Here is a 57,671-nt window from a genome sequence, read left to right on the forward strand (position 1 = left end):
ACTCATCAAGTTTTGGTATTACGTGATCTGTGGTTCGCCAACTTCATAAACAACGAGATTGCGGTCGCCGATACCAAGTTCAGGCCAGGACGCACGCCATTCGGCAATATGGGCGGACGCGAAATGCCGGTCGAGCGAAGCACGGTCGCGCCACATCTCCTTCACATGGATGAGACCCGGTTCGAGAATATCTGCGGCATAGCCATAGTCCACGCAGCCATCCTCCGCCCGGCTGGCCACAATCATGCGCTGCATGGCCTCGCGCGCCCGGTCAAGATTTTCCGACGGCAGACGGACAGTCCCTACGATCAGCAGCATTTCGGCCTCCATTCCACTGTTCCATTTGCATGGAAATTATTCTAGCGTGCGCCATCTCTTGGAGCACATTTCGATGTCTTTTCTGACAAACCTGACCTTCATTCCCGAATGGACGATTTTTGTCCAGTTCGCGATCGCAACCGCGATCCTTTCCATCACGCCCGGTCCCGACATGACGCTTTTCGTCGGGCGCGCCCTGTCCGAAGGCAAGGCCGCAGGCTTTGCCTGCATGGCTGGCGCCAGCACCGGCATCGTCATTCACACGACCATGGTGGCGCTCGGCCTTTCGGCGCTCATTCTGGCGTCTCCCGCAGCCTTTACGGCGCTGAAAGTGGTGGGCGCGGGCTATCTGGTCTGGCTGGCCGTGCAGGCGATCCGCAAGGGATCGGCCTTCTCGCCGGAAAAGAATGGCGGCAAGAAGCATACGCTGTTCCAGAACTGGCTGACGGGTCTTGGCATCAACCTTCTGAACCCGAAGATCATCCTGTTCAACATGACCTTCCTGCCGCAGTTCGTCTCCGCGCATGACCCGCATGCCATGGGCAAATTGTTCTTCCTCGGCCTGTCGTTCATTCCGATGGCGCTGCCCTTCACCATTCCGATGGTGGTGGCGGCAGATCGTTTCGCCGGGCTCCTGAAAAAGAACCCGACCGTGACGCGCATCGTGGACTGGATGTTTGCGGGCGTATTCTCGGCCTTCGCGCTGAAGATCATCACCGCACAGGCAAAATAGAGCATTTCCAGCAAAAGTGCGAAGTGGTTTTGCGTAGGATAATGCGAATGAAAAGGCCATTTCCAGCAAAAGTGCGAAGCGTCTCCGCGGGGAAATCAGTCCACTGGACTGATTTCTGATCCCGCTTCGATGCGTAGGATAATGCGAAAAAGAAGATGGATTTTTTATTCAGCCGGGCGGGATAAAAGCCGTCCGGCATTGCGCCCTGCCAGCAGCCAGTAGACGAAGCTGCCGACGACGCCGGCGCCTGCAATGGCTGCAATCCAGAGCGAGCTTTCCGGCACGCTCCGGCCATCGCTGAACGGAAGCGATGCGCCTGCGGCGGCAAGCCCGATCAGGGCGCCCGCAACGCAATAGAACAGCGACGATTTGTAACCGCGCGCTTCAGCCAGAATGATGAGGATGAGGGCGGGCACAAAGCTGAATCCGCCAGCCATGGCTGCAATGGCAAAACCGCCGACGAAGACGGCGCTCCAGAAGCTGGTGGCTGCAAAGAACGAACCGGCATCCGGGTCGCTTGCCATCATGACGAAATCGTTCATGAAGGAATCGATCCCGAGAGTGCGGAAAAGGATGGCGGCCAGAAACCAGCCTGCCGTCAACACACCGCAGCAATAGCCGAATACCACGATGACGAAGCGCGTTATGTAGTCGAAAGTATCGTTCAAGCGCGCTCACCCATCGGTTTATTCGCCCCGTTATTCGCCATGCCCGGAAATCATCATGGCTTCGAGCGCAAGGCGCTCGCTCTTGCGCATGCGCTCCGATTCCGACTTGAGCTGGCCGCAGGCAGCAAGGATATCGCGACCGCGCGGGGTGCGGATCGGCGATGCGTAACCAGCCGCGTTTACGTAATCGGCAAATTTCTCGATCTGCTCCCATTCCGAGCACTGGTAATTGGTGCCGGGCCACGGGTTGAACGGGATCAGATTGATCTTGGCCGGAATGCCCTGCAACAGCTTCACCAGAAGCTTGGCATCCTCAAGGCTGTCATTGATATCCTTCAGCATCACATATTCGAAGGTGATGCGCTTGGCATTGGACAAGCCCGGATATTCGCGGCAGGCCTTGATGAGCTGTTCCAGCGGATACTTCTTGTTGATCGGCACCAGAATGTCGCGCAACTCGTCGCGCACGGCGTGCAGCGAAATGGCAAGCATGACGCCGATCTCGTCGCCGGTGCGATAGATTTCCGGCACGACGCCGGAGGTCGAAAGCGTGATGCGGCGCTTGGAAAGGGACAGGCCGTCGCCGTCGGAGGCGATCAGCAGGGCCTTCTTCACTTCCTCGAAATTATAGAGCGGCTCGCCCATGCCCATCATCACGATATTGGTGATCTTGCGGCCTTCGGCGGGAACCATGGCGCCGTCGGGCGTATCCTTGTCCGGAAAATCGCCGAGCCGGTCGCGGGCGGTCAAAAGCTGCGCCAGAATTTCTTCCGACGTGAGGTTGCGCACCAGCTTCTGCGTGCCGGTATGGCAAAACGAGCAGGTGAGCGTGCAGCCGACCTGTGAGGAAACGCAGAGCGTTCCGCGGCCTTCTTCGGGAATATAGACGCTTTCGATTTCGACCGGACGGCCGGCACCCCGCGGCGGAAAACGGAACAGCCATTTGCGGGTGCCGTCCTGCGAAATCTGTTCTTCGACCACTTCCGGGCGCGCAATGGTGAAATGCTGCGCCAGCATAGCGCGCAAATCCTTGGAAATATTGCGCATGTCGGCAAAATCGGAAACGCCACGTACATAGAGCCAATGCCAGAGCTGGCTGATGCGCATCTTCACCTGACGCTCGGGCACACCAGCCTTGATCAGCGCTTCGGCCATTTCCTCGCGCGACATGCCGATGAGCGACGGCTTTGCCTCCAGGCTGGCGCGCGCATGGCGGGCAAGCTGGTCGCGCGTATCATCAATGGTAAGGTCGAACGAAATGGACATCTGTTTTCAACTGTTGGAGACGACGGCTGAAGCGCGTCGATAAGCTTCGCCAGATAATCTGGCCCGAATTCATGGATAAATAGGGTCCAGCACTTGGCTTTGCTACCCTGTTGCGCGCGCTCTTAGCACACAATATCGCATTCGTCATCCCACATGAAATCCGGTCTGCTATGCGTATGTGCAGCACAAAAGAAAAAAGCCGGGTTGTGTACCCGGCTTTAAACGACTTCCAATCGCGTGGATTACTTGCACTTCTGGATGGCTTTCAGCGCATCCGAAATACCCTTCAGCGAATAGGTATAGTTGGTCTTGGTGCCGCGCTTCGACTGTGCCTGCACCTTCATTTCCGAGCCGCCGCGCATGGCTGCGATGAGCTGCGGCTCTTCCGCCGCATTTTCCATCCAGCCGGACTTGCCGTTGACGAACATGTTGAAGTTGCGGTTGCCGATGGAGACGACGACCTTGGCATTGGTGTTGAGGTCGTAACCGGCCATGAACTGCGGTTCGAACGAGATGTTCTGGCCGGGTTTCTGGCTCACGAGGAAGAAGTTGTCACCGTGATCGACAGAGGCCGGGGCCTTCTGGGTCGGTACGGAGAGGACATAGCAGACCTTGCCGTTACCCGACTGATAGCTATAGGCGCCCCAGGCATTGAACTGGCTGATCTGGCTCGGGGTCTGGGCGAGTGCCGAACCCGCCATCCCAATCATGAACACAGAAGCCGCGACGATCGATTTTCCAAGCATTGGTTTTTACCGGTTCTCTTTCGTTTGCTTCAAACTTGAATATCGGGATGCCGCCGTTCATCACGCCGTCCCGCTCAGTTGCCGATTAAATTGCCTTAATCTGGGTTACCAAACGGTGAAGTTTCGAAAGAAAACTTGAATGAGCAGCTAAGTCGCCCCGCCATCCCTTGGTTCCAGTTGAATGAAAAGAAAGCGGCGAGAGTTTGTCTTTGGTGAAGGGAGTAGGGGAATAGGGCAGTATGTTAAAAGGGGAATAAGGGAATAGGGGAGTACGGGAATAGGAAAATAAGGAGGAAAAGCGGGCGTAAATGATGCAGGGTTGTCGGAATCACATAGCTGTGATCAGACTCCCTTACTCCCTTACTCCCTTACTCCCTTACTCCCTCATCCTCGAGCGCCTGCCGCGCAGCGAGCCGGTGCGCAGGCGTGATGTGGGCTCGAACGGCTGTCAGCGCTGCCATCAGCACGGCAACGTCATCGGTGAAGCCGATACCGGCCAGAATGTCTGGAATGGCGTCGAAGGGCAGGACGAAATAAGCGAGCGCCGCCATCAACGTCATGCGCACACGGGTTGGCGTCTTCTGGTCGAGGGCGCAGTAATAGGCTGCCACCACCTCATCCATGAACGGCACCATGCGACCGGCGCGGCGCGCAGCCTTCCAGAATCCGCTCTTCACCCGTTCGCTGCGCTTCTTGAATTCGCTCTCGCTGCCGGGTTCGAGGATTTCACCGATTCTGACGTCATCCATTCTCGTTCAACTCCTGTCGTCCCGCTTCCAATCATCGAATACGGGCTATGACCGGTTAAAAATGGGGAGTTTGTGCTGTCCTTGCAAGACCATGATGATTCCATCATCCCGGTCACCTGCAACAACCATCAGCTACAACGCTCTCATCAAATCCCCAAAATACAGATTCGACCGGATCGCCTCCCCAGATCGCCTCCAAAGCGTTTCTGGCGCGCGATGGTCCATTGCTGAATGAGTGGAGGTTTTGATGCATTTGACCGGCTATGGGGAAAACTTCATCCGCAGCGACCGTTCAACACGGCTGTTTCGCGGCAACCAGCTACTGGCTGCCGGAAGCGAAGACAATTACATCACCGTCGATCTCTCAGAGGCGGGATGCTACGATGCCGCCGTCTATCTGCGGTTTCTCTTCGGTGCCGGAATTTCGCTCAATACGTTGCGCGGCACGTCCAGCCAGAACTGGATACCGATCCTGAATTTCAGGGCGGGCGAACAATGGAACGGTTATTCAGCGCTGCCTTTCGGTCAGGCAATCGGCTTTTATGACGTTCAGGCTGGGCATATTTTCCATGCCGCCATTTCGCTTGGCGATGTCCATATCCGCGGCGTCCATGGCGGAAAACTCGGGCAGAACTGGCAGGATCGCATCAATCTTACCCGCGTTCTACCCTATTCCAGCCGCAACCCTGACGGCAGCTTCAACTATGACCGCCGGAAGATTTATGTCTATATTTCAAAGCTCTAAATTCAGGCTATAGCGTTCATCTTGTGCGCAAGCTTGATGTCGAGTTCCGTAATACCGTTCTCGCTATGGGTGGCGAGCGTAACATCGACGCGGTTGTAGACATTGAACCATTCAGGGTGATGATCGAGCTTTTCCGCGTGGAGCGCTGCGCGCGCCATGAAACCGAAGGCGGCATTGAAATCCTTGAACTTGAAGCTTTTGGCAATCGCCTCGCGTCCCTCGACCTTCTGCCAGCCATCCAGTTCGGTGAGCGCTTCGTTCAGTTCATTTTCCGTCAGCCGGTTGCGTACCATCGTCTTTCGCCTATGTTGCGGTTCCTGAACTAACTTATCATGAGCGTGAGAGTTCCGTGATCGTATCTGTAGCCGCACAAGTCCCAGCCAGCATTTTATTTGTTTGCGCAGGCAATATCTGCCGTTCTCCGCTTGCCGAAGGCGTGATGGGCCATGTGCTGGAAAAACGCGGCATCCGCCACGTGCTGGTCGATTCTGCCGGAACCAATGGCTACCATACTGGCGAGGAACCGGATGAGCGCTCCATCAGCGTTGCAGCGCGTCACGGTCTTGATATTTCCGCACAACGCTGCCGCCAGCTCATCGCAGGTGATTTTAGCCGTTTTGACCTGATCCTTGGGATGGACCGTTACAATATGCGAATGATCGCTGAGCGCAGGCCCGCAAATGCAAGCGCGCATATCGGGCTTTTCACCGAGATTGCAGAAGGACAGGCGGTTGAAGTCCCCGATCCCTATTATGGCGGGACCGGGGATTTCGAAAAGGTTTACCGAATGGTTCTGGCAGCTTCCATCGCGCTTGCCGACCAGTTCTGGCCGGAACGGGCAACCAAAGGCCAGGCTTCCTCCACGATGTAAGGTCCGCCACCCACGGAATCACGTGACGACATCAGCACGAACCGTCCTACCTTGAAGGGCAGCGTCGCGAAGTTGCCGCGTGAGGAGAGATAGTGCACCACATCCTCGATGCGGGGATTTCTCAACCGCGCCAGTGTCACATGGGGCGTGAACTTGCGCGGGTCGGCGGGAATGTGAAGCCGCTGGCAGATACGTTCGATTTCCGCCTGCAAAGCGTTGAGGTCAGGCGAGGGGGATACACCCGCATAGATGCTGTGCGGTTTTTTGGAGCCGAAAGCATTGACACCTGACAGGTTGAGCATGAATTCAGGCCGCCGCACGCGATCAAGCGCATTGGCAACCTCGTCGGCCACGTGGCCTTCCACATCTCCGATAAAACGCAGCGTTATGTGGTAGTTTTCGACATCAATCCAGCGTGCGCCGGGGAGACCGCCTCGCAATAACGAGAGCGAAAGCGCGGCGTCGCGCGGGATTTCGAGGGCAGTGAAAAGACGCGGCATAAGGCATCCTCCTCGAAGCGTTCCATGCCAGAGCGCCGGGCATCCAAAGGATGCATAAAGGACGCTCTAGCCTAGAGAGTCAGTGCATCGTTCCATCGAAGATGATTCGATATTTGCCGATGCAAACTCAGCGAATCAAAGTTTGAGTCCGGGAGCAAGCTGTTTATGCTCCCGACCGGCGTCAGCCTCCCGATGTCCCCTTGTTTTGCATATTCGTCAGGCTCTTTTCGATAGTGGGCATAAAGTTGGACACCATCGTTTCGACGCCCTTTTCGTTGGGGTGCATTCCGTCCTCAAGCAGAAAATCCTTCTTGGTTGCTACACCGTCGAGGAAAAACGGGTAGAGCGGCACGCCATATTTCTGTGCCAGCTTGGGATAGATCGGGTTGAACCTGGCGGCATAGTCCTTGCCCATGTTGGGTGGAGCCATCATGCCGGCAAGAATGACCGAAATGCCGCGCTGCTTCAGGCGCGCCAGCATCTCGTCGAGATTCTTTTCAGTAATGTCGGGTTCGATGCCGCGCAGCGCGTCATTCGCACCCAGTTCAAGGATCACGAGATCGGTGCCATCGGGGACGGACCAGTCGATGCGCGAAAGCCCGCCCGTGGTCGTGTCGCCCGATACGCCCGCATTCTCGATCGAAACCTCGACACCCTTGTCGTTGAGTGCCTTTTCAAGCTGCTGCGGAAAGGCGGCATTGGACGGCAGCAGATAGCCCGCCATCAGGCTGTCGCCGAAGCCGACGATCTTGACCTGTGAAAGCTGCTCGGTCGGCAGTGCGTCTTCGAGGCCGGTCGGATCTTCCTGCGCGCTTGCCACAATGATGGGGCTCGCCGCCATAAAAGACGCAATCGCCGCAAAAATCGGAAGCCATGCCGGAATTGAGAGTTTGAAACGCATCGTCGAAAACCCATATTTGAGGGGCTGTGGGCAAATGGCCCGCCGGACTTCTCTTCAATAATTGGCGCAACATAAGTTCAAATTTGTGGCGCGCTGTTTGGTTCTAAAGATTCATATAGGATAAAAACCGCGTGACGGAACAGGTTGTTGGCCCGATTATCGAACTTGAGAACGTTCATCTAACCCTTGGTCACGCCGCCTCATCGGTGCATGTGCTGAAGGGCGTTTCCCTTCATATTTCGCAAGGACAGTCGGTCGGCATCGTTGGTCCATCCGGTTCCGGCAAGTCGACGCTGCTGATGGTTCTGGCAGGTCTCGAGCATGTCGATAACGGAACTGTGAAGATTGCCGGAGAGACGATCAGCCAGATGAGCGAAGATCAGGCTGCCGCTTTCCGTGGCGCTAATATCGGTATCGTATTCCAATCCTTCCACCTCATTCCAAACATGACTGCGCTGGAAAATGTCGCCGTGCCGCTGGAGCTTGCCGGTCGTCGCGACGCTTTCGATGTGGCCGAACGCGAATTGCGCGCCGTTGGCCTTGGCGAGCGCCTCACCCATTATCCATCGGAACTTTCCGGCGGCGAACAACAGCGCGTTGCGATTGCACGCGCTCTTGCGCCGAGCCCCAAAATCTTGATCGCGGATGAGCCGACCGGCAATCTCGACACCACGACGGGGCGCCAGATTGCCGATCTCCTGTTCGCCAAGCAGCGCGAAAACGGCCTGACCATGGTGCTCGTCACGCATGACCCGGCGCTTGCGGCGCGCTGCGACATCGAAATCCCGGTACGCTCGGGCCGGATCGAAGAGCCTGCACAGGGCGGCTCTGTTCTCGAACCGCTGGCGGCTGGCGCATGAGTGCGGCAAAGTCGTTCTCGCTTGCTCTCCGCTTTGCGCTCCGTGAAATGCGCGGCGGCCTGTCCGGTTTCTATATTTTCCTCGCCTGTATCGCGCTTGGCGTTGCCGCCATCGGCGGCGTCAACTCGGTGGCGCGGTCGGTCAGCACCGGCATTGCATCGGAAGGTCAGAGCATTCTCGGCGGCGATGTCAGCTTTGCGCTCAATCAGCGGGAAGTGACGGCGGAAGAGCGCGCCTTCATCGAAAAGCAGGGCAGAACGGCGGAAAGCGCCACCATGCGCTCCATGGCGCGCATGCCCGATGGCTCCGACCAGTCGCTGGTCGAAGTGAAGGCTGTCGACGCTGCCTATCCGCTTTACGGCGAACTGAAGGTCCAGCCGCAGCAATCGCTCGCTGACATGACCGATAAGAAGGACGGCATTTATGGCGCTGCCGTCGCCCAGGATTTTCTCAATCGCATGGACCTGTCGCTTGGCGCGAAAGTTCTGCTCGGTTCGCAGACGTTTGAGCTGCGCGGCCTGATCGAGAGCGAGCCGGACCTGCTTTCCTCGGGTTTCAATTTTGCGCCGCGCTTTCTGGTTTCGCTGGATGGCCTGCGCGCTTCCGGCCTCATTCAACCGGGTAGCCTTGTCGATCATATCTACAAGGTCGCGCTTCCTGACGGCGCGCCGGATGCAGCAATTGCCGAAGTCAGGCGGCAGGCTGCTGCCGATTTCCCCGATGCAGGCTGGAACATTCGCTCCCGCGCCAATGCCGCGCCAGCTCTCAGCGCCAATATCGAGCGCTTCTCGCAGTTCCTCACGCTGGTGGGGCTGACAGCACTGATCGTCGGCGGTGTGGGCGTTGCGAATGCGGTGCGCGCCTATCTCGATGGCAAGCGCGGCGTGATCGCCACCTTCAAATCGCTTGGCGCGCCTGCGCGCTTCGCCGTGCTGGTCTATCTCGTGCAGATCATGGTGATCGGCTTCATAGGCATCGTTCTCGGGCTGATACTGGCGGCGATTATCCCCTATGCCGCTGCCATGGCGCTCGCCAATTATCTGCCGGTCGCCGGTGGCGGCGGTTTCTTCCCCGGTGCGCTGGCGCTTGCCGCCGTCTTCGGGCTCATTACCACGCTTGCTTTTGCCATCATTCCGCTTGGCAGGGCGCGGGATATTCCGGCGACGGCGCTTTTCCGCGAGCAGGGTTTTGAGCAGCGTGGCCTGCCACCGCTGCTTTACCTTGGATTGGCGGTGCTGCTGATTGCAGCTCTCGCCGGGCTGGCGCTTTACGTTGCCTATGATCGCCGCATCGCCGCAATCTTCATCGTCTCGGCCATCGCGGCTTTCGGCGTGCTGCGGCTTGTCGCCGACGGCATCCGCTGGCTTGCCCGCCGAGTTCCGCGCGTGCGTTCGACAGCGCTTCGGCTCGCAGTGGGCAACATCCATCGTCCCGGCGCGCTCACGCCCTCTGTGGTGCTTTCGCTTGGCCTTGGCCTGACGCTGATGGTGGCAATCGCACTGATCGACGGGAATCTGCGCCGCCAGGTGACGGAAAACATCCCGGCGCAGGCGCCCGATTTCTTCTTCGTCGATATTCAGAACCGCGACATCGGTGATTTCACCAAGCTGGTCAGCGGCATCGTGCCTGATGGCAAGCTCACCTCCGGTCCGATGCTGCGCGGGCGTATCGTTGCCTTCAATGGCACCAATGTGCGCGATATGACTATCCCGCCGGAAGCAGCCTGGGTGCTGCGTGGCGACCGCGGCATAACCTTTTCCAATACGGTCCCTGAAAACTCGACGCTGACGGAAGGCGAATGGTGGCCAGCCGATTATAGCGGCGAACCGCTGGTGTCCTTCGCGGAGCGTGAAGGCAAGGAACTGGGCCTGAAGCTGGGCGACACGGTGACGGTCAATGTGCTTGGCCGCAACATCAATGCGAAGATCGCAAGCTTCCGGCAGGTTCAGTGGGAAACGCTTGCGATGAATTTCGTCATGGTGTTTTCGCCCAATACCTTTGCCGGTGCGCCTGCGACGTGGCTTGCAACACTCACCATTCCCGACAGCCTGAAGAACCTTGCGCCTGATGTGCTGCGGCAGGTCACCAAGACATGGCCTGCCGTCACGACAGTCAGCGTGACCGATGCGCTCAATGTCGCGAATGATCTCATCAGCCAGCTTGCAACCGCCATCCGTGCCGCTGCCTCCATCGCGCTCGCCGCTTCGGTTCTGGTACTGGGTGGAGCGCTCGCAGCCGGTAACCGTGCCCGCGTTCACGATGCAGTGGTGCTGAAGACGCTGGGCGCCACGCGCGGCACGCTGATAACGGCCTATGTGCTTGAATATATGCTGCTCGGGCTTGCAACGGCGCTCTTCGCACTCGTCGCCGGCAGCGCGGCTGGCTGGTATGTCGTGGTCGAAATCATGAAGCTGAAAGCAAGCTTCCTGCCCGATGTTGCGCTGATGACCGTTGCCATAGCGCTGGTGCTGACTGTCGGTTTCGGACTGGCCGGGACATGGCGCGTTCTCGGCCAGAAGCCCGCCCAGGTGCTCAGAACCATATGAACGATTTGTAATAGGGAAGGGTGAGAAAACGTAAGCCGTTGGATATTATGGATAATGCGTTTGCGCGTTCGCGCCGATGCATCACGTTTTTTTACAGGTGGTACTTGTACGCGAAGGCCGAAATCCCCATAATGTCAGGCAGGCATGCTGGGGTCCCGCCAGCGGCGCCTGGCGGCGGCTCGGCCTTTTGAGCGCCCCGACACCGGACGGGACATGGCAAGAGGATTTAAGTCATGGCTGACTTTCGCAATATTCAGGCACAGCAGAGGCCGGTAGGCGGCGCTCGTGCTGATGCGGGCATCGATCAGGGCCTGCGCAGCTATATGCTTGGCGTTTATAACATGATGGCTATCGGCTTGGCCGTTACCGGCCTTGCCGCATTTGCCGTTGCAGCACTCGCAACGACCACGGACCCGTCCGCAGCCGTCGCGCAGCTTGCTAACGGCAAGATGCTCACCGGTCTCGGTGTGGCGCTCTACACGTCCCCGCTCCGCTGGGTTGTGATGCTTGCGCCGCTCGCGGCAGTGTTCTTCCTGAGCTTCCGCATCGAGCGTCTTTCGGTCTCGACCGCTAACGCCGTCTTCTGGGGCTATGCAGCTCTCGTCGGCCTGTCGCTGTCGTCGATCTTCCTGGTCTTCACCGGCCAGAGCATCGTCCGCACCTTCTTCGTGACGGCTGCCTCTTTCGGCGCGCTGTCGCTCTACGGTTACACAACCAAGCGCGACCTGTCCGCCATGGGCTCGTTCCTGATCATGGGCCTGTTCGGCCTGATCCTGGCATCGGTCGTCAACATCTTCCTCGGCTCCACCGCGCTGCAGTTCGCGATCTCGGTGATCGGCGTTCTGATCTTCGCAGGCCTCACCGCCTACGACACGCAGTCGATCAAGGAAATGTACTACGAAGGCGATTCTTCGGATGCGAATGGCCGCAAGGTCGTAATGGGCGCACTGCGTCTCTACCTCGACTTCATCAACATGTTCACCTTCCTGCTGCAGTTCATGGGCAACCGCGACTAATCGGCTGAAGGGTACTTGAACAAAAGGGCAGCGGAAACGCTGCCCTTTTTGCTTTTGTCCATATGATTACTGATGCATGGTGGAAGCCTTATCAAAACACTTTACTCCGGTTCCTCCCATGCCCGTCATTCGTGATTTTCAGCCTGCCGATATCGAAACGATCACCGCAATCTATACGGAAGCCGTTCTGACCGGCGCCGGCTCCTATGAGATCGAGCCGCCGGCAATGGACGAAATGGTGAAGCGTTTTGAAGCATTCGTGGAACAGGGCTTTCCGATCCTCGTCGCGGAGGAGGACGGCAGGGTTCTGGGCTATGCCTATGCGAGTTATTTCCGCGTCAGGCCTGCCTATCGCTGGCTTGCGGAGGATTCGATCTATATCGCTCCGGATGCGAAGGGAAAGGGCATCGGCAAGCTCCTCTTGCGCGAACTTATCGAGCGCATTTCCGCATTGGGGTTCCGGCAATTGCTTGCGGTGATCGGCGATGGCGAACACAATATCGGTTCGGTCAAGCTCCATGAGAGCCTTGGTTTCACCCATTGCGGACGTATCGAGGGCTCCGGCTTCAAGCACGGGCGCTGGCTGGACACGGTGCTGATGCAACTGCCGCTCAATGGCGGACGTTCAATCGAGCCGGGTACGCCGCCGCTTGCATAAATCATCTTCCTGCTGATTTGCCCGTGCGCCTGATCCCTCGATCCCTCGAGACGCCGTTTTCAACGGCTCCTCAGGATGAGGGGGCGTGTAATCTGCAAGGTTTAATTCCGCCGCAACGCCCCCGCCCTGAGCTTGTCGAAGGGTCGGTTTGGAAGATTGGGTTGTCAAATATCCCTATATGAAGGATCAGCTTTCAACGAGCTTGAGGCTCTTGTCGAACACCCGCAACACGCGTTCCAGCTCGTGGCCGCGCTTCATGATAAGCCCGCTTGCGGCAATGACCGAATAGGCACCCTGCTTGTGCGCCAGCTTCGGGTTTTTCTCGATACGGAAAAGCGGCATCTCGCTTGCCCGACGAAAGATGGAGAACACGGCGCGGTCGGCCAGATGGTCGATGGCATAATCGCGCCACGTGCCGGAGGCGACCATGCGACCGTAAATATTCAGGATTTTTCCGAGTTCATGCCGGTTGAAACTGACGGGAGCAGATCGCGCACGGTCGAGAGGAACGACCTTTGGCGAAGCAGACGAGGGAGAAGGGGATGACAAATCCTCATTCGCTGCGCTTGACGTATCCATTTCCTTCCTTTCAGCCTTTTGCAGAGCACGGACCGAAAATCGGGCAGGCTCATAAACAAACTGCGCGCAACCGGTTTGGATATTCGGCAATGGCGAAGAAGCGAACCGAACCGGCGCATGACAACAGGGTGATGCTTTTGTGAAGCAATTTCAAGGGGAGGCTTTTGCGGACTCGTTTTCGCCACCAATTATTCACCGGGAAAAGACCCAATAAATAGGGGTTAGAGGCTCTATATTAGTTATTCACGAAAAGAGAATGCCTGTTTGCAATGGTGATTGTCGGCCACATTTTCGCCTTGTCAGCTTCGCATTCCAGCCTGATTATGGCTTCAGCATCTACACGTTGCCTGAGACGGTTCGGTTCGGGTATGTCCGACCCCAAGCCCCCCGCCCAAAGGACTGCCCGAGCCGAACCAACCTTCTCCAGCCTCCGCTGAACCAAGTTGCAACACGCGCCCAGGTGCCCGACGCTACATCAGCCCAAAATGAAAATCTGTTCGATCTGATCGAAGCGCATTTCTCGCTGTAAATCACGCGGGAGCGGTGAGGATCGCAGAAAGCTCAGAGGCCGATCGGCTTCTTCTGCTTGAACATGGCCGCGCCATGGATGGGGCCGAGCGAATTGTCGTCGCGCGTTTCCTGCAGCACCACGGCGGTGCCCGAAACATCCTTGCGTTTCAGTTCCGAAGCCGGGATTTCGATCTTCAGCGGCTTGCCATCCCACATGCCAATCGTATTCGTATCGCGAACCGTATTGCGATAGGTGACAGCCTGACCGGCATTTTCGCCCTCGGTGATCGGAATGGTCACGGAATCGCGGAAATAGAACAGCACCACATGCACGGGCGCTTCCGGCTTCTTGCCTGCGCCAATTTCGATGGACAGACGCCCGTCATCAAGCTGTGTGATCGAAACCGGCACGTCCAGCTTGTTGGCTGCAATCTGTGCCTTAACGGCTTCCCTGTCGCGACCGTTGACTTCCACCGTGCCATTGATGATGGCTTGCGGCGTATAGATCATGCGCGCATTGAAGGAATTGCGATAGGCGTTCTGCCGGTCGGTGTTTTCCTGGGTGGCAAGCGTGTCGCGCCATCCCATATAATCCCAGTAATTGACGTGGAACGACAGCGCCAGAACATTGGGATCGTCGGCATATTTCGCGAAATTCTGGTCAGCCTGGGGGCAGGACTTGCAGCCCTGGCTGGTGTAGAGCTCCAGAACGGCGGTCTTCTTGTTGCTGTCCTGTGCCTTGGCCTGGCCCTGCATGGAGATGCAGCCGGTGAATGCCAGCCCCAGAACGGCACAGATGCTACGCCAGCCGGGCAAATGCTCACCGGTAAGCCATGAACCTGTCCCATAGAAGGGGGCGTGGAGTATCACTTCGTTTCATCCTGCAATAATTGTCGCTGACATCTATTATGTAAGAAGTCCTGCAATCAATAGGAATTCACGTTGCGGTGAGATTCGCAGAGGTTGCGAATCTCCTATCAGAATCAGCCACAACAGATTGTGCGGAAGCGAGACTGGTTGAACATGAGATCGAGCTTGAGAGAAAAAGTCATCGCAATTTGCGATGAGAAGATAGCGAAAAAGGGCGAGCAGGTCGGTATTTCGTTCTATGCCTTCTTTGCCAACAAGAATACGGAGCCGGAACTGCTCATGGAGGCTGCCGAGTGGTGGATCAAGACCCATACCCTCGATCACTTTGAAAAAGCGGTAAAAGTCAGGGAAATGATCCGATCAGGCCGATAGGCTCCATGTCTGCTCTAAAATAAAAAGCCGCCGGATTTCTCCGGCGGCTTCTGATTTTTATGCTTTGCTGATTAAGCAGCCAGATCGCGCAGAACGGTCTGCAGGATGCCGCCATTCTTCATGTAGTCGAGCTCGTCCAGCGTATCGATGCGGCAGATGAGTGGAACCTTCTTCACCGTGCCGTCGGCAAAAGTGATGGAAGCTTCGACTTTCTGGCGCGGACGTACATCTGCAAGACCTTCGATGGAGACCATCTCGTCGCCCTTGAGGCCGAGTGTCTGCCAGCTTGTGCCTTCCTCGAAGACGAAAGGCACAATGCCCATGCCAACGAGGTTGGAGCGGTGGATACGCTCGAAGGACTGCGCGATCACGGCCTTGACGCCGAGCAGGTTGGTGCCCTTGGCAGCCCAGTCACGCGAAGAACCGTTACCGTATTCGACGCCAGCGAAGACGACGAGCGGCACGCCCTCGGCCTTGTACTGCATGGCAGCATCATAGATCGAGGTTTCTTCCTTCGACGGATAGTGGATGGTGTAGCCGCCTTCACGTCCGTTTTCGCCCAGCATGTGGTTGCGAATGCGGATGTTTGCGAAGGTGCCGCGCATCATCACTTCATGGTTGCCGCGGCGCGTACCGTACTGGTTGAAGTCGGCAATGCCGACGCCATGGTCGATGAGATACTTGCCAGCAGGCGACTGCGCCTTGATGGAACCGGCAGGTGAAATGTGGTCGGTCGTGATCTTGTCGCCGAAGAGACCCAGAATGCGGGCACCCTTGACGTCGCCGATCGTGCCAGCCGACTTGCCCATGCCGACGAAGTAAGGCGGGTTCTGCACATAGGTCGAGTTGTCGTCCCATGCATAGGTCTGGCCCGCAGGAACCTGAACGGCCTGCCAGTTTTCGTCGCCCTTGAACACGTCCGCATATTTTTCGGAGAAAATCTTGCGGGTGACGTTCTTGGCGATGAATTCCTGGATTTCCTGAGAGGAAGGCCAGATGTCGCGGAGGAACACCGGATTTCCGTTCTGATCTTCGCCGAGCGGCTCCTTGGTCAGGTCCTTGGTGACCGTACCGGCAAGAGCGTGGGCGACGACGAGCGGCGGCGAAGCAAGGTAGTTTGCCTGCACGTCAGGCGAAACGCGGCCTTCGAAGTTACGGTTGCCGGACAGAACGGCAGCCGCGATCAGGCCCTTTTCGTTGATCGTCTTGGAGATCGGTGCAGGCAGCGGACCGGAATTGCCGATGCAGGTCGTGCAGCCGAAACCGACGAGGTTGAAGCCGAGCGCGTCGAGATCCTTCTGGAGGCCAGCGGATTCGAGATAGGCGGCAACGACCTGGGAGCCGGGTGCGAGCGAGGTCTTGACCCATGGCTTGGTCTTGAGACCCTTGGCAACTGCGTTGCGGGCCAGAAGGCCGGCAGCGATCAGCACGCTCGGGTTCGAAGTGTTGGTGCACGACGTGATGGCGGCAATCGCCACATCGCCATGGCCGAGGTCATAGTCTTCGCCTTCAACGGCATAACGCGCGGTCTGGCCGGTGGTCTTCTTGTACTCGTTTTCGAGCGAGGTGGCGAAACCGGAACCGATGTTTTCCAGCGCGATGCGGCCTTCCGGACGCTTCGGACCGGCCATCGACGGAACGACGTCGCCCATGTCGAGTTCGAGAATGTCGGTGAAGACCGGATCGGCAGCACCCTTGTCGCGCCACATGCCCTGTGCACGGCAATAAGCTTCGACGAGTTCGATGCGATGCTCGTCGCGACCGGTGGTATTCATGTAGTTCAGCGTTTCGCGGTCAACCGGGAAGAAACCGCAGGTCGCGCCATATTCCGGGCCCATATTGGCAATGGTTGCGCGATCGGCCAGCGTCATGTTTTCGAGGCCTTCGCCGAAGAACTCGACGAACTTGCCGACGACGCCCTTCTTGCGCAGCATCTGCGTGACGGTCAGAACGAGGTCGGTCGCGGTCACGCCTTCCTTGATCTTGCCGGTCAGGCGGAAGCCGACGACTTCCGGCAGAAGCATGGAAACCGGCTGGCCGAGCATGGCCGCTTCAGCTTCGATGCCGCCAACGCCCCAACCCAGAACGCCAAGGCCGTTGACCATGGTGGTGTGGCTGTCGGTGCCGACGCAGGTGTCGGGATAGGCAACGGTTTCGCCGTCTTCTTCCTTGGTCCAGACAGCCTGGGCCAGATATTCGAGGTTCACCTGATGGCAGATGCCGGTGCCAGGAGGAACAACGCGGAAGTTCTTGAATGCCTGCTGGCCCCACTTGAGGAAGCGGTAGCGTTCGCCATTGCGCTGATATTCGAGGTCCACATTGGCCTTGAATGCGCTTGGATTGCCGAATTCGTCGACGATGACCGAGTGGTCGATGACGAGATCGACGGGAACGAGCGGGTTGATCTTTTCCGGATCGCCGCCGAGAGCCTTGAGGCCGTCGCGCATGGCTGCAAGGTCAACGACGGCAGGAACGCCGGTGAAGTCCTGCATCAGCACGCGGGCCGGACGATAGGCGATTTCCGCGCCTGCGGAACCGCGGTCGTTCAGCCACTTGGCAACAGCTTCGATGTCCGACTTCTTGACGGAGCGGTCGTCCTCGAAGCGGAGCAGGTTCTCGAGCAGAACCTTCATGGAGAAAGGAAGCTTGGAGACGCCTTCGAGGCCGTTCTTTTCGGCTTCGGTCAGGCTGTAATAAACATAATCCTTACCGCCCACGGTAAGGGTTTTGCGGCATTTAAAGCTGTCGATGTGCGACACTGCGTTCGTCCTTCATGCTACTGGCCGGAAAACCAGGACGAACGCCTCTGCTGCGTTTCAAGGACGCGCCAAGGTGCGGGTGCAGTCATTTCCGCTGTCCGTCCCGATGCCTGCGTCCTTAAGGGCAACAGGTTGAGATCGGCCAAAAATGGTTTCCACGCCGACCGCTGGCGTGGTAGCCCTCATATAGAGAGTTTTCTAAAACGATTCCAGACAGAATATCGTGAATTCGGCCCCTTGCGGCGAAATGTTGCGATGCCTTTCCGTAGACCTTCCGGGGTTCCGGTTCTATTGGTCTGGCAATTATCCATCGGGGCTTAGAGGGTATAAAATGCGGCTGGAAGCCGAAAATCTGGCGGGCGAAAGAGGTGGCGAAACGATTTTCGCTGGCCTGTCTTTTGCTCTCAGTGAAGGCGAGGCGCTGGTGGTGACCGGACCGAATGGCTCGGGCAAGTCAACGCTGCTGCGAATCATCTGCGGCCTGCTTCAGCCCGAAGCGGGCAAGGTTGAGCTTCGCGAGGATGGCACAGTTTTGCCGGTGCGCGCCGCCTGCCATTACCTCGGACACCAGAATGCGATGAAACCGGCACTCAGCGTGCGCGAGAACCTGTCCTTCTGGCAGAAGTTCAACGGCGCCGCGCAATCGGAGATCGATGAGGCGCTGGAAACGGTCGATCTGCCCGGCGTGGAACATCTGCCGTTCGGTTATCTGTCGACGGGGCAGAAGCGCCGTGTTTCCATCGCCAAGCTTCTGGTCAGCCATCGTCCGCTCTGGATCGTCGACGAGCCGACCGCCGGTCTCGACAAGGCGTCCGAAGTCCGCTTCGCAGAAATCATGCGCGGGCATATGCGGGAAGGCGGCATGATCGTCGCCGCAACACATATTCCTCTTGGCCTTGAAGGCGTCAGCGCGCTCGACATGGCCGCCTGTTCAATCGAGGCTGCCTGATGCTGGCGCTTTTCCTGAGAGACATGCGCCTCAGTTTCCGCGCCGGTGGCGGCGCGCTGATCGGCATATTGTTCTTCCTCGCGGTCATTGCCGTCATGCCCTTCGGCGTCGGGCCTGATCTCAACCTTCTGGCGCGCATAGGCCCCGCCATGCTGTGGATCGGCGCATTGCTGGCGACGCTTCTGGGGCTCGACCGGCTGTTTCAGGCCGACCGCGAGGACGGTTCGCTCGACCTGCTGCTGATCGGCGCGGACAGCCACATGCTGGCCTTCACGGTTTTTGTGAAATGCGTGGCCCATTGGGTGGCGAGCGTGCTGCCGCTGGTGATCGCATCGCCGATGCTGGGCCTGTTCATGAACATGGATGCATCGGCAATCGGCGCAACATCGCTGACGCTTCTGGTGGGAACCCCCGCCATCGCCTTCATCGGCGCAGTGGGTGCAGCCCTTGCTGTGGCGCTGCCGCGCGGCGGGTTGCTGGTGTCGGTGATCGTTCTGCCGCTCACCATTCCGGTGCTCATTTTCGGTGTATCAGCTTCGCATGGAGCGACAGTAGACAATGCGCCCTTTCTGGCGCCATTCCTCATTCTTGCAGCACTCACCCTGTTCTTTGCCGTCCTCGGGCCTCTGGCCGCGAGCGCAGCGCTGAAAAGTTCGGCAGACTAAAAAAGTTCGGCGGATTGAACATGATCCCGAAAAGTGGGAACCGGTTTTCGGAAACGATCAAGTTCGGCGGATTGACGCAGTTGATTACGGTCAATTGAACGGCATGGGGGCGGAAGGTAAATATAGGCCATGGAAAAAGACATGACCAAAGACGCCGTTAAAACCACGAGCTGGCTCGATCTGGCCAATCCCACGCGGTTCCTTGCCTTTGCAGGCAGGCTATTGCCATGGCTGGCTGTGCTTTCGGTGCTGTTTCTGACGGCTGGCCTCTATATGGTCTTCGTCCAGTCGCCGGAGGACTACCAGCAGGGGATGACGGTCCGCATCATGTATATCCATGTGCCTTTCGCATGGCTTTCCATGATGTGCTACTCGATCATGGCTGTTTCGGCGCTGGGCACGCTGGTCTGGCGGCATCCGCTGGCCGATGTGTCGATCCGCGCCGCCGCTCCGCTCGGCGCCGTCTTCACCGCGCTTGCGCTTGCCACAGGTTCGCTCTGGGGCAAGCCGATGTGGGGCACATGGTGGGTGTGGGATGCACGGCTGACTTCGGTTTTCGTGCTGTTCCTGATGTATCTTGGCATTATCGCGCTGTCGCGCGCCATGGACGATCCGGCAAAAAGCGCCAGGCCGGTGGCCGTGCTCACGCTGGTCGGCTTCATCAATATTCCGATCATCAAATTCTCGGTCGACTGGTGGAACACGCTGCACCAGCCGGCTTCGGTGTTCCGCATGGACGGCCCCACCATCGATGCATCCATGCTGCGCCCGCTTTTCGTGATGGCTATCGGCTTTTCGTTTCTGTTTTTCACCCTGCACATGATGGCCATGCGCAATGAAATCTGGCGCCGTCGCGTCGCGTCGATGAAAAAGCTTGCCGCACGGAATGCCGACCGCAATCGCAAGGCACAGGAGGGCGCGCTGTGAATCACCTCGGCTTTGTTCTCGCCTCGTATGGCATCACGGTCGCGGCACTCGTCGTCACCATTGGCTGGATATTGATCGATCAGCGTATCCAGAAAAACGAACTGAAGCGGCTTGAGGCGCAGGGCGTGCGCCGCCGTTCTGCAAAAGCCCCCGGTAAAGCACAATGACGGAAACGACCGAGAAGCCAGCCGCGCCGAAAAAGCGCTCCACATGGGTTGCCCTGCTGCCGCTGGCGATTTTCGTCGGACTGGCGGCGGTGTTTGCGGTCCAGCTTCTGTCGGGCAAGGACAATACGACGATACCTTCCGCGCTGATCGGCAAGGATGCACCGCAGACGAACCTGCCGCCCGTTGAGGGGCTGGTGCGCGATGGCGCGCCTGTTCCCGGCCTCAACAGCGAAGATTTTAAGGGCAAGCTGACACTGGTGAATGTCTGGGGATCGTGGTGCGTTCCCTGTCGTCAGGAGCACCCGCTGTTGATGGAAATCGCCAAGGACGAACGTATCCGCGTGGTTGGCCTCAATTACAAGGACCAGCCGGAAAATGCGCGCCGTTTCCTCGGCGATCTCGGCAATCCGTTTGCCGCAGTCGGTGCCGACCGCGCCGGACGCTCAGCCATCGAATGGGGCGTCTACGGCGTGCCGGAAACCTTCCTCGTCGATGAGACAGGTAAGATCGTCTACAAGCATGTCGGGCCTTTTACGCCGGAGTCAGTGAAGAACGATCTGATGCCTGCTGTGGAGAAAGCGCAGCAATAATAAAAGTTTATAAAATGGAAAAAGCCCCGCATGTGCGGGGCTTTTGCTTTTTTAGTTCAATCAATCCGGCAATTTCCGAACCGCACCCTTCGCAGCACTCGTTGCCATGGAAGCATAGGCCTTCAGCGCGGTCGAAATCTTGCGCTTGCGTTCCTCTGCTGGCTTCCAGCCGGTTGCTTCCTGCTCGGCGCGGCGTTCTGCCAGCGTTGCATCATCAACGGCGAGGTGGATCTTACGGTTTGGAATGTCGATATCGATGATATCGCCTTCGCGCACCAGACCGATCGTGCCGCCTTCGGCCGCTTCGGGCGAAACGTGGCCGATCGAGAGGCCCGAAGAGCCGCCCGAGAAGCGTCCATCGGTGATCAGCGCGCAGGCTTTGCCCAGACCCTTCGACTTCAGATAGCTGGTCGGGTAGAGCATTTCCTGCATGCCGGGACCGCCGCGCGGACCTTCATAGCGGATCAGCACAATGTCGCCAGCCTTGATCTTGCCGTTCAAAATGCCGAGCACGGCAGAATCCTGGCTTTCGAAGATGCGGGCAGGGCCGGAGAATTTCAGGATGGAATCGTCCACGCCTGCCGTCTTCACGATGCAGCCGTCTTCGGCGAGATTACCGTAGAGCACGGCCAGACCGCCATCCTGACTGAAAGCGTGTTCCTTGGAACGGATGACGCCTTTTTCACGGTCAGAATCGACGCTGTCAAAGCGGCGCTCCTGAGAGAAGGCAACCTGCGTCGGCACGCCGCCGGGAGCAGCGGTATAGAACTTGTGCACCATCTCGCTACTGGAGCGCGTGACGTCCCAATGATCGAGCGCCTTACCCATGGTTTCACTATGGACGGTCGGCAGATCGGTGTTGATGAGGCCCGCCTTCTCGAGCTGGCCCAGAATACCCATGATGCCGCCTGCGCGATGCACGTCTTCCATATGGACATTGGCGACGGCAGGCGCGACCTTGCAGAGCACCGGCACGCGACGCGACAGGCGGTCGATGTCGGCCATGGTGAAGTCGATTTCGGCTTCCTGAGCGGCTGCAAGCAGATGCAGAACCGTGTTGGTCGAACCGCCCATGGCGATGTCGAGCGTCATGGCGTTTTCAAACGCCGGGAAGCTCGCAATCGAGCGCGGCAGTACGCTCTCGTCGTCCTGCTCGTAATAACGGCGGGCGAGATCGACAACCAGATGACCGGCTTCCACGAAGAGGCGCTTGCGGTCGGCATGGGTTGCGAGCGTCGAGCCGTTGCCCGGCAGCGACAGGCCGAGCGCTTCGGTGAGGCAGTTCATCGAGTTTGCGGTAAACATGCCCGAGCACGATCCGCAGGTCGGGCAAGCCGAGCGCTCGATGGCCTTGACCTGATCGTCGGTGTAATGATCGTCGGCAGCGGCAACCATCGCATCGACGAGGTCGAGCTTCTTGACCTGATCGTCCCAGACGACCTTGCCTGCTTCCATCGGCCCCCCGGAAACGAACACGACCGGGATATTGAGGCGCAGAGCGGCCATCAGCATACCGGGAGTGATCTTGTCGCAATTGGAAATGCAGACCATCGCATCGGCGCAGTGCGCATTGACCATATATTCGACCGAGTCGGCGATAAGCTCACGCGACGGCAGCGAATAAAGCATTCCGTCATGGCCCATGGCGATGCCGTCATCGACCGCAATGGTGTTGAATTCCTTGGCGACACCGCCAGCGCTTTCGATTTCGCGCGCGACGAGCTGGCCGAGGTCCTTCAGGTGCACGTGGCCGGGCACGAACTGGGTGAACGAGTTCACCACGGCAATAATCGGCTTGCCGAAATCCTCATCCTTCATGCCGGTGGCGCGCCATAGGCCGCGCGCGCCGGCCATGTTGCGACCGTGGGTTGTTGTACGCGAACGATAAGGAGGCATTTTCAAACCTTTTAGGAACTATTCTAATTTGTAACGTCGATATGACAGAACCGTTCCTGTAGAGCAAAGCGCAAATTGCCCCATATCGCCCAATTTTGCCCCGAGTACGGGGAGAGCAGCGGGACCGTTTGCAGGCTTGCAGACAACGGAAAGGGTTCCGGCGTGCGACAGCTTTCGCAGGCACAGACGAGCTAATCTAGCACGATATTGTTATAAGGCAAAAGATTTTGCGCTGAAAACGTAAGGAAGTTGCTTGGCGTTAAGCTGGTGCGCTGGCCATAGCGGTGTCGAGCAGGGCATTTGCCGTTTTCATCCGCTGTTCTGCGGCGGGGCGAAACTCTTCCGGCAGGCGGTCTGGATGATTGCTGGCGGCAAAGCTGCGGCGACGCCGTTGCAGTTCGGATCGTGTCAGGCCGGGGCGAAGCTCCAGCTCCTGGCGGACCGCATCTGGCGACTGCTTCTGCATGCGCTCTTCTATCGCCTGCCTTTCCTGCTCCGGCCCGGATTCCGGCCGGAATTCCGGCTCTGGCAGGTTTTCGATGTCGAAAAGGTTTTCCAGATCGTCTGGCTTGTGCTGTGCCGATACCGTATCGCCGAGGCCGGCGGAGAAGACGGCGGAGGCAAAACCGAATTGCGGTCCGCGAATATCGTCCGCCTGGCCTGTGTCAGCCTCGACTTCTTTCAGCACGGTTGCGAAATCGGGAAATGTCGGCCGCATCCTGCCTCGTCAAGCCATGTGCGAAGCAAGAGCGGAGGCCAGCGTGCGTGTCAGCACGGATGGCGGGACCGGCTTCTGGAAGACGGGTACTTCCGGATAGCGCGCTGCAAGGCGGGCAGGTAGTCCGCCGCCGGTGTGAATGACCACGAAGACATGGCGGCTCATCAACCGGTCCAGTACGGCTTCCACATCGCCATCGGCGAGGTTTACATCGAGAATGGCGGCGTCGACTTCATTGCGATTGATGATATCTATTGCTTGCCGGACGGTGCCGACCGGACCGAGAACAGTTCCGTTCGCGTCCTCGACAGTCGCGGCGACGTCGAGGGCGACGAAAATCTCGTCTTCCACCACCAATACCCGCCGCTGTCCAAGATCGTTCATCACTTGTCTCGCTGCCTCCCTTTTTGAGGTAAGCCCTTCACGCAAGAAATGCGCGAGCGCAAGCAGAGGTTCCCTTCGCCGGCATGATAATTCGTTAATGGTGAATCAAACCTTTACCGGTTGTGGAAGGCGATATCAGAAGGCGGTGAAAGTCAGTGTCGTCAGCGAGCGGATGATGTTCGGGATGTCGAGAACATTCTCATTGATGAACTTGCCGATATCCTGATCCTCGGCAATGTAGATTTTGGCCAGAAGGTCGAACTCGCCGCTGGTGGAATAAAGTTCGGAGACGATTTCGCGCTGAAAGAGCGTATCGGCAACTTCATAGGTCTTGCCGGGGGAGCACTGCAGTTGCAGGAAAACGGGCTTCATGTCTCTTCCTTTCGCGACGGGACTGCGTGGCGCGTATGATAGCGCAATATCACGGCAATGTTCGCAGGTTACAAACACGGACGGCCCGATGAAATCAAGAGCGAAAGCGCGGCGGGTTGCGGCGCTCCGACTTGCAGCCCTGCCGGGCACGCATGGCAGGTTCATGAAAGCTTTTCAATTTACTCAATTGTAATTTTCCTGAGAGGACGCAATAAGACTTCTCCCAGAAATTGTATTTTAGTGTTTGACTATATGAAGTTCGTACTCCCCGCCGTTCTGCTGCTGTTCTCGTTCGCCTTTTTCTCGGCGTGGTTTTCCGATCGCGGCCGCAAGTTTCTGGTGTCCTGCGGCGCGTGTTTCCTGCTGATCGGCCTTGCAATGCTGGTACAGCTCGGCAATTTTCCTGCGAACGACAATCTGAACACGGTGCTTTCCGCCGCATTTTATGTCGGGGGCACGCTGGTCGGCGGTTATGGTATCCTGCAGAGGAGCGGCTTGCGGCTTACATCTGCATTCTACATATTGAGCTTCGCGCTCATCGTCGGCGGTGTCTGGTATTACTGCTATATCGAACCTAATCTTCTGTCGCGGGTCTATGTGCTTAATCTGGGCATGGCGACGCTGATCCTTTCATTTGCATGGCAGGCGCGACGCCTGTTCAAGGGGCCGCTGGTCGACAAGCTTTTGCTGGTCATGCTCGTTCTGGTGGCATTGCAATTTGTGCCGCGCACGCTTCTGACTGCCCGTTCCCTGCTTGGCGATGTCGATGGCGATGATTTCGCGATGACCGTCTTCTGGCAGTGGACGGTATTTTCCACTGCCATTGCAGCGGTCATCACCGGCTTCGTCCTGCTGGCGGCTGCCGGTTATGATCGTATCGGCGAGCTATCGCATGAACGTGACAGCGATCCCTTGACGGGGCTTCTCAACCGGCGCGGACTCGAAATGCGCTACAATGCGCTTTCACAAGCGAAGAAGAGCGTTCCGGGCTGGGTCGCCGTTTGCGATATCGATTACTTCAAGGCGCTGAATGACGCCTATGGTCACGCAGCAGGCGACGCGGTCCTGAAAGAATTCGCCGGAATCCTGCGCAAGCTCATCGGCGAACGGCCACTGATTGCGCGTACAGGCGGCGAGGAATTCGTGATCTGTGTCGATGACATGCATGCCGATAATCTCTTCCAGCTCATGGAGGGCGTGCGGCAGAATATCGAGAGGCACCGGTTCCAGCGCCTCGTAAAGGAAACCAGCGTCACATGCAGCATCGGCTGTGTCCGTCTGCCGGAGCAGGGTGATTTCTGGCAAGCCGTCGATAAGGCCGACAAAGTCCTCTACGCCGCCAAGAAGGAAGGACGCAACCGCACCTATGTGGAAGGGTTGAGCTCGAACGGCGACGATTAGTCTATGAGCAGGGACGAATTTTGGGGATGGCGGTTTTTACGGTTGGTCTTCGATAACTTTCCGGTGATGATCCGTACATTGCCGCAAATCATGCTTATTATCGCCGCCGATAATGTGAGTACCGAGGAGTTCCCGAAAGTCCGATGAAATTCATGTCCGTTCTGTTGCCTGCGTCCGCTATTGCCAGCCTTTTCCTCATCTGTACGGCGGCTTCCCCGTCTTTTGCGATGAATGCCTCTGAAAAGGCCCAGCTTGAAAAGCTCGACCCGGCAACCCGTCTCGAACAGCGTTGCGACGTGGAAGCAATGGAACGCATCACGCAGGAACAGAAGTTTTCGGTCGACAAGGTTCTGGCCTATGCTTTTTCCGATCCTGTGACCAAAAAGAATTCCATCAAGGCCGATGGCGCTGCCTTCCGCAGCCGCGAGCACTGGTACAAGTTGTCCTTCGTCTGCAAGACGGACGAGGATCACATCAATATCGTTTCGTTCCGTTACGATATCGGCGATGAAGTGCCACAGAACCAGTGGGACAAGCATTACCTCGTCCCATAACAGGATTTCTATTCTTCCGAGTCGTCCGAACGGCAGGCTGACAGCAGCGTCACTTCCTTGGCGGTGTGATCAGCTTCGAGATGGCTTAGCACAGCCTGACCGTCCTTGTCGTTCCAGCGGTAGCTGTCCTGTTCATCGATGGCGACATATTTCTTGAGACTGTCGTGCCATTGCAGCGCAATCATCTTGCCTTCGGCATCGAGGACAGCAAATCCAGGTGCGCTGCCATTGCGGATATAGGTGACAGGCACGACGACCCCGCGTTCGCAGATATAATCGACCCGCTCGATGGGGTTCACATCCTGAGCCTGCGCTGAAACGGACGGTGCAAACAGCGCCGCCGGGCCTGCTGCAATCAAGAAAAGGGTACCGAGGTAACGCTTGCCATATGCCATGTGAAAAATCCTCTGGTCAGCCGATCGATACAGGAAGATACCCCTTCGGTGGTATCGTTCAAGAGCGATGATGGAACATGAGTTGGTTGCAATATGGCTGTGAAAAATAATCACCAGGCTGCCGATATTTCCTGCAACCGAAACAGGTTTCGCCCGTTATCAGCCTGCCGGTCGTCAGACTGGCCGAGGCCCGGATGAATACTTGCCCCCCGCAACCCCAGTCCGGGCCTCACTTTTGGGGCTGGAATGACTATTCTTGAAATTATTGGGATTGTTCGCACTCATCGCAGGCACTTATATCGGATGATATTGATTTAGAAATTTATGTTAAGGTCCAGTGATCACATATGACACTTACTCTAATCGTGGCTTGCGTTGTTGTCGGATTGCTCCTTCATTTTTTGAAGTGGCGTAAGACCGGAATCGTTCTGATCGGCCTCGCGGTCGTTCTTTATGGTGCAATTGCTTCAGCAATTCTGCCCGACTATCTGATGAGCCGACTGCAATCGGCCTATTCATCGCAATTGCAAACGCAGCTTGAAGACAATACTGCCTTCATCATCTTCGGCACAGGAACCCAGATAGTCGATGGAGACGGTCAGAAGGTGGTTGAACCGCTTGCCTTCTCTTACGGCCCGATTTTGGCGGCGGTTGCCATGAACCATCAATGCGTTGAGAAGGGCTTCGGCTGCAAGTTCATCGCCAGCGGTGCCGATGTGGCCGGAACGGGCGTTTCTGAAGCCGTATCAATTGCCAAACAGCTGGAAAAGGCCGGCGTCGATCCGGCTTCCATCCTGCTTGACGAGAAAAGCCGCAACAGTTGGCAGAATTCCAGGAACGTGGCAGCAATCCTGCGTGAAATCAGGCCAACGAAGGTTGTTCTGCTACAGGCTGCGCCGATGATGAAGCGCGATCTTCTTTATCTGGCCCATTTCGGCGTGGAGCCTGAGCCGGTTGCGGCGGGTTATCTGGCCGGATCGCATACCAACATGTCTTCGGCGGGCCTGTATTTTCTGGTGACGGATGTGGCGCTGCATGAGGAAATCGGTGTCCTGCGTTATGCGGTCTATAATGCGATGGGCTGGAATGAGCCAAAGCAGCCTCCGCTCCAACTGGAAACCACGCTCAACCTCCCGACCCGGACTTCACCAGTTGCCGGGCCTGCGCCGACTCCATGAGTTAATGATACTATCGCCGGCGTGTTTCGACATGCCGGTGGAAAAATTATCTCCGAATTCTCCGACAAAATGAGTAGATTTTTCGAAGTCGTTTCAAATAACGACCGGCTTGTGGCATCCTGTCTTCAAAGAGCTCTGATACTGTCTTGACCAACGAACCATGGAGGCGGTCATGAAGATATCGAGATTTTCACTCACTTTGGCAGCATTGGTGGCTGCGGCTTCGCTGACTGGAACGGTTCAGGCAAGCCTTGCCGATCAGACGCTTCTGAACGTGTCCTACGATCCGACGCGTGAACTCTACAAGGATTACAACGCCGCTTTTGCCGCCCACTGGAAGGCGGAAACCGGCGAAACTGTCACCATTCGCGCATCCCATGGCGGGTCGGGCAAGCAGGCGCGTTCGGTGATCGACGGCATCAAGGCCGATGTGGTTACGCTGGCGCTTGAAAGCGATATCGATGCCATTGCCGAGCTTTCGGGCAAGATCGACAAGGACTGGCGCAAGCGTCTGCCCAACAATTCGGCTCCCTATACGTCAACCATCGTCTTCCTTGTGCGCAAGGGCAATCCCAAGGGTATCAAGGACTGGGGCGATCTGGTGAAGGACGGTGTCGAGGTCATCACGCCGAACCCGAAGACTTCTGGCGGTGCTCGCTGGAACTATCTCGCCGCGTGGGCCTGGGCCTACAAGCAATACGGTGGTGACGAGCAGAAGATCAAGGATTACATCGGCGAACTGTTCCGCCATGTGCCGGTGCTCGACACCGGCGCGCGCGGCTCGACAACCACTTTCGTGCAGCGTCAGCTTGGTGATGTGCTGCTCGCCTGGGAAAACGAAGCCTATCTCTCGGTCGCGGAATTTGGCGAGGATGCATTCGACATCGTCGTTCCGCCGCAGTCCATTCTGGCCGAACCGCCGGTCGCGGTGGTGGACAAGAATGCCGAGGAAAACGGCACCACCAAGCTGGCGCAGGCCTATCTTGAATATCTGTATTCGCCGGAAGGGCAGGCGCTTGCCGCCAAGCATTTCTACCGTCCGTCGAAGCCTGACATCATTCCTGCCGACAAGCAGCGCAAGTTTCCGGACTTGACGCTGGTGACGATCGATGATCCGATTTTCGGCGGATGGGCCAAGGCGCAGCCCTATCATTTTGGCGATGGAGGAACGTTCGACCAGCTCTACAAGCCGGGAAAATAAGCCGGAGTTCGAGCGCAATCAGTAACAGTAAGTACTGAAGAGGGAACAAACCAACGCATGTCTTCGCTCCCTGCACGGGCCAGAGCAGGGTCGCACTTCAGAAAGCCGAGCGTCATTCCCGGTTTCGGGCTGACGTTCGGCTTCAGTGTTGCCTATCTGACCCTTCTCATTCTCATTCCGCTTGCGGCATTGGTGCTGCGTTCCACCGAAGTCGGGTTTTCCGGTTTCTGGCGCCTCGTCACCGACGAGCGCACATTGAAAGCGCTAGAAACGAGCTTCGGCACCGCCTTCATTGCGGCGCTGGTCAATGTGGTCTTTGGCGTCATCCTCGCCTGGGTACTGGTGCGCTATCGCTTTCCGGGACGCCGCTTCGTCGATGCAATCGTCGATATTCCCTTTGCTCTGCCGACGGCCGTGGCCGGTATCGCGCTTGCCGCGATCTATGCGCCGAATGGCTGGATCGGCAGCCTGCTGGCTCCGTTCGGGATTCGCATCGCCTTTTCGCGGGCGGGCATCATCATTGCGCTGATCTTCATCGGTCTGCCCTTCGTGGTGCGCACGGTCCAGCCGATCATGGAGGAGATCAGCCGCGAGGTCGAAGAGGCGGCGGCAACGCTTGGCGCATCCCGGTTCCAGACCATCTGGCGGGTGCTGCTGCCGAGCCTGCAACCCGCCATCCTGACCGGCTTCGCGCTCGCCTTTGCGCGCGGCGTCGGCGAATATGGCTCGGTCATCTTCATTGCGGGCAATACGCCTTATGTTTCGGAAATCGCGCCGCTTCTGATCGTCATCAAGCTGGAGGAATATGATTATGCCGGAGCGACCGCGCTTGCCACGGTGATGCTGGCGCTTTCCTTTGCAATGCTGCTTTTCATCAATCTCATCCAGTCGTGGACACGGAGGAAATATGGTCATGGCGAATGAACCTGCCTCTGCCGCTCCCCGCAACAGCCGAAGCGCTGTCACCGAAAGTCTGCCGACGCGCATCACGTTGATCGCTCTGGCGCTGGCTTTTCTGGCTCTCTTCCTCATCCTGCCGGTCATTGCGGTCTTCGTTGAAGCCTTCCGCAAGGGAGCAGGCGAATATCTGGCAGCACTGGTCGAGCCGGATGCCTGGGCTGCGATAAGGCTCACGCTCATGGTGGCGGCCATTGCCGTGCCGCTCAATCTGGTCTTCGGCATCGCAGCCGCCTGGGCAATCGCGAAGTTCGAGTTCAAGGGCAAGGCACTGCTGACGACGCTGATCGATCTGCCCTTTTCCGTGTCGCCGGTCATTTCAGGCCTTGTTTTCGTGCTGCTTTTTTCCAGCCACAGCCTGCTTGGACCCTGGCTGTCACGGCACGGCATCGAGATATTGTTCGCCGTTCCCGGCATCGTGCTGGCGACGGTGTTCGTTACGTTTCCGTTCGTCGCACGCGAACTGATCCCGCTGATGCAGGAACAGGGAACCGGCGACGAAGAGGCAGCCATTTCGCTCGGCGCCAATGGCTGGCAGGCGTTCCGCTATGTGACGCTGCCCAATATCAAATGGGGGCTGCTTTACGGCGTGCTGCTCTGCAATGCCCGTGCAATGGGCGAGTTCGGCGCTGTTTCCGTTGTCTCTGGACATATTCGCGGTCTCACCAATACGATGCCGCTGCATGTGGAAATTCTCTACAACGAATATAACTTCGTCGGTGCATTTGCGGTGGCGTCGCTACTGGCTTTTCTGGCGCTCCTGACACTCGCCATCAAGACGGCGCTGGAACTGCGTTATGGCGATGAACTGGCTGGCAGCGGAAACGGGCACTGACATCTAAGCGAGCAATTGGCCGCGCGGCGGCAAAAATAAAGCATAGTCCTGCTATGGCAGACGGAAGGATTGAGAATGGAAGTTCGTGTTGCCGGTGTGCGTAAGGAGTTCGCTCGCTTCACGGCGTTGCATAATGTCTCGCTGGATATTCGTTCCGGCGAGCTGATCGCTTTGCTGGGGCCTTCCGGTTCGGGCAAGACCACGCTTTTGCGCCTGATTGCCGGGCTGGAAACACCGACCGAAGGCACCATCTTCTTCGGCGACGAAGACGCGTCGCAGAAGAGCGTGCAGGAGCGCAATGTCGGCTTCGTCTTCCAGCATTATGCGTTGTTCCGCCATATGACGGTGGCAGACAATATCGGTTTTGGTCTGAAGGTGCGCCCAAGCGCGACCCGTCCGTCGAGTGACGATATTCGCAGCCGCGCGCTGGAATTGCTCGATCTCGTCCAGTTGCAGGGACTGGATAAGCGCTACCCGGCGCAGCTTTCCGGCGGCCAGCGCCAGCGCGTGGCGCTTGCCCGCGCCATGGCGATTGAACCGAAGGTCCTGCTTCTCGATGAGCCGTTTGGCGCGCTTGATGCGCTGGTGCGCAAGGAACTGCGCCGCTGGCTGCGCGAGATCCACGACAAGACCGGCCATACGACCGTTTTCGTGACCCACGATCAGGATGAGGCGCTGGAGCTCGCCGACCGCGTGGTGGTGATGAGCCAGGGGCGTATCGAGCAGGTCGGTACGCCCGACGAAGTCTATGACAATCCGAATTCCCCCAGCGTCTATGGCTTCATAGGCGAGTCCAGCACGCTTCCGGTACGGGTCGAAAAGGGCGAAATCTGGCTGGTGGATCGCAATATCGGCCTGACGGTCCAGGATGTGGCGGATGGTGATGCGCAGCTCTTCTTCCGCCCGCACGATGTCGAATTGCTGGATGGTTGCGGTGGCTGCATCGCAGGTACGGTGGTGGCCAGCCGCCGTTCCGGCGGCAAGCGGCGCGTCGAACTGGAAGTAGGCGGCGCACGCGAGCGGGTGGAGATCGAAATTCCAGCCGAACATCCTGCCGCGGAAAAGAGTCGCATCGCATTCCGGCCGCGTTACTGGAAACTTTTTCCGGCCAGCGAAACCGGTTCCGGAACAGTTTCCTGATCGTCACTTTCCGGTGAATTGAAAGATGAAGCCCGGTAGATGCGCGGTGATTCCCGCGGGCTTGCCGGGCTTTTCTCTAGAAAGGGGCGCAACCCTGCTGCGCTGAAATTTTCCAGCACGTTACCTGCGGTAGTATTATTTTTATTTTCAATATGTTAGGGTTGCAGAAAACGGGGTGTTCCATAACGCAACATTAATGGGCGGAAAGAATTGTGCGTTGCGATTCAAACGGTTTGAAGATCAGCACATTGCGCCGTCGCATTTTGGCCAAATGCGGTCGACATTCAGGGAACCGATCACGGGTACTGCCGTTTCCTTGAAATGAAAATTCAGAATAATGTCAGTATCCACCCGCCGCAGATAACTCATTTCCTTCGGAAAGGCTGTTAAGGCAGATGCCGGAATTGTCTTCTTCGCTCTCCCAATCAACCTCTACCGAGAATAAACCGCCGATGCCGCAATCTTCGATGGAGCCCAAATCCAGCGAGCCCGATGCATCGGGCCGGATTCCGCCTGAACAACCATCTCCCATCCGGGCCTTGTACAAAACCGAGGAAGAGCTTGGCGCGCTTGCCGCTGCCGTGGCGCGGGGCGAAGACATTCCGCTGCCGGGTTATATTGCCTTCCCGTTCGATCAGCGCCTGTCCGAAAACGGCAAGCTGATCCTGCATGCCTATCGCGCCTCCGATGCCGCATCGCGCGCGGGCGAGACGATAACACCAGCCGCGCAATGGCTGCTCGACAATCACTACCAGATCGACAAGAACGTGCAGCAGGCCCGCCGCGACCTGCCGCGCCGCTTCATCCGCCAGTTGCCGCTCTACAAGGCGCCGGTTGAAAAATATGAGGGCATGCCGCGCATTTTCGCGCTGGCCTGGCTTTATGTCGCCCATACGGACAGCAATTTCTCGCTGAAGACACTGACGGCCATCGTCAAGGGTTTCCAGACCGTGGAGCCGCTGAAGATTGGCGAATTGTGGGCGCTGCCATCCGCGGTGCGCTATTTCCTGATCGAGAATGCACGCCGTCTGGCGCTGCGCGTCGACCGCGCGCGCATCATGCGCAATCTGGCCAATACGGCTGCTGACCGCATCGTGGTCGCTGCTGACGGCGCTGAACTGGATTCGGTTCTGGCGCAATATGCCGATGCCGCCCGCGACAGCACTTTCGCGACCCATCTTCTTTATCGCCTGCGTTCCTCTTCGACCGATACCACTGCTGCTGCAAGCTGGCTGGAACGGATTCTGGAGCAGGAAGGCAGCAATCCGGAAGACGCCATCGTCGAGGAACATGCCCGCCAGTCCACTGGCGGCGTCACGATGGGCAACGTCATCCGCAGCCTGAAATCCATCGATGACGTTGACTGGGAAACCTGGTTTGAAACCGTCAACGAGGTCGATGCGATCCTGCGTGACCACAGCGATTTCGAGCTTCTGGATTTCCGGTCCCGCAATGCCTATCGCGTGACCATCGAAAAGCTCGCCCGCTATTCGGACATGAGCGAAATCGACATCACCTGGGCTGCTCTCAAGCTGGCCGAAGATGGTCATCGTGCGGAAAAGGCCGGTCATCCGGAAGCCGAGGGCAAGGGCGCAATCGCCTATTACCTGTCGGGCGAGGGCCGCAAGGAACTTGAAAAAGTTTGCGGCTATCACGCGCCGTTCGGTGTCAAGGCGCTGCGCTTCTATCGCGGTCTTGGTCTCTGGGGCCTGTTCATCCCGACAGCGATCTTCACGATCCTGCTTCTGCTGCTCGTCAATTACTGCATGATCCGCGCCGGTCTTTCGACCGATCTGCGCACGTTGTTCACGCTTCTTGCGATCTTCCCGGCAATGGACGCGTCCTATTCGCTGTTCAATGCGCTGGTGCCTTGGTTCGTCCAGCCGACACGGCTCATCGGTTTTGAATATAAGGAAGGCTTGCCGGAGGAGGCGCGCACGCTGGTCGCGGTGCCGACCTTCATCACCTCGCGTGATTCCATCGATGAGCAGATCCGCAATCTCGAAGTTCATTATCTCACCAATCCGCGTGGCGAAATCTACTTCGCGCTGGTCAGCGACTGGACCGATGCGAAGCAGGAAATCACCCCTGCGGACATGGAAATCTATGAATATGCCCGCGAGAAAATCGCCAAGCTCAATGAGCACTATACCGGCGACGACCAGCCACGCTTTTTCCTCATGCATCGCCGCCGCCTCTTCAACGAGAAGCAGAATTGCTGGATGGGCTGGGAGCGCAAGCGCGGCAAGCTGCATGAACTGAACCTGCTTCTGCGCGGTGATCAGGATACGAGTTTCTTCCCACCGGACGAACGCCTGCCGAAGGAAATCAAATATGTGATGACGCTGGACGCCGACACGCGTTTGACGCCGGAATCCGTCACGCATCTGGCCGGCAAGCTCAGCCATCCGCTGAACCGTCCCGTCATCGACGAAAAGACCGGTAAGGTCGTGCGTGGCTACGGCATTCTTCAGCCGCGCGTCACGCCTTCGCTCACCACCGGTGACGAAGCATCGTTCCTGCAGCGTGTCTTCTCGGTCAATCGCGGTATCGACCCTTATGTCTTCGCCGTCTCCGACACCTATCAGGACCTGCTTGGCGAAGGCACCTTTACCGGCAAGGGACTTTACGACATCGATGCTTTCGAGGCAGCGCTGAAAGGTCGCGTGCCGGAAAACACGCTGCTCAGCCATGACCTTCTCGAAGGCGGCTATGCCCGCGCGGCTCTGGTCAGCGACGTCGAAGTGGTCGAGGATTATCCGACCGGCTACAATGTCGACGTATCGCGTCACCATCGCTGGGCGCGTGGCGACTGGCAGCTTCTGCCCTGGCTGTTTTCGACGAGCCGTGGCGTCAGCCACATCACGCGCTGGAAGATGGTCGACAATCTGCGCCGCTCGCTCAATCCGATCCTGTGGCTGATCGCAGCCGTCGTCGGCTGGAGCGTGCTGCCCATCGGGCCTGCTGCCGTCTGGCAGGGCTTCCTCATTCTCTCCATGTTCGTTGCGCCGACATTCGGCATTGTCACCAATCTTATTCCATCGAACATGGACTATTCGCTGAAAGGCCATGCGCAGTCGGTGCTGACCGACATAGCGCTCGGCACGGCTGATGTGGCGCTGCGCACCACCTTCATCGCGCATTCGGCGTTCCTGATGGCGGATGCCATTGCGCGCACCGTTTATCGTCTGTTCGTTTCGCATCGCAATCTTCTGGAATGGCGCACGGCAGCGCAGGCGAGAACCTCGCCCGATACGCTGCTTTACTATTTCCAGCTCATGTGGCCCGCCATAGCGATTGCGGGTCTGGCGATCTTCTTCCCGCTTGCTGCCCAAAGTCATGCGGCAATGATCGCAGCGCCGTTTGCCGTCATCTGGTTTGCCTCGCCGCTGATTGCATGGCTGGTCAGCCGTTCGGCGAAGCCGCAGGACACGCTGGAGGTGCTTTCTTCTGACAAGTCGGACCTGCGCCGCTATGCACGCCGGACCTGGCGTTACTTCGCCGAGTTCGCAAACGACGAAAACCATCATCTGCCGCCAGATAACTTCCAGGAAGACCCGGCGCCGATTGTCGCGCAGCGCACGTCGCCGACCAATATCGGTGTCTATCTCCTGTCCGTCGTCGCCGCGCGCGATTTCGGCTGGATCGGCTTCGGCGAAACGCTGGATCGCGTTCAGGCCACTGTCGATACGCTTGAGAAGATGGAGAAGTATCAGGGCCATCTCTACAACTGGTACGAGACCAATACGCTGACGCCGATGCGCCCGCTTTATGTCTCGGCAGTCGATAGCGGCAATCTTGCCGGTCATCTGGTCACGCTGTCGTCTGCGCTGGAAGAATGGGCGGAAGCACCGTCCGTCTACATGCAGGGCGATCTTGATGGCATTCTTGATGTCAACGACATCCTTGAAGAGACCATCGCCAAAATCCCGGATGACCGCCGGATTCTGCGTCCGCTGCGCCGCCGTCTGGAAGAGCGGATTGCCAATTTCCGCCGAGCCGTACTGTCCATCAAGGACGAGCCGGAAACGGCATCCTTCCGCACCATCAACCTGTCGCTGTTCGCAACCGACATCGTTCGCCTGATGGACGAACTCGATGGTGAAATCGAAACACCGGCAAGCGCTGAAGCCGTGGAATGGGCGCGCATTCTCGTCGATACCTGCAAGGCACATACCGAGGATTCCATCGGCGAGCATGACACGGATGCGCTGCGTGAGCGTCTGCGCGATCTTGCCACCCGCTCGCGCCAGCTCGCATTCGACATGCAGTTCGGCTTCCTTGAACGGAAAGAACGCCGCCTTCTCTCCATCGGTTTCCGCGTGCAGGAAAACGAACTGGACGAAAGCTGCTACGATCTTCTGGCGTCCGAAGCGCGTCTGGCAAGCCTGTTCGCCATCGCCAAGGGTGACGTACCGGTCGAACATTGGTTCAAGCTTGGCCGTCTTCTGGTGCCGGTAGGCTGGAAGGGCGCTCTGCTCTCCTGGTCCGGCTCGATGTTCGAATATCTGATGCCGCCGCTGGTCATGTCCGAGCCGCTCGGTTCGCTTCTCGACCAGACCAACAAGCTCGTGGTGCAGCGCCAGATCGACTATGCGACCTCGCGCGGCCTGCCATGGGGGATTTCGGAAGCGGCGTTCAATGCGCGCGACGCGCATATGAACTACCAGTATTCCAACTTCGGTGTGCCCAATCTGGGCCTCCAGCGCGGCCTGTCGCGCAATGCGGTTATCGCACCCTATGCGAGCCTGCTTGCCGCGCAGTATCAGCCTGCCGCCGCTGTCGCAAACCTGAAGCGCCTCGCCAAGCTTGGTGCTCTTGGGCGCTATGGCTTCCACGATTCGGTGGACTTCACGCCGTCGCGTGTTCGCGAAGGCGAGCTTTGCGCTGTGGTGAAGAACTACTACGCCCACCACCACGGCATGGCGATCATCGCGGTCAACAACGTGATCTTTGAAGGCCGGATGCGGGAGCGCTTCCACTCCGATCCGGTGATCGAGGCTGCCGAACTGCTCCTGCAGGAAAAGGCGCCACGCGAAATCCCGATGATCTACGCCAAGACGGAAAATCCGATGCGCGTGGATTCCGGCGGCTTCGACGATGCGCCGATGCGGATTGTCGACAAGCCGTTCAAGGCGCCGCGTACCACGCATATGATGTCGAACGGACAATATGCGCTGATGGTGACGGCAAACGGCTCGGGCTACAGCCGCTGGCACAATTGGGACATTACCCGCTTCCACGCCGATGCGTCGGAAGACCTTCAGGGCACGTTCCTGTTCCTGCGCGACATGGAAAGCGGATACTGGTGGTCGGCGACCGGCGAGCCGGTCCGCAACCCCGAAGAGGAAACCAAGACGGTCTTCACCGAAGACAAGGCGGAATTCTACAAGACCGCCGGTGACATCAAAACCGTCATGGAAGTGATCGTGTCGTCGGAATCGGACGGCGAAGGCCGCAGGCTCGACATCATCAACACATCTGCCCGTGATCGCATGATCGAGGTCACCTCCTATGCGGAACTGGTGCTGACCGACAGCGACAGCGATGCCGCCCATCCGGCCTTTGCCAAGATGTTCGTGGAAACCGAAATCTCCGATAACGGTTCGACCATCTATGCCAAGCGCCGTAAGCGCGCGCCATCCGATCCGGATATCCATGTCGCGCATTTCGTGACCGATCTTTCCGGCTCGATCCGCGAAACGGAAGTCGAAACTGACCGCCGTGCCTTTGTCGGGCGTGGTCGCAGCTTGCGCGATGCGGCTGCCTTCGATCAGGGTGCCAAGTTTACCGGCAGCCAGGGTTGCGTACTCGACCCGATCGCTTCGGTGCGCACGCGGGTCCGCGTTCCGGCGCATAAAAAGGTGAGCCTCGTTTTCTGGACTTTCGCAGGCGGCAGCCGCGATGCGGTGGAACATGCCGTGGCGCTTCATCGCCATCCGGAAACCTTCGCCCGCGAATATTCCCTGTCATGGACCAGTTCGCAGGTGCAGCTCTACCATATCGGCATCAAACCTGCCGAAGCTGCCGATTACCAGAAGGTGGCCGCCTATCTGCTCTATCCGGAGCGGACATTGCGCCAGCCACCGGAGACTATCGCCAGCGGCCTCGGCAAGCAGTCCGACCTGTGGCCGATGTCGATTTCCGGCGATTATCCGATCTTCGCGCTGCGCATCGACAACGAAGCCGACCTCGACGTGTTGCGCGGTGTGCTGCGCGCGCAGGAATACTGGCGCTCGAAGGGCCTCACTGTCGATGTCGTTGCGGTTAACGAGCGCGCCTTCTCCTATGCGCAGGATACACAGCGCGCCATCGACTGGATCGTGGAAGGTTTCCGCGCCCGTGGCGGCGGTCAGCCGCACATCTTCGCGGTGCGCCGCGACCAGATGAGCGACGAAAGCTACAACACGCTGCTCGCCTCGGCGCGCATCGTCATGCATGCACAGAATGGCTCGCTGGCCGAGCAACTCCGTCGCAGCGAGGAAATCACCGTCGATCTGGCCGCGCGCGACGCCAAGACCGCCATTGGCGGTCAGGCTTCGGCGCAGATGTCCGCTCAGGGGCTCGGCGCTGCGGGTCTTGCGCCTGTCGCCATCGAACGCGGGACGGAAGAACGCCGTCCTGTGGTCAAGCCTGTGGTGAACCGTCCTGCGCCGTCCGGTGACGATCTTCGATTCTGGAACGGCTATGGCGGCTTTGCCGAGGATGGCTCCTATGTGGTGCGCATCAACAATCGCACCAACACGCCGCATCCCTGGATCAATGTGATCGCCAATCCGAATTTCGGGTTCCATGTCTCGGCGGAAGGTTCGGCCTTCACCTGGGCAGGCAACAGCCGCGATTATCAGCTCACCCCATGGGCGAACGATCCGGTCACGAACCGTCCGGGCGAGGCGATCTATATCCTCGACCGTGAAACAGGCCGCACCTTTGCGCCGACGGCAAGCGTGCTGCGCGATGAGGCGGTGACCTATGAAGCGCGTCATAGCCACGGCTATTCGAGCTTCGGGGCACAGCATGGCGAGCTGGCACTTGATCTCACCCACATCGTGGATGCGGACAAGCCGGTGCGTCTGTCGCGCCTGACCGTCACCAATAACGGGCGCTCCAAGCGCAAGCTGCGCGTCTATGGCTACGTGGAATGGGTACTGGGCAATGCCCGCTCCAAGAACGTGCCTTTCATCGTACCTTCGCAGGACGAGGAACTGGGCGCGCTCTTTGCCGGCAATCCGTATCATCCGGACAAGTCCGGGCAGATCGCCTTCTTTGCTGCAACCGAAAAGCCGCAATCCGTCACTGCCGACCGCAGCGAATTCATCGGCACCACCGGTTCGGTGGATAAACCGGAAGTCGTGCTGGCTGGCAAGGCGCTTTCGGGTACGGTTGAGGCAGGCCGCGACCCCTGTGCCGCGCTTGCCCTCGATATCGAAGTCGGACCGGGTGAAGCGCGCGAGATCGTCTTCCTGCTCGGCAATGCTGCCGATCAGAAACAGGCAAAGGCGCTGATCGCCGAGACCCGCAAGGCCTCCTTCGGCGACAGGCTTGCTGCCGCCAAACAGCAGTGGGAAGGCCTGTTCGATCGCGTTCAGGTGAAGACGCCAGACCCGGCTTTCGACCTTCTGGTCAATGGCTGGCTGCCCTATCAGGCGATCGCCTGCCGCATATGGGCCCGCGCTGCCTTCTATCAGGCAAGTGGCGCTTTCGGCTTCCGCGATCAGTTGCAGGACACGCTGTCGCTGCTTCTGATCGATCCGACGCTTGCCCGCGCGCAGATCCTCAATGCCGCGTCGCGCCAGTTCCCTGAAGGCGATGTTCAGCATTGGTGGTTGCCGGCAACGGGTGCAGGCGTCCGCACGCTTATCTCGGACGATGTCGTCTGGCTTGGCTATGGTGCCTCACTTTATGTCGAGACGACGGGCGACCGCTCGATTCTCGATGAAAAGCTGCCGTTCCTCGAAGGGCGCAAGCTGGAGGACGGCGAACATGATGCCTTCTATCAGCCGGAAATCTCCGAGAAGACGGCAAGCCTTTATGAGCATTGCGCCCTGGCGCTCGACCTTGCGGTGGAACGCACCGGCAAGCACGGCCTGCCGCTGATCCTTGGCGGCGACTGGAACGACGGCATGAACCTCGTCGGCGTGAAGGGAGAGGGCGAGAGCGTGTGGCTCGGCTGGTTCCTCGCCTATACGCTCGGCAAGTTCATCCCGATTGCCGAAGCACGCAAGGACAAGAAGCGCGTCGATATCTGGAAAGCGCATCTGGAAAGTCTGACCGAAGCCCTCGACCGCGATGGTTGGGATGGCCAGTGGTATCGCCGTGGTTTCTACGACAATGGCGCGCCGCTTGGCTCGAAGGACAGCGATGAATGCCAGATTGATGCCATCGCGCAATCGTGGAGCGTGCTGTCCGGTGTTGCCGATCCGAAGCATGCCGAACAGGCGATGGCGTCGCTTGAAAAATACCTGCTGGATGATGAAGGCGAATTGCTGCGTCTCTTCACGCCGCCTTTCGACAGGACCATTCAGGAGCCGGGCTATATCAAGGGCTATCCGCCGGGCGTTCGTGAAAATGGCGGCCAATACACGCACGGCGCGACCTGGGCCATCATGGCGCTCGCCCGCATGGGCAAGACGGCTGAAGCATGGCGTCTGTTCTCGCTCATCAGCCCGGTCAGCCATGGCCGCAACCCGGATATCTACCGCGTCGAACCTTATGTGATCGCAGCCGACATCTATTCCGTCGAGCCGCGTCGCGGACAGGGCGGCTGGACCTGGTACACCGGCTCCGCTGGCTGGTTCTACCGCGTTGCGACGGAGGGTATCCTCGGCGTCACAAAACGCGGCGACCGCCTCCATCTCGATCCGGCCTTGCCGCCGGAATGGGACGGCTATGAAGCGGAACTTCGCTTCGGCGAAGCGCTCTACCGTGTGAAGGTCGTGGCCGGTGCTAAAGACAAGGTGGTCAAGCTCAACGGTCGCAAGGTCGGCAAGCCGGAAGAAGGCGTGCCGATCAAGTCGGACGGCGAACATGAAATCGTCGTAGAGCTTCCCAAACAGAAGTGAACCGATTAAAAAGGCGGGTGAAAACCCGCCTTTTGCACGACTCGGCGAAGTAAAGCCGGATGTTTGTGCTATCGGAAACATGCTTTTTCTGGAGGCCGTCATGGCCAAGACTGATATTGCGCGCCGCGTCTACAATCACGCATGGAAGCTCGATCCCATCGTCCGCAGCCTTCTGGATACGGACTTCTACAAGCTTCTGATGCTGCAGATGATATGGGGTCTTTACCCCAAGGTGGATGCAACCTTCTCGCTCATCAATCGCACAACCTCCGTGCGCCTTGCCGATGAGATCGACGAGGGCGAATTGCGTGCGCAGCTCGACCATGCCCGCACGCTGCGTTTTTCCAAGAAGGAAATGATCTGGCTGGCGGGTAACAGTTTCTATGGCCGCAAGCAGATTTTCCAGCCCGAGTTCCTGAACTGGCTGCACGATTTCCAGCTTCCGGAATATGATCTGCGCCGCAAGGACGGCCAGTACGAGCTGCATTTCCATGGACCGTGGTCGCACACGACCATGTGGGAAATTCCCGCACTTGCCATCATCAACGAGCTGCGTTCGCGCGCGGCGATGAAGAACCTCGGACCGTTTTCGCTCGACGTGCTTTATGCGCGCGCCAAGGCGAAGATGTGGAGCAAGGTTGAACGCCTGCGCCAGCTTCCCGGCCTGAAGATTTCCGACTTCGGCACGCGCCGACGCCATTCCTTCCTGTGGCAGCGCTGGTGCGTCGAAGCGCTGAAGGAAGGCATCGGCGATGCCTTTACCGGCACCAGCAATGTGCTTCTGGCCATGGATACCGATCTTGAAGCGCTTGGCACCAATGCGCATGAATTGCCGATGGTGCTGGCAGCACTCGCCAAGAATGACGAGGAACTGCGCTCAGCCCCTTATCGCGTGCTGCAGGACTGGAACCGTTACTATGGCGGCAATCTTCTGATTGTTCTGCCCGATGCTTTCGGCACGGCTGCCTTCCTGCGCAACGCGCCGGACTGGGTTGCCGACTGGACCGGCTTCCGCCCCGACAGCGCCCCGCCCATCGAAGGCGGCGAGCGCATCATCGAATGGTGGAAGTCACGCGGCAAGGACCCGCGTGAAAAGCTGCTGATCTTTTCCGACGCGCTTGACGTGGACACGATCGAGGAGACTTACCGTCACTTCGAAGGGCGTGTGCGCATGAGCTTCGGCTGGGGCACCAATCTCACCAATGATTTTGCAGGCTGCGCCCCGAAGGAAATCGAAGGGCTGAATGCGATTTCGCTCGTCTGCAAGGTGACCGATGCCAACGGCCATCCGGCGGTCAAGCTTTCCGACAATCCGCAAAAGGCGACCGGCGACCCCAAGGAAGTGGCGCGCTATCTCAAGTTCTTCGGAAATGACGAGCGGGTAGAGCAGCTCGTCCGCGTGTGACGAGCTGCAACGAGCGATTAAAGCGCGTTTCGATCTGACTGGATCAGATCGGCGCCCTAATCTTTGGTTTTGACGCACATCTTTTCTGATCGAAGCAGGATCAGAAATCAGTCCAGTGGACTGATTTCCCTGCGTAGGCGTTTCACACTTTTCGGGATGCGCTCTATTCCATCAACCGTGCGGTGCCGGAAACGCGGATAGAGCCGCCACGCTCATTGCCGATCTGGGCTCGTAAGTGTGATGGGCTGCCCATATCCTCACCCTGAAAGACTTCGATCTCGCCGCCATGCGGCCAGCCGCTATCACGCAGATAGGCGGCAAAGGCCGCTGTGGCCGCACCAGTCGCCGGGTCTTCATAAACCCCGCCGGATGCAAACGGGTTGCGGCTGTGGAAGCGCTTCGGCGTTTCCGAATAGATGAGCAGGATCGTCGTCCAGCCCTGACGCTTCATCAGGATGCGTCCGCGCGCCATGTCATAATGCATTGAAGCCAGCTTTTCGCGTGAACGAAGCGGAAGCACGATATGGTCCGCCCCGGCATGGATCAGGGCCGGTGCCAGACCGGGTGCCAGATCGTCCTTTTCGAAACTGAACAGTGCCAGAGCCTGTTCCACTTCGGCATCGTTGGCTGCGCGCTGGCGCGTCGGCGGCGATTGCAGGCTGGCTGCAAACAGCTCGCCTTCCTTGCGGCCTTCGACGCTGATGTCACTATTATTAAGCTTGAGTGTGAAACTCCCATCGCCCATGCGCATGGCTAACGCGGCGCCAAGAGCAATAGTGGCATGGCCGCAGAACGGCACTTCCATTTCCGGCGCAAAATAGCGAACGCGCCAGCTATCGCCCTCCGGCGCAGCAAAGGCGGTTTCGGAAAAGCCCACATCCTTTGCGATTTTCTGCATATCCTGCGGGGAGGGGAGGCGATCAGCGATCAACACTCCAGCGGGATTGCCGCCCTGATTGCCTTGCGAAAAGGCAGCAATGCGCAACACGTCCATGGTTTCTCCTCGCCAGTCTGATTCGTGTCCCGCCCACCCCTATAAAAGGCGTGAAATGTGGCTGGTCAAGCAGTCTGTCGGCTAGCGGAAACTATCAACAGCATAGGTCGTTCCATCTCCTCCGACAGTGCTGGCCATGCCGCGATCTGCTCTGGCGACGGATACCATTCCTCCAGCCGGCTGATGGCAAATCCGGCCTCAATCAGCGCATTGACGGAGGTGCTGAGGCGGCGGTGATATTTAATGACACCCTCTGCCAGCCAATCGGTTCGCCTTTCACCTTCCGCGGCATAATGATCGACCGGCCAGCGCTTCTGGCCGTTGCCTTCCTCGATCCATCCCGGCGTAAGCGGCGCCATGAAGATCGGATGCTCAATCGTGAAAACAATGCGACCTTCTGGCCGCAAAGCCGCATGGATCGCTTTCAAAAGACGCGGGAAGTCGCGGATATAGTGAAAAGCCAGGGAGCTGTAGACGAGATCGAAGCTTGCTTCTGGCAGTTCCAGCCCTTCCATATCCGCCTGAATATAGCGAACGGCATCGTCCGGCGTGTCGCGGCGCGCGCGTTCGAGCATGTTTTCTGAAAGGTCGTAGCCGATGACGGATGCAGCACCCTGTTCGCGGGCATAGCGGCAAAACCAGCCGAAACCGCAACCGAGATCGGCAACATCACGGCCGGTCAGATCGGGCACAAGTGAACGGACAAGTGGCCATTCAGGCGCGCCTTCCAGCCCATGCACGGAACGCGGCAATTGGCTGTAAGCGGCGAAGAAGTCTTCGCGATCATAAATATTCTGGGCCATGGTCTATCGTTCGGTCAGTGCGAGTTTTGCCCCGAGCGCGACGAAGGCGGCAGCAAAGCTGCGGCGCATCCATGCAAGCACAGCGGGGCGCGAGATGATCTGGTTACGGACGGCGGCTGCGAATACACCGTAGAACGCAAACACCACGAATGTCATGGCCATGAAAACGAGAGACAGTTCCACCATGCGGGCAACCGTCCCGCCCTGTTGCGTATTTACGAATTGCGGCAGGAAGGCAAAGAAGAATATCGACAGTTTGGGGTTCAGCAGATTGACCAGAATTGCCGACCAGATGACCTCACGGTCCGAACGCGGTGCGTCATCGGTTTCGATCTTCAATGTGCCATGCTCCCTGAGCGTCATCCACGCCATATAGAGCAGATAGGCGACGCCTGCATATTTGATGATCTCGAAGGCGAGTGCGCTGGCATGGAGCAAGGCCGCCAGCCCTGTCACGGCAGCCAGCATATGCGGCACGATGCCGAGTGTGCAGCCGAGCGCGGCGATGATCGAGGCCCGTGCACCACGAGACAGTCCTGCCGCAAGCGTTACCAGCACGCCAGTGCCGGGGGAGGCGACAATGATGAAGGATGTCAGCAGAAATTCGATGCTCATGATGCTCTGGACTCCTGTTCGGACCTTGTCGGAAAAGGCCGACACAGACCGGACGCATCATGTTACGGCTTTGCCGTGCGTCAATCCTTCATCTCATGCGCCCATGGCGGGTTTGCACCTGCGCGCGAGACAGTCACCGCAGCAGCCCGGACCCCGAGCGCAACAGCGGAATGGATCTGGTCTTCGGTCAGTTCGGCAAGTGCGTCCTTGTCGAGAAGGCCCTGATTGTGAAGGCTGGCAAGAATGCCCGCATTGACCGTGTCGCCCGCGCCAACAGTGTCGATCACGTCCACTTTCACACCCGGCACGCGCACGGTTGCCTTGGCCGTATAGGCGTCGGCGCCATGCGCGCCCTTGGTGATGACCACCAGTTTCGGTCCAAGCTTCAGCCATTCGGCGGCGATTTCGTCGTGGCTGCCCTTTTCGCCAAACCAGGCGAGATCTTCGTCTGAAAGTTTTACGATATCGGCGAGCGCGATCATGCGCTTCATACGCGCCAGATGTTTCTCGCGGTCGGTGATGAAGCTTGCACGGATATTCGGGTCGAGGAACATGACTCGCCTTGGTGTCTCGCGCGTCATCAACGCTTCATAGATGCTGCCGCACGGTTCGGAAATCAGGCTGATGCAGCCGAACAGCATGGTATCGATGGCGTCATCGACATAGGGCATATCGCTCTCAGTCAACATGCGGCCTGCGGTGTTTTCATCGTAGAAGGCGTAACGTGCTTGTCCGTCGACCAGACGCACGAAAGCCAGGGTCGTTGGCCGATCCGAGATTGCGGCAAAGGAATAATCGACATTGGATCGCGCCAGATTATCGCGCAGCACTTCCCCAAAAAAATCAGATGAAATGCCCGAGAAGAAACCGGTTGGAACATCAAGACGTCCAAGCGCGATGGCCGTGTTGAAGACGGAGCCACCTGCGAAAGGCTGGAACGCGGTTTCGCCCGCTGCGGTTTCGCGTGGCAGCATGTCGATCAGGGATTCACCGCAGCAAAGGATCATGAAGGCACAACTCAGTTGTTAAATCGATTGAAACAGACATAAGCACAAAAGCGTGGAGAATTTCAATCTCCGCGCTTTGTATGAATGTCAGACGTGCTGGCCGCCATTGATGTGAATTTCCGATCCCGTCACATAGGACGAAGCCTCGGAGCAAAGGAAGTAGATCGTTTCCGCCACTTCCGATGTCTTGCCGAGGCGACGCATCGGAAGCTGTTCCACCAGCTTGTCGGTTCCCGGCGAAAGGATCGCCGTATCGATTTCGCCGGGCGCAATGGCATTGACGCGGATGCCATAAGGCCCAAAGTCGGACGCCATTTCGCGGGTCAGGGCAGCAAGTGCGGCCTTTGAGGTTGCATAGGCTGTTCCGGCAAACGGATGCACGCGGCTACCCGCGATTGAGGTCACGTTGACGACCGAGCCATGTGCAGCTTCCAGTTCCTTGAACAGGCCGCGCGCCAGCATGATCGAGGCCAGGAAATTGACCTGAAACACATCGCGCCAGACTGCCATGGGCGTTTCGATGGAATTCATGCGGCGCCCGCCCTCCGCCTTCGGCGAAATGCCTGCATTGTTGACCAATGCATGAAGCTTGCTGCCATCGGCTTCGAGACGGCGGCGGATTTCGGCGATTGCCTTGCCGACATCTTCCTGATCGGCCAGATCGACCTTGATGTGATCTTCCGGACCTGCGGGCCACGGGCAATTGTCGGAAAAATCCTGTCGCGAGCAGGTTATGACGCGCCACCCGGCACGCGAAAAACGCTTCACCGTCGCATGGCCGATGCCACGGCTGGCACCGGTCAGGACCAGAGTTTTACGTTCGGTATCCACCTTGGGAGTATCGGAACCGGCAACGTCTGTTTTGGTGACTTGGGACATGAAAACCTCGCTCTCCAATCTTGAATAGACCAAGCCGCTCAAGATTTCGAGGGGAATTAAAGCGCATTCCGAAAAGTGTGAAACGGTTTTCGGAAACGATGCGCTCTGGTGAAACGCGCTTGCGCGAGTTTGCTTTGAAGCTGGTGGTTCACAGGATCACGCGTAAAGGCCGGCGGCGGCGGCCCTTGCTGGCTGGTTCTATTGCGAATTGCCCATGATGATATCGAGCAATGTCGTGGATTTTCCTGACTGCTGCTGCCCGCCGCCCACATCACCGGGCGGCATCGGGCGGTAGTTGTCATTGGAATTAGCCGGGTATGTCGCAGCGCCGGGCTGTTCGGCGAGCGGGCGCCCCGTTTCACTCGACTGCTGGATGCCGTTGCGAGCCGTGGAATCCGGCGCAGGCGGCCAGTAACCGTCATCGCCGTTCCCCGCCATTGGCTGATTGCCATAGGGGTCTTGCGGCATCATGCCGGGATCGTAAGGCGCATTCGGATCGATACCGTCGCTGCCGCCGGGGACAACGTTCTGAATGTCGTAATGGCCGGGCAGTTCGGCGACCGGCACGCCCTTGTGCGCTTCTTTCATGAAGCTTTTCCAGGCAGCAACCGGCAAGGTCGCGCCGAACACGCGCTTCATACCCTTGCCATCATCATTTCCGAACCACACGCCGGTCGTGAGATTGGCCGTATAGCCGACAAACCATGCATCGCGGAAATTCTGGCTGGTGCCGGTCTTGCCTGCGGCGGGCCAGCCGAAGGCAGCTCGCTTTGCCGTCCCGTCTTCCACCGTGCGCCGCAGCATGGCATTCATCATGCCGACATTGCGCTCATCGATGACGCGTGGACCGACGCCGTCTTCCTTCTGGTAAAGTACCTTGCCGTCCGAATCCGTCACCTTGGTGATGAAATAGACGGGCGCGCGATAGCCGCCATTGGCAAACGGCACATAGGCGTCCGTCAGTTCCAGCAGCGTCACTTCCGATGTACCCAGCGCCAGCGAGGCATTGGCTTCAAGTTTCGACTGCACGCCGAGCCGATGCGCGGTATCGATCACGGTTTGCGGACCGACTTCCATCACGAGCTGCGCGGCAACGGAGTTCAGCGAGTGAGAAAGGGCGGTGGCGAGTGTCACCTGTCCCATATATTTGCCGTTGTCGTTACTCGGCGTCCACTTGCCGATGCGGACGGGAGCATCATTGCGCACCGAATCCGGTGTGCGGCCCTGTTCAAGCGCCGTCAGATAAACGAAGGGCTTGAAGGAGGATGCGGGCTGGCGATGGGCATCGGTGACACGGTCGAACTGGCTTGTGGCATAATCCACGCCACCGACCATGGCGCGAACCGCGCCCGTGCTATCTATGGAAACGAGCGCACCCTGGCTGGCATTCATCTTTTTGCCATTCTGGGAAATCTGGTCCTTGATTGCCTCTTCACCGGCGCGCTGCAGGTTGAGATCGATGGTGGTCTGGACGGTGATGTCTTCCTTCGCTTCACCGATCAGTTCGGGGAGTTCCGCCACTACCTTATCAGCGACATAGTTTTCCGAACCTTGCCAATAGGATGGCGCGCGTGTCATCGGTTCGCTTTCGGCGATAGCCATCTGGCTGTCGTCGATCATGCCTTCCTGACGCATCGCGCCCAGCACCAGCTTGGCACGTGCGGCGGCGGCTTCCGGATCGCGGGCAGGCGACAGGCGCGACGGTGCCTTCAGAAGACCGGCAAGGGTTGCCGCCTCCATCAGATTCACATCCTTGGCCGATTTGTTGAAATAGCGTCGCGAGGCAGCATCGACACCGAAGGCGCCGGATCCGAGATAGACCCGGTTCAGATACATCTCCAGAATCTGATCCTTGGTATATTTGTGCTCGAGCCACAGCGCGAGCATGACTTCCTGCACCTTGCGCTCCAGTGTGCGGTCGGGAGAAAGAAACAGATTCTTGGCAAGCTGTTGGGTGAGTGTGGAGCCGCCCTGAACCGCGCGGCCCGAAACCAGATTGGTTACAACAGCGCGGGCAAGACCGATGGGGTCGATGCCAAAATGCGAATAGAAGCGTCGGTCCTCGATGGCGATGACGGCCTTCGGGATAAAGGGCGACATTTCATGCAAGCCCACCGCCTCGCCACCGGTCGTCCCGCGATTGGCGATCAGGTTTCCGTTGACATCGACGATGCGTACATTTGGCGGACGATCCGGAATGGTCCAGTCGGTCGTCGGCGGCATCTTGGCTGCGAAATAGACCAGCATGCCTGCAAAGGCGATGCTGCCCCAGAGACCAAGCACGAGGCACCAGTAGATCGAGCGACGCAGAAAGCCGAAAAAGCCACGCGGCTTCTTCTTGCCGCGTCGCGAGGAGCGCGGTTCCGGTTCGTCGGATTGCTTGCGTCGGCGCTGCTGTGCGCGAGCCATGCGGTCCTCCTCGTCGACGCGAAAAACCTCGTCATCTTTTTTCTCTTCGCCACCGAAGGAAGGTTCGATGCGCCGGTTTTTATCGTCACGCGATGCCATGTCAGCCTGGATCCGCCCACCCGTTTGCCGGTCCTGTCGTGATGCAGACCGGTCATTTTGAATAATGTTTGCGTGCTTTACGGGATTCTGTGCCGCAAAAGCAAATAAGGGCCTAATCCGGTGCAGGGTAAATGCGGCAGTTTAAAGGGACGTAAATCATCCATGCACAAAAAAGGCCCCGCAGGAGCGGAGCCTTTCTCGTCGTTTTAAGCCTGACTGTGCTTAGAACTTGTAAGCGACGCCGAGGCGGATATCGTTGGTCTTGAACGAACCGCGGGTATTGACGTTGCCGAGACCGAAATCCTTGTTGCCGAAATCGGTATAACGATATTCGAGGCGAAGCAGAACATTGTCGGTTGCAGCGTAATCAACGCCGGTGCCGATAGTCCAACCGGTCAGGGTCTTGTTGCTGTCATAGCTGCTGCCGCCGATGTTGAGCGAGTTCTTCACGCCACCGAAGGCAACACCACCGGCAATGTAAGGCATGAAGCGATCAACGGCATAGCCAGCGCGTGCGCGAACGGCACCCGACCACCGCAGTTTCGTTTCAGCCGAGGTCTGAACAGCGCTGCCATTCGAGATATAGTCATGCGACTTCTTCAGGTCGTTATAGTCGAAGTTGCCGTCGACGCCGAGAATGACGTTGTTGCCCATGTCGAAGTTATAACCGGCATAGACGCCGCCGATAAAGCCATTTGGCTTGAATTCGCTGGACTGGCCGTTGTTCTTGTCGTCCAGCTTGGCGCGGCCCCAGCCCCAACCAACTTCACCACCGATGTAAGCACCGCCCCATGAGAAGGCTGGAGCTGCCATCGGAGCAGGTTCCTGCGCAACGATTGCGTCTGCTGCATAAGCACCGGTGCTTGCGATGACTGCGAGCAGGGATGCGCCTAGTAAAATTCTGAACTTCATCGAAAACTCCTATAAAATATGTTCGATATGGATCGGTATATAGTATTGCGACCCGGCAATGTATGTAACATTATGGCAACATAAATTTAGTTTAGGATTCAATTAATTTACTAACTAATCTGTAGAATAGTAAATAAAGACAAAGCTGAATATGTTCTTTCTATATGCTTTAGTGTATAATAAAAATTACCGCAATAAATTTAGGTTCTGATCGACAAAAAAAGGCCCCGCAAAGCGGGGCCCTTTTTCTAGATGTGTGCAACCAGAATTAGAACTTGTATGCGACGCCGAGGCGAACTTCGTTCGTCTTGAAGTCCTGATTGATGTTCAGGCCACCGAAGTCGATGTCCTTGTCGCCATAGTCGGTGTAGCGATATTCAAGGCGAACAATCAGATTGTCGGTCGCGGCATAGTCGACGCCAGCACCTGCGGTCCAGCCGGTAAGCGTCTTGCTTTCGGAGAAGCTGCCAATGCCATCAATGCTACCGCTGTTCTTGATGTTGCCGAAGGCCACACCACCGGCGATGTAAGGCATGAAACGATCAACTGCATAACCGACACGAGCGCGAACCGCACCCGACCAGCGAAGCTTGGTTTCAAAATCGCCGACTGCAAGATCGCCGTTATAAACATCAATGTCCTTGGAGACGTCATTATAGGTCACGTCACCATCGATACCGAGCACAATGCTGTTGCCAAGATCGAAGTTATAGCCAGCATAGATGCCGCCGAGGAAACCATCTGGCTTGACGTTGCCGTAGCTGTAGAGATCGCCATCGAAATTCGACTTGCCCCAGCCGTAGCCGATCTGGCCACCGATGTAGGCACCGTTCCAGGTAAAGGACGGAGCGACCACAACCGGAGCTGGTTCCTGTTCGATGACGGCGTCGGCAGCCTTCGCGCCTGTAGTGGCCACAAGGGCGACAGTCGATGCAAGAAGAAGGGCCTTGAGCTTCATGATAAACCTCCTGAAGGAAAGTCTCAGAACCAATATTTGTCCCTAATATAAGCGATTACTGTCAAAAGTCTGTAGCAAACGGGACACATCAAGAGGAATGTCGACTGGGCGATACACGTTCCCGTGAGTGCCTTGTGAGGCGTCTCGATAGCAGTCCGCGCGATATGGCGCAGGTTCTATAGTATGTCATTCCGCCGTCATTCGCGTTATAGAAAACAGCAGAAGTGGTGGGGAAACGGAAATGCATGACACAAAGAGCGCAACCGGGCGGGTCGACTGGGTCGATATTGCCAAGGGTATCTGCATCATCTTCGTTGTCATGATGCACTCGACGCTCGGCGTGGAGAAGGCAGCCGGGGCGCAAGGCTGGATGCACTATGTAGTCGCCTTCGCCAAGCCTTTTCGCATGCCGGATTTCTTCATGATATCAGGCCTGTTCCTCGGTCTTGTCATTGACCGGCCATGGCGGCGTTATCTCGACCGCAAGGTTGTGCACTTTCTCTATTTCTACATTCTCTGGCTGACGATCCAGTTCGCATTCAAGGCGCCGGGCATTGCCAGCGAAGCCGGAATTTCCGGTGTGCTGAGTGCCTATCTGATGGCTTTCATTGAGCCGTTCGGAACGCTCTGGTTCATCTATCTCCTGCCTGTTTTCTTTATTGCGACGCGGCTTTTGAAGCGCGTGCCGGTCGGCGTGACCTTTGCAGCGCTGGCGGTGCTTGAAATCCTGCCCGTGCACACTGGCTGGGTAATGATTGACGAATTCTGCTCGCGTTTCGTTTATTTCTTCGCCGGCTATGCCTTTGCTCCCGCCGTCTTCCGGGCCGCAGACTGGCTACGCCAGCGCCCGCTCATCGGTGTTGCCGGACTGCTGGTCTGGGGCTTGATCGAATATAAGCTCGTCTTCATGCCCGTGCCGGAAAGCCTTGCCGCGCTGATATCACCCGCAAGCGACCTTCTGGATGGGCGGGGCGCAATCAGCGATCTGCCGGTTGTGTCGCTTTTGTTGGGGCTGGTGGGCGCGCTGGCGATTATTTCCGTTTCGTCGCTTCTCAGCCTGCTGTCAGCCAGAAACTGGCTACACCGAGGCTTGAGCTGGCTCGGTGCGCATTCGATTGTCGTCTATCTGGCTTTCTTCGTGCCGATGGCCATTGCCCGCACTGTGCTGTTGAAACTCGGCATCGGCGATATCGGTACAGTCTCGCTTCTGACGACAGCAAGCGGCGTGATTGGCCCGGTCATTCTTTATGGACTTGTCCAGTGGAGCGGCTATGGGCAGTTTTTGTTCCGCCGTCCCGGCTGGGCCTATATCGATCAGGCGCCGCAAAAGAAAACGGCGGCTGTTGCCGCCGTTTGATTTCATCACGAATGTGCAAAAATATCGTCTTCCGGCCAGCCCATCAGATCAAGTTCCGAGCGCGTCGGCAGGAATTTGAAGCAGGCTTCGGCCTGTTTTGCGCGGCCATCGCGTTCCAGCCGCTGTTCCAGAACAGCCTTCAGGCGATGCAGATAGAGCACGTCTGAAGCTGCATATTCGAGCTGCGCCTGCGAGAGAATATCCGCTGCCCAGTCCGATGATTGCTGCTGTTTGGAAATCGATACGTCGAGAAGCTCGTTGCAAAGCTCTTTCAGACCGTGGCGGTCCGTATAGGTGCGGGTCAGCTTCGATGCGATCTTGGTGCAGAACACAGGCTGCGGCATGGTGCCGAAAGCGTGCGCCAGCACCGCCAGATCGAACCGGCCGAAATGAAAGATCTTGGTGATCGAGCGATCTTTCAGAAGCTTGACCAGATTGGGGGCCTTCTTCTGACCGGCTTCAATCTGGATCACGTCCGCCGTGCCGTCGCCGGGTGAAATCTGCACCACGCAGAGCCGGTCGCGATGCGGGTTCAGGCCCAGCGTCTCGGTATCGATGGCGACCGCATCGACCTGATAATGATCGAGGTTCGGCAGATCGTTTTTATGAAAACGGATGGTCATTCAGTTGTCCTTGTTTCGCGGCAGTTGCCGCCGTAATGCGGGCCTGTTTAGCGGCGACAGCCGCCATAATGCGAGCCCTACTTGGCGGCGATAGCCGCCATAATGCGAGCCCAGGAGCGCTGGCCCTTATGGAAGGAATTCAGCTCATATTTTTCATTGGGCGAATGGATGCGATCATCTTCGAGGCCAAAGCCCACGAGCAGCGATTCCATACCGAGGAACTTGTCGAAGTCGCCGACAATCGGGATAGAGCCGCCCATGGCGATCAGCACGGCTGGCTTCGGCCATTCGTCGGAAAGTGCATCTTTGGCCTTGGAAACAAGCGGGGAATCGTAGGGTAGCTGGATGGCTGGTGAGCCACCATGCGGATGGAATTCGACCGAGCAATCGGCTGGCAGACGTTCCTTGACAAAAGCGCGGAAGGCTTCGCGGATTTTGACCGGATCCTGCTTGTGGACGAGACGGAACGAAACCTTTGCCGAAGCTTCCGCCGCGATCACGGTCTTGAAGCCTTCGCCGGTATAACCGCCGGTGATCCCGTTGACTTCCGCAGTTGGGCGCGCCCATGTCAGTTCCAGAACGCTGCGGCCTTTTTCGCCGGATGGAATGGAAAGACCGATCGGGCCAAGGAAGTTCTCAGCCGTGCGGCCAAGGCTCTCCCATGATTTCAGAATCTGCGTTGGCGTTTCTTCCACACCTTCATAAAAGCCTGGCACAGTGATGCGCCCGGTTTCGTCGTGAAGGTCGGCCAGAATCTTGGCCAGGATGTGGATCGGGTTTGCTGCAGCGCCACCGAAGAAGCCGGAATGCAGATCGCGGTCGGCAGCCTTGATGACGATTTCCTCGCCGACGAGGCCGCGCAGGCCGACGCTGATGGCAGGCGTTTCCGTGTCCCACATGGACGTGTCGCAGACGAGCGCCACATCGGCTTTCAGTTCCGCCTTGTTTGCATCGAGGAACGGCTTCAGCGACGGCGAACCGGATTCTTCCTCGCCTTCGAACAGCAGCGTCACCTTGACGGGCAGATTGCCGTTGATCGCCTTATAGGCGCGGCAGGCTTCCACAAAGGTCATGAGCTGGCCCTTGTCGTCGGACGTGCCGCGACCGGTCAGGATCTTGCGACCGTTACCCACATCCTTGATCGCAGGATCGAAAGGATCGTTTTCCCACAGGTTGAGCGGGTCAACCGGCTGCACATCATAGTGACCGTAGAAGAGCACATGCGGCGCATCGGGCGTGGCGCCGTCATGATGCGCAACCACCATCGGATGGCCCGGCGTGTCGCGCACGCTGGCATCAAAGCCAATCGATTTGAGATCGGCGACAAGCCATTCCGCAGCTTTGCGGCAATCGGCCTTGTAGGCTGGGTCAGTCGAAATCGACTTGATCCGCAGCAGTTCGAACAGACGATCCAGGCTTTGGTCGAGATTGGCGTCGAGATGGGTGAGGACTTTGTCGAGCGATGGCGCAGACGATTGCTGGGACATGAAAACTTCCTGACGAGTCGTAACGTAAACTGGCGGCACACTACAACCAGCGTTTCCTGCTGGAAACCCAATTTGCAAGCAGTTTCGGCAAATTGAAGTCATTTGTCAGGGTGAAAGACTTTCGCGGCGGCTGACGTTCAGGAGGAAGATCAGCAATGCAAAAATTGCCGGCTCGCGCCAGACAATCGGCGCGAAAGCTGTCCAGAAGGTTTCCGCAAATGCCAGCAAGGCTGCACCGCCCGCTGAAGCAAGTGGAGAGAAATAGCCGCCCACCGCGCCGATCATCAGTATTTTGAGGCCAAGTAGCAATCCATCGCCGGAACTCATCGTGCCGTAATAAGCCGTCATCAGAATGCCCGACAGGGCGGCGACCAGCACGGCGCCCATATAGGCGGCGAGAAAGACACGTCCCGCATTAACCCCGCACAGTTGCGCAGCCAGCACATCATCGCGAACCGCCCGCCAGTTACGGCCGAAGCGGGTGCGCTGCAAGGCAAAGCTGCCGGTCAGCACGATGGAAGCCATCACAAGCGTATTGATGATTTGCATCGTGGTCAGTACGACCGCCTTGTCGCCCTCGCCCCAGAAGGTGATCTTGTCCGGCAACAAGGGCGGCAGCCAGAGGCTCCTCGATCCGGCGGCGAGACGAACGCTTTCCATCAGCACCACGGCCACACCCAATGCCGCTACCATTGCCATATTGGGCGATGCCCGGCTGAGTGGCCGCATGACGAAGCCCACAATTACTGCTCCAGCCGCAAGTGTGTAAAAAAGTGCCCCGACAACGCCGACGCCAATCGCGGCGGGTAAAACCAGCCAGAGCCTGCTCCAGCCAAACGCCGTGAAAATGAGAAGAAGCTGACCGGAAAAGGCTACCAGCGCGCCATAGCTGATATCCGCTCGTTTGATGACTGCGAAGCTCAGCGCATAACCGAAAGCCAGCATGGCATAGGTTGCAGCCAGCGGCACTGCATTGGCGAATTGCTGCAAGAGGTAGGCCATGCATATGCCCTCCATCCTCGTTCAGATTATAACTGTCAAAATAAGTTTTACCAGTTATAATACAGCATGAATTTTTCCTGGACCTCTCATCGCTTTTCCGGCGGTGCACTGGCACTGGATATTGCCAACAGTGTCATCCTGCGCCACGACGCGACGCGCAGCGTGGATCGTTTTGCCGAGCCGGATAATCTGAAAAGCTTTGCCTCCGCAGCGGAAAGGTTTTGCGCGGAGAAAGGCCTGCCTTTGCCGCTTGCTTCGGTCGAGCCTGAAAATCTGCGCCGGTTTCTTTCGCTGCGTGAAGCCATTGATGGTTATTTTCGGGCCTTTGTTCGTGGCAAGGACGATGACCGGCTGCTGGCCGATCTTCTCGAATGCGTAGCCGATGTCCTGCGCCACACCACATCGCCCATGGCGCTGGAGACGGCTGCCGCGCATTCGGCGCTCAGGCTTATGGCAACATGCCAGTCAGGAGCCGATGCGGATCGCCTGAAAATCTGCGCCAATTGCGGCTGGCTTTTCCTCGATCAGAGCCGCAATCGCAGCCGGGTCTGGTGCGACATGACAGTCTGTGGAAACCGGGCCAAGGCCAGCCGCCACTATTATCGCAATCGGGAGGTGAAGATGTGAAACCGCTCGTCGCAATCGCGCTCACTCTTCCGCTGCTGGCGGCATGCCAGCGTGAAAAGACGACCGGACCTTACGAAATCTCGGGACGGCTGGTGGTTTTCAACTATCGCATCGCCCGCGCAACCTTTCTGGTCACGCTGCGCAAGATCGGCCCGGTGGAAGACGGAGCGACGGTTACTGCGGCCTTTGACAATCCCACGCAGGGCGCGCCGGTCATGGTCGACCGGAAAGTCTTTCCCAATCAGGATCAGCTTTCGCTGGAGACCGAGCCTTTGCACTGCATCGTCAAGGACAAGCCCTATGATGTTTCCATTCGCGTGACCGCAAGGAATGGAGACCTGTTGCAGACTCTCGCAACCACTGTCGTTTCCAGCCAGGACCAAACCGTGTTGCCAGCGGAACCGCTCGTTATAGGTCCGCTCTACGATCCGAACCCGAAAGTTTTCAAGCCGGATGGCAGCAGGGATTTCTCGCCTGAGAAAAGCTGCCCGGAAACGTAGTTGCAAACATAAGGGAAAAAGGCGGCCCGAAAATGAATTGGCCGTTACGGTGAGGGGGTTACCGTAACGGCCATATCACTACACTCAAAGCGGCAGCCCGGAGAGGGGAATGAGGCTGCCGCTAACATCCGGTATCCAACGGGGGACGGGTCAGAAAACCGGCGACCGACGAACTGTCGATGACCAGAATTTGGCCTTTCAACTGTGGCTATTCAAGGGCACGGAAGATTACAAATCTGTAACAAACGTGTTATCGCGGCGTGATCGTTTTTCTTTCGTGGACGGATGTTTCTCCTGACATAGGAGCGGTTTCCTTTATGGCTGCTTTCCTCTAATTCTATCTTATGAAAAAAGGCGATCATCTCTTTCTCGTTGACGGCTCGGGCTATATTTTCCGCGCCTATCATGCCCTGCCACCGCTGACCCGCAAGACGGATGGTCTGCCGGTTGGTGCCGTCTCGGGCTTCTGCAACATGCTGTGGAAGCTCCTGAAGGATGCGCGCAATACTGATGTCGGCGTGGTGCCGACCCATTTCGCTGTTATTTTCGACTATTCGTCGAAGACGTTCCGCAACGAAATCTATCCCGAATACAAGGCCAATCGCACCGCGCCGCCGGAAGATCTCATTCCGCAGTTCGGCCTCATCCGTCAGGCAACGCGTGCGTTCAATCTGCCCTGCATCGAGAAGGAAGGTTTCGAGGCGGACGATCTGATCGCGACCTATGCCCGTGTCGCCGAACAGGCTGGCGGTGATGTTACCATTGTTTCGTCCGATAAGGATCTCATGCAGCTCGTGACGCCAAGCGTGTCGATGTATGACAGCATGAAGGACAAGCAAATTTCGATCCCGGAAGTGATCGAGAAATGGGGCGTTCCGCCGGAAAAAATGATCGACCTGCAATCGCTGACCGGCGACAGCACCGACAATGTTCCGG

53 protein-coding genes (1 of these 53 cut by a window edge) are annotated in these 57,671 nt (G+C 57.9%); 26 read left to right on the forward strand and 27 right to left on the reverse strand.

Going from position 1 to position 57,671, the window contains the following annotated elements; genetic code table 11:
* Positions 1–18 precede the first annotated feature (18 nt).
* A complete protein-coding gene (locus F9K91_RS06620) occupies positions 19–318 on the reverse strand; it encodes a putative quinol monooxygenase (RefSeq protein WP_151556592.1) in 300 nt (99 codons plus the stop codon).
* A gap of 73 nt (positions 319–391) precedes the next feature.
* On the opposite strand from F9K91_RS06620, the gene F9K91_RS06625 reads away from it, so the two are divergent.
* Entirely contained in the window at positions 392–1,051 is a 660-nt protein-coding gene (locus F9K91_RS06625) for a LysE family translocator (protein WP_010657892.1), read from the forward strand.
* Between the two features lie 164 nt (positions 1,052–1,215).
* Here the strand turns inward: F9K91_RS06625 and F9K91_RS06630 are convergent, their stop codons facing one another.
* The 4 genes from F9K91_RS06630 to F9K91_RS06650 form a co-directional block, all read right to left on the reverse strand.
* Positions 1,216–1,719, reverse strand: a complete 504-nt coding sequence (locus tag F9K91_RS06630; protein WP_151677481.1) for a hypothetical protein — start codon at positions 1,717–1,719, stop codon at positions 1,216–1,218.
* A 30-nt stretch (positions 1,720–1,749) separates the two neighbouring features.
* A complete protein-coding gene (gene rlmN, locus F9K91_RS06635; RefSeq protein WP_151677482.1) occupies positions 1,750–2,985 on the reverse strand; it encodes a dual-specificity RNA methyltransferase RlmN in 1,236 nt (411 codons plus the stop codon).
* 242 nt (positions 2,986–3,227) lie between these two features.
* Entirely contained in the window at positions 3,228–3,731 is a 504-nt protein-coding gene (locus F9K91_RS06645) for an invasion associated locus B family protein (RefSeq protein ID WP_151556589.1), read from the reverse strand.
* Positions 3,732–4,099: 368 nt separating this feature from the next.
* Positions 4,100–4,480 carry a YkvA family protein gene (locus F9K91_RS06650; RefSeq protein ID WP_061344771.1) on the reverse strand — a complete coding sequence of 127 codons (381 nt, stop codon included), beginning with the start codon at positions 4,478–4,480 and terminating at the stop codon, positions 4,100–4,102.
* A 247-nt stretch (positions 4,481–4,727) separates the two neighbouring features.
* Between F9K91_RS06650 and F9K91_RS06655 the strand changes: the two genes are divergently transcribed.
* Complete coding sequence (locus F9K91_RS06655; RefSeq protein ID WP_226622377.1) at positions 4,728–5,225, forward strand: hypothetical protein; 498 nt, start codon at positions 4,728–4,730, stop codon at positions 5,223–5,225.
* A gap of 2 nt (positions 5,226–5,227) precedes the next feature.
* Here F9K91_RS06655 and F9K91_RS06660 read toward each other — a convergent pair whose 3' ends face one another.
* Complete coding sequence (locus F9K91_RS06660; RefSeq protein WP_061344773.1) at positions 5,228–5,518, reverse strand: 4a-hydroxytetrahydrobiopterin dehydratase; 291 nt, start codon at positions 5,516–5,518, stop codon at positions 5,228–5,230.
* A gap of 56 nt (positions 5,519–5,574) precedes the next feature.
* Between F9K91_RS06660 and F9K91_RS06665 the strand changes: the two genes are divergently transcribed.
* Positions 5,575–6,096, forward strand: a complete 522-nt coding sequence (locus F9K91_RS06665; protein ID WP_151677483.1) for a low molecular weight protein-tyrosine-phosphatase — start codon at positions 5,575–5,577, stop codon at positions 6,094–6,096.
* Here the strand turns inward: F9K91_RS06665 and thpR are convergent.
* Positions 6,006–6,596, reverse strand: coding sequence for an RNA 2',3'-cyclic phosphodiesterase (gene thpR / locus F9K91_RS06670; protein ID WP_061344775.1), 591 nt, complete (start codon positions 6,594–6,596; stop codon positions 6,006–6,008). The genes F9K91_RS06665 and thpR overlap by 91 nt on opposite strands.
* A 181-nt stretch (positions 6,597–6,777) precedes the next feature.
* Positions 6,778–7,497 carry an arylesterase gene (locus F9K91_RS06675; protein WP_151677484.1) on the reverse strand — a complete coding sequence of 240 codons (720 nt, stop codon included), beginning with the start codon at positions 7,495–7,497 and terminating at the stop codon, positions 6,778–6,780.
* 131 nt (positions 7,498–7,628) lie between these two features.
* On the opposite strand from F9K91_RS06675, the gene F9K91_RS06680 reads away from it, so the two are divergent.
* The 4 genes from F9K91_RS06680 (at position 7,629) to F9K91_RS06695 (ending at position 12,577) form a co-directional block, all read left to right on the forward strand.
* Positions 7,629–8,357, forward strand: a complete 729-nt coding sequence (locus tag F9K91_RS06680; protein ID WP_151677485.1) for an ABC transporter ATP-binding protein — start codon at positions 7,629–7,631, stop codon at positions 8,355–8,357.
* Positions 8,354–10,903 (forward strand): ABC transporter permease, encoded by a 2,550-nt coding sequence (locus F9K91_RS06685; RefSeq protein WP_151677486.1) that lies wholly within the window; start codon positions 8,354–8,356, stop codon positions 10,901–10,903. Before F9K91_RS06680 ends, F9K91_RS06685 begins: the two co-directional genes overlap by 4 nt.
* A 233-nt stretch (positions 10,904–11,136) precedes the next feature.
* A complete protein-coding gene (locus F9K91_RS06690; protein ID WP_151677487.1) occupies positions 11,137–11,919 on the forward strand; it encodes a Bax inhibitor-1/YccA family protein in 783 nt (260 codons plus the stop codon).
* A gap of 118 nt (positions 11,920–12,037) precedes the next feature.
* Positions 12,038–12,577, forward strand: a complete 540-nt coding sequence (locus F9K91_RS06695; protein ID WP_151556583.1) for a GNAT family N-acetyltransferase — start codon at positions 12,038–12,040, stop codon at positions 12,575–12,577.
* Between the two features lie 186 nt (positions 12,578–12,763).
* Here the strand turns inward: F9K91_RS06695 and F9K91_RS06700 are convergent, their stop codons facing one another.
* On the reverse strand, positions 12,764–13,156 hold the full coding sequence (locus tag F9K91_RS06700; RefSeq protein WP_151556582.1) for a DUF2794 domain-containing protein: 393 nt from the start codon (positions 13,154–13,156) through the stop codon (positions 12,764–12,766).
* Between the two features lie 561 nt (positions 13,157–13,717).
* On the reverse strand, positions 13,718–14,452 hold the full coding sequence (locus tag F9K91_RS06705; RefSeq protein WP_151677509.1) for a DUF1223 domain-containing protein: 735 nt from the start codon (positions 14,450–14,452) through the stop codon (positions 13,718–13,720).
* A gap of 237 nt (positions 14,453–14,689) precedes the next feature.
* Here F9K91_RS06705 and F9K91_RS06710 point away from each other — a divergent pair, with 237 nt between their 5' ends.
* A complete protein-coding gene (locus F9K91_RS06710; RefSeq protein WP_151556581.1) occupies positions 14,690–14,908 on the forward strand; it encodes a DUF6500 family protein in 219 nt (72 codons plus the stop codon).
* Between the two features lie 71 nt (positions 14,909–14,979).
* Here the strand turns inward: F9K91_RS06710 and acnA are convergent, their stop codons facing one another.
* The gene (gene acnA / locus F9K91_RS06715) at positions 14,980–17,667 is read right to left on the reverse strand and encodes an aconitate hydratase AcnA (protein ID WP_151650937.1); all 2,688 of its coding nucleotides are present in this window, start codon (positions 17,665–17,667) and stop codon (positions 14,980–14,982) included.
* 331 nt (positions 17,668–17,998) lie between these two features.
* Here acnA and ccmA point away from each other — a divergent pair, with 331 nt between their 5' ends.
* From ccmA to F9K91_RS06745, 5 genes are all read left to right on the forward strand, one after another.
* Positions 17,999–18,616, forward strand: a complete 618-nt coding sequence (gene ccmA / locus F9K91_RS06725) for a heme ABC exporter ATP-binding protein CcmA (RefSeq protein ID WP_151556579.1) — start codon at positions 17,999–18,001, stop codon at positions 18,614–18,616.
* Complete coding sequence (gene ccmB, locus F9K91_RS06730; protein WP_061344785.1) at positions 18,616–19,281, forward strand: heme exporter protein CcmB; 666 nt, start codon at positions 18,616–18,618, stop codon at positions 19,279–19,281. The genes ccmA and ccmB overlap by 1 nt, the downstream gene beginning before the upstream one ends.
* Before the next feature lie 141 nt (positions 19,282–19,422).
* The gene (locus tag F9K91_RS06735) at positions 19,423–20,208 is read left to right on the forward strand and encodes a heme ABC transporter permease (RefSeq protein WP_167522184.1); all 786 of its coding nucleotides are present in this window, start codon (positions 19,423–19,425) and stop codon (positions 20,206–20,208) included.
* The gene (ccmD, locus tag F9K91_RS06740; protein WP_061344787.1) at positions 20,205–20,375 is read left to right on the forward strand and encodes a heme exporter protein CcmD; all 171 of its coding nucleotides are present in this window, start codon (positions 20,205–20,207) and stop codon (positions 20,373–20,375) included. The genes F9K91_RS06735 and ccmD overlap by 4 nt, the downstream gene beginning before the upstream one ends.
* A complete protein-coding gene (locus F9K91_RS06745) occupies positions 20,372–20,965 on the forward strand; it encodes a DsbE family thiol:disulfide interchange protein (protein WP_151556577.1) in 594 nt (197 codons plus the stop codon). Before ccmD ends, F9K91_RS06745 begins: the two co-directional genes overlap by 4 nt.
* Positions 20,966–21,025: 60 nt before the next feature.
* Here F9K91_RS06745 and ilvD read toward each other — a convergent pair whose 3' ends face one another.
* From ilvD to F9K91_RS06765, 4 genes are all read right to left on the reverse strand, one after another.
* Entirely contained in the window at positions 21,026–22,861 is a 1,836-nt protein-coding gene (gene ilvD, locus F9K91_RS06750; RefSeq protein WP_151677489.1) for a dihydroxy-acid dehydratase, read from the reverse strand.
* Positions 22,862–23,120: 259 nt separating this feature from the next.
* Entirely contained in the window at positions 23,121–23,579 is a 459-nt protein-coding gene (locus tag F9K91_RS06755; RefSeq protein ID WP_151556575.1) for a hypothetical protein, read from the reverse strand.
* A gap of 9 nt (positions 23,580–23,588) precedes the next feature.
* Complete coding sequence (locus tag F9K91_RS06760; protein ID WP_061344791.1) at positions 23,589–23,963, reverse strand: response regulator; 375 nt, start codon at positions 23,961–23,963, stop codon at positions 23,589–23,591.
* Between the two features lie 135 nt (positions 23,964–24,098).
* Positions 24,099–24,335, reverse strand: a complete 237-nt coding sequence (locus F9K91_RS06765) for an Lrp/AsnC ligand binding domain-containing protein (protein WP_061344792.1) — start codon at positions 24,333–24,335, stop codon at positions 24,099–24,101.
* A gap of 252 nt (positions 24,336–24,587) precedes the next feature.
* Between F9K91_RS06765 and F9K91_RS06770 the strand changes: the two genes are divergently transcribed.
* Positions 24,588–25,736, forward strand: a complete 1,149-nt coding sequence (locus tag F9K91_RS06770; protein ID WP_151677490.1) for a GGDEF domain-containing protein — start codon at positions 24,588–24,590, stop codon at positions 25,734–25,736.
* Positions 25,737–25,879: 143 nt separating this feature from the next.
* Positions 25,880–26,290: a DUF930 domain-containing protein gene (locus F9K91_RS06775; protein WP_151556572.1), complete on the forward strand. Its 411-nt coding sequence runs from the start codon at positions 25,880–25,882 to the stop codon at positions 26,288–26,290.
* An 8-nt stretch (positions 26,291–26,298) separates the two neighbouring features.
* Here F9K91_RS06775 and F9K91_RS06780 read toward each other — a convergent pair whose 3' ends face one another.
* On the reverse strand, positions 26,299–26,685 hold the full coding sequence (locus tag F9K91_RS06780) for a hypothetical protein (protein ID WP_151677491.1): 387 nt from the start codon (positions 26,683–26,685) through the stop codon (positions 26,299–26,301).
* Positions 26,686–27,032: 347 nt separating this feature from the next.
* Between F9K91_RS06780 and F9K91_RS06785 the strand changes: the two genes are divergently transcribed.
* The 7 genes from F9K91_RS06785 (at position 27,033) to pncB (ending at position 42,463) form a co-directional block, all read left to right on the forward strand.
* Positions 27,033–27,863, forward strand: coding sequence for a YdcF family protein (locus F9K91_RS06785; RefSeq protein WP_151677492.1), 831 nt, complete (start codon positions 27,033–27,035; stop codon positions 27,861–27,863).
* A 172-nt stretch (positions 27,864–28,035) separates the two neighbouring features.
* Entirely contained in the window at positions 28,036–29,064 is a 1,029-nt protein-coding gene (locus F9K91_RS06790) for a sulfate ABC transporter substrate-binding protein (protein WP_061344797.1), read from the forward strand.
* A gap of 57 nt (positions 29,065–29,121) precedes the next feature.
* Positions 29,122–29,988, forward strand: a complete 867-nt coding sequence (gene cysT / locus F9K91_RS06795; protein WP_010657957.1) for a sulfate ABC transporter permease subunit CysT — start codon at positions 29,122–29,124, stop codon at positions 29,986–29,988.
* Positions 29,978–30,856, forward strand: a complete 879-nt coding sequence (gene cysW, locus F9K91_RS06800) for a sulfate ABC transporter permease subunit CysW (RefSeq protein ID WP_412842145.1) — start codon at positions 29,978–29,980, stop codon at positions 30,854–30,856. The genes cysT and cysW overlap by 11 nt, the downstream gene beginning before the upstream one ends.
* A 75-nt stretch (positions 30,857–30,931) precedes the next feature.
* Positions 30,932–31,996, forward strand: coding sequence for a sulfate/molybdate ABC transporter ATP-binding protein (locus tag F9K91_RS06805; RefSeq protein ID WP_151677494.1), 1,065 nt, complete (start codon positions 30,932–30,934; stop codon positions 31,994–31,996).
* Positions 31,997–32,391: 395 nt separating this feature from the next.
* Entirely contained in the window at positions 32,392–41,058 is an 8,667-nt protein-coding gene (locus F9K91_RS06810; protein ID WP_151677495.1) for a GH36-type glycosyl hydrolase domain-containing protein, read from the forward strand.
* Positions 41,059–41,158: 100 nt separating this feature from the next.
* Positions 41,159–42,463 carry a nicotinate phosphoribosyltransferase gene (gene pncB / locus F9K91_RS06815; protein WP_151677496.1) on the forward strand — a complete coding sequence of 435 codons (1,305 nt, stop codon included), beginning with the start codon at positions 41,159–41,161 and terminating at the stop codon, positions 42,461–42,463.
* A 163-nt stretch (positions 42,464–42,626) separates the two neighbouring features.
* On the opposite strand, the gene F9K91_RS06820 is transcribed toward pncB, so the two are convergent.
* The 8 genes from F9K91_RS06820 to F9K91_RS06855 form a co-directional block, all read right to left on the reverse strand.
* Positions 42,627–43,457, reverse strand: coding sequence for a PhzF family phenazine biosynthesis protein (locus F9K91_RS06820; protein ID WP_151556565.1), 831 nt, complete (start codon positions 43,455–43,457; stop codon positions 42,627–42,629).
* A gap of 65 nt (positions 43,458–43,522) precedes the next feature.
* Complete coding sequence (locus F9K91_RS06825; protein WP_151556564.1) at positions 43,523–44,260, reverse strand: class I SAM-dependent methyltransferase; 738 nt, start codon at positions 44,258–44,260, stop codon at positions 43,523–43,525.
* A 3-nt stretch (positions 44,261–44,263) separates the two neighbouring features.
* The gene (locus tag F9K91_RS06830) at positions 44,264–44,875 is read right to left on the reverse strand and encodes a LysE family translocator (protein ID WP_061344802.1); all 612 of its coding nucleotides are present in this window, start codon (positions 44,873–44,875) and stop codon (positions 44,264–44,266) included.
* An 80-nt stretch (positions 44,876–44,955) separates the two neighbouring features.
* Positions 44,956–45,882: a carbohydrate kinase family protein gene (locus F9K91_RS06835; protein ID WP_151677497.1), complete on the reverse strand. Its 927-nt coding sequence runs from the start codon at positions 45,880–45,882 to the stop codon at positions 44,956–44,958.
* Positions 45,883–45,969: 87 nt separating this feature from the next.
* Positions 45,970–46,761, reverse strand: coding sequence for an SDR family NAD(P)-dependent oxidoreductase (locus F9K91_RS06840; RefSeq protein WP_151556562.1), 792 nt, complete (start codon positions 46,759–46,761; stop codon positions 45,970–45,972).
* 198 nt (positions 46,762–46,959) lie between these two features.
* Complete coding sequence (locus tag F9K91_RS06845; protein WP_151650945.1) at positions 46,960–49,269, reverse strand: transglycosylase domain-containing protein; 2,310 nt, start codon at positions 49,267–49,269, stop codon at positions 46,960–46,962.
* A gap of 222 nt (positions 49,270–49,491) precedes the next feature.
* Positions 49,492–50,181 carry an outer membrane protein gene (locus F9K91_RS06850; protein ID WP_151650946.1) on the reverse strand — a complete coding sequence of 230 codons (690 nt, stop codon included), beginning with the start codon at positions 50,179–50,181 and terminating at the stop codon, positions 49,492–49,494.
* A gap of 268 nt (positions 50,182–50,449) precedes the next feature.
* The gene (locus F9K91_RS06855) at positions 50,450–51,139 is read right to left on the reverse strand and encodes an outer membrane protein (RefSeq protein ID WP_151677498.1); all 690 of its coding nucleotides are present in this window, start codon (positions 51,137–51,139) and stop codon (positions 50,450–50,452) included.
* 241 nt (positions 51,140–51,380) lie between these two features.
* Between F9K91_RS06855 and F9K91_RS06860 the strand changes: the two genes are divergently transcribed.
* Positions 51,381–52,496 (forward strand): acyltransferase family protein, encoded by a 1,116-nt coding sequence (locus F9K91_RS06860; protein WP_151677499.1) that lies wholly within the window; start codon positions 51,381–51,383, stop codon positions 52,494–52,496.
* Positions 52,497–52,501: 5 nt separating this feature from the next.
* Here F9K91_RS06860 and F9K91_RS06865 read toward each other — a convergent pair whose 3' ends face one another.
* From F9K91_RS06865 to F9K91_RS06875, 3 genes are all read right to left on the reverse strand, one after another.
* Positions 52,502–53,119 (reverse strand): ribonuclease D, encoded by a 618-nt coding sequence (locus tag F9K91_RS06865; RefSeq protein ID WP_061344808.1) that lies wholly within the window; start codon positions 53,117–53,119, stop codon positions 52,502–52,504.
* Between the two features lie 77 nt (positions 53,120–53,196).
* Positions 53,197–54,606 (reverse strand): dipeptidase, encoded by a 1,410-nt coding sequence (locus F9K91_RS06870; protein WP_151556557.1) that lies wholly within the window; start codon positions 54,604–54,606, stop codon positions 53,197–53,199.
* Positions 54,607–54,711: 105 nt separating this feature from the next.
* Positions 54,712–55,608 carry a branched-chain amino acid ABC transporter permease gene (locus F9K91_RS06875; RefSeq protein ID WP_151677500.1) on the reverse strand — a complete coding sequence of 299 codons (897 nt, stop codon included), beginning with the start codon at positions 55,606–55,608 and terminating at the stop codon, positions 54,712–54,714.
* Positions 55,609–55,674: 66 nt separating this feature from the next.
* On the opposite strand from F9K91_RS06875, the gene F9K91_RS06880 reads away from it, so the two are divergent.
* The 3 genes from F9K91_RS06880 to polA all read left to right on the forward strand — a co-directional run.
* A complete protein-coding gene (locus tag F9K91_RS06880; RefSeq protein WP_151677501.1) occupies positions 55,675–56,235 on the forward strand; it encodes a CGNR zinc finger domain-containing protein in 561 nt (186 codons plus the stop codon).
* The gene (locus F9K91_RS06885) at positions 56,232–56,735 is read left to right on the forward strand and encodes a hypothetical protein (RefSeq protein ID WP_151677502.1); all 504 of its coding nucleotides are present in this window, start codon (positions 56,232–56,234) and stop codon (positions 56,733–56,735) included. Before F9K91_RS06880 ends, F9K91_RS06885 begins: the two co-directional genes overlap by 4 nt.
* 344 nt (positions 56,736–57,079) lie before the next feature.
* Positions 57,080–57,671, forward strand: the beginning of a protein-coding gene (gene polA / locus F9K91_RS06895; protein WP_151677503.1) for a DNA polymerase I. It continues 2,345 nt past the right edge of the window; only the first 592 of its 2,937 coding nucleotides appear in the window; it begins with the start codon at positions 57,080–57,082; its stop codon lies beyond the right edge, outside the window.

The sequence above is a fragment of the Brucella tritici genome (assembly GCF_008932295.1).
Taxonomy (GTDB): domain Bacteria; phylum Pseudomonadota; class Alphaproteobacteria; order Rhizobiales; family Rhizobiaceae; genus Brucella; species Brucella tritici.

Excerpts from the sequence above, each read along its gene's own strand:
- F9K91_RS06700 (WP_151556582.1), bottom strand. The coding sequence starts at position 13,156 with ATGGATACGTCAAGCGCAGCGAATGAGGATTTGTCATCCCCTTCTCCC.
- F9K91_RS06650 (WP_061344771.1), bottom strand. The coding sequence starts at position 4,480 with ATGGATGACGTCAGAATCGGTGAAATCCTCGAACCCGGCAGCGAGAGC.
- F9K91_RS06780 (WP_151677491.1), bottom strand. The coding sequence starts at position 26,685 with ATGGCATATGGCAAGCGTTACCTCGGTACCCTTTTCTTGATTGCAGCA.
- F9K91_RS06695 (WP_151556583.1), top strand. The coding sequence starts at position 12,038 with ATGCCCGTCATTCGTGATTTTCAGCCTGCCGATATCGAAACGATCACC.
- F9K91_RS06880 (WP_151677501.1), top strand. The coding sequence starts at position 55,675 with ATGAATTTTTCCTGGACCTCTCATCGCTTTTCCGGCGGTGCACTGGCA.
- F9K91_RS06620 (WP_151556592.1), bottom strand. The coding sequence starts at position 318 with ATGCTGCTGATCGTAGGGACTGTCCGTCTGCCGTCGGAAAATCTTGAC.
- F9K91_RS06875 (WP_151677500.1), bottom strand. The coding sequence starts at position 55,608 with ATGGCCTACCTCTTGCAGCAATTCGCCAATGCAGTGCCGCTGGCTGCA.
- thpR (WP_061344775.1), bottom strand. The coding sequence starts at position 6,596 with ATGCCGCGTCTTTTCACTGCCCTCGAAATCCCGCGCGACGCCGCGCTT.
- F9K91_RS06775 (WP_151556572.1), top strand. The coding sequence starts at position 25,880 with ATGAAATTCATGTCCGTTCTGTTGCCTGCGTCCGCTATTGCCAGCCTT.
- ccmB (WP_061344785.1), top strand. The coding sequence starts at position 18,616 with ATGCTGGCGCTTTTCCTGAGAGACATGCGCCTCAGTTTCCGCGCCGGT.
- F9K91_RS06820 (WP_151556565.1), bottom strand. The coding sequence starts at position 43,457 with ATGGACGTGTTGCGCATTGCTGCCTTTTCGCAAGGCAATCAGGGCGGC.
- F9K91_RS06735 (WP_167522184.1), top strand. The coding sequence starts at position 19,423 with ATGACCAAAGACGCCGTTAAAACCACGAGCTGGCTCGATCTGGCCAAT.
- ccmA (WP_151556579.1), top strand. The coding sequence starts at position 17,999 with ATGCGGCTGGAAGCCGAAAATCTGGCGGGCGAAAGAGGTGGCGAAACG.
- F9K91_RS06625 (WP_010657892.1), top strand. The coding sequence starts at position 392 with ATGTCTTTTCTGACAAACCTGACCTTCATTCCCGAATGGACGATTTTT.
- F9K91_RS06710 (WP_151556581.1), top strand. The coding sequence starts at position 14,690 with ATGAGATCGAGCTTGAGAGAAAAAGTCATCGCAATTTGCGATGAGAAG.
- ilvD (WP_151677489.1), bottom strand. The coding sequence starts at position 22,861 with ATGCCTCCTTATCGTTCGCGTACAACAACCCACGGTCGCAACATGGCC.
- F9K91_RS06865 (WP_061344808.1), bottom strand. The coding sequence starts at position 53,119 with ATGACCATCCGTTTTCATAAAAACGATCTGCCGAACCTCGATCATTAT.
- F9K91_RS06785 (WP_151677492.1), top strand. The coding sequence starts at position 27,033 with ATGACACTTACTCTAATCGTGGCTTGCGTTGTTGTCGGATTGCTCCTT.
- F9K91_RS06845 (WP_151650945.1), bottom strand. The coding sequence starts at position 49,269 with ATGGCATCGCGTGACGATAAAAACCGGCGCATCGAACCTTCCTTCGGT.
- F9K91_RS06675 (WP_151677484.1), bottom strand. The coding sequence starts at position 7,497 with ATGCGTTTCAAACTCTCAATTCCGGCATGGCTTCCGATTTTTGCGGCG.
- F9K91_RS06840 (WP_151556562.1), bottom strand. The coding sequence starts at position 46,761 with ATGTCCCAAGTCACCAAAACAGACGTTGCCGGTTCCGATACTCCCAAG.
- F9K91_RS06760 (WP_061344791.1), bottom strand. The coding sequence starts at position 23,963 with ATGAACGATCTTGGACAGCGGCGGGTATTGGTGGTGGAAGACGAGATT.
- F9K91_RS06850 (WP_151650946.1), bottom strand. The coding sequence starts at position 50,181 with ATGAAGTTCAGAATTTTACTAGGCGCATCCCTGCTCGCAGTCATCGCA.
- cysW (WP_412842145.1), top strand. The coding sequence starts at position 29,978 with ATGGCGAATGAACCTGCCTCTGCCGCTCCCCGCAACAGCCGAAGCGCT.
- F9K91_RS06655 (WP_226622377.1), top strand. The coding sequence starts at position 4,728 with ATGCATTTGACCGGCTATGGGGAAAACTTCATCCGCAGCGACCGTTCA.
- F9K91_RS06660 (WP_061344773.1), bottom strand. The coding sequence starts at position 5,518 with ATGGTACGCAACCGGCTGACGGAAAATGAACTGAACGAAGCGCTCACC.
- cysT (WP_010657957.1), top strand. The coding sequence starts at position 29,122 with ATGTCTTCGCTCCCTGCACGGGCCAGAGCAGGGTCGCACTTCAGAAAG.
- F9K91_RS06690 (WP_151677487.1), top strand. The coding sequence starts at position 11,137 with ATGGCTGACTTTCGCAATATTCAGGCACAGCAGAGGCCGGTAGGCGGC.
- pncB (WP_151677496.1), top strand. The coding sequence starts at position 41,159 with ATGGCCAAGACTGATATTGCGCGCCGCGTCTACAATCACGCATGGAAG.
- F9K91_RS06825 (WP_151556564.1), bottom strand. The coding sequence starts at position 44,260 with ATGGCCCAGAATATTTATGATCGCGAAGACTTCTTCGCCGCTTACAGC.
- F9K91_RS06790 (WP_061344797.1), top strand. The coding sequence starts at position 28,036 with ATGAAGATATCGAGATTTTCACTCACTTTGGCAGCATTGGTGGCTGCG.
- F9K91_RS06835 (WP_151677497.1), bottom strand. The coding sequence starts at position 45,882 with ATGATCCTTTGCTGCGGTGAATCCCTGATCGACATGCTGCCACGCGAA.
- F9K91_RS06770 (WP_151677490.1), top strand. The coding sequence starts at position 24,588 with ATGAAGTTCGTACTCCCCGCCGTTCTGCTGCTGTTCTCGTTCGCCTTT.
- F9K91_RS06645 (WP_151556589.1), bottom strand. The coding sequence starts at position 3,731 with ATGCTTGGAAAATCGATCGTCGCGGCTTCTGTGTTCATGATTGGGATG.
- F9K91_RS06765 (WP_061344792.1), bottom strand. The coding sequence starts at position 24,335 with ATGAAGCCCGTTTTCCTGCAACTGCAGTGCTCCCCCGGCAAGACCTAT.
- F9K91_RS06860 (WP_151677499.1), top strand. The coding sequence starts at position 51,381 with ATGCATGACACAAAGAGCGCAACCGGGCGGGTCGACTGGGTCGATATT.
- F9K91_RS06755 (WP_151556575.1), bottom strand. The coding sequence starts at position 23,579 with ATGCGGCCGACATTTCCCGATTTCGCAACCGTGCTGAAAGAAGTCGAG.
- F9K91_RS06685 (WP_151677486.1), top strand. The coding sequence starts at position 8,354 with ATGAGTGCGGCAAAGTCGTTCTCGCTTGCTCTCCGCTTTGCGCTCCGT.
- F9K91_RS06810 (WP_151677495.1), top strand. The coding sequence starts at position 32,392 with ATGCCGGAATTGTCTTCTTCGCTCTCCCAATCAACCTCTACCGAGAAT.
- F9K91_RS06805 (WP_151677494.1), top strand. The coding sequence starts at position 30,932 with ATGGAAGTTCGTGTTGCCGGTGTGCGTAAGGAGTTCGCTCGCTTCACG.
- F9K91_RS06830 (WP_061344802.1), bottom strand. The coding sequence starts at position 44,875 with ATGAGCATCGAATTTCTGCTGACATCCTTCATCATTGTCGCCTCCCCC.
- F9K91_RS06855 (WP_151677498.1), bottom strand. The coding sequence starts at position 51,139 with ATGAAGCTCAAGGCCCTTCTTCTTGCATCGACTGTCGCCCTTGTGGCC.
- F9K91_RS06745 (WP_151556577.1), top strand. The coding sequence starts at position 20,372 with ATGACGGAAACGACCGAGAAGCCAGCCGCGCCGAAAAAGCGCTCCACA.
- F9K91_RS06870 (WP_151556557.1), bottom strand. The coding sequence starts at position 54,606 with ATGTCCCAGCAATCGTCTGCGCCATCGCTCGACAAAGTCCTCACCCAT.
- rlmN (WP_151677482.1), bottom strand. The coding sequence starts at position 2,985 with ATGTCCATTTCGTTCGACCTTACCATTGATGATACGCGCGACCAGCTT.